Source organism: Pseudanabaenaceae cyanobacterium SKYG29 (assembly GCA_025055675.1).
Lineage (GTDB): Bacteria > Cyanobacteriota > Cyanobacteriia > Pseudanabaenales > Pseudanabaenaceae > M5B4.
Genome location: JANWWT010000001.1, coordinates 400755 through 458425, shown reverse-complemented (window position 1 = coordinate 458425; position 57671 = coordinate 400755). Strand labels below are relative to the sequence as shown.

The following is a 57671-nucleotide window of genomic DNA, read 5'->3' as shown; positions in this document are numbered from 1 at the left end:
AAATTTGGGCGTGTTTCTGTAGAACGAGTGGTATCAGGTCAAGGTATAACCAATATCTATGCATTTCTCCATCAATATTACCGGGCAGAACACAGCAATATTTATCAAGCCGTCATTGACAGTCATCCTGATGCACCCGCTTTAATTGCTCAAGCTGCTAGGAATAAAACTGATAGCATCGCAGCAGAAACGATCGCTATATTTTTAGACTGCTATGCCCGAGAAGTGGGGGATTTTGCTTTGAAGTTACTTGCCTATGGCGGGATTTACATCGCTGGGGGAATTTTACCCAAGCTATTAAACTTATGTCTAGTTGACCAAGGTAAGTTTTTAGCAACTATCAAGGACAAAGGCAGGGTGAGCCACCTACTCGATCATATTCCTTTCCACATTGTCCTACATCCAGAGGTGGGGTTAATTGGTGCAGGCATACTAGCGATAACTCTGACAAAGAGCAATTAGGTTATTTGCCTTTTCCTGTAGCCTAGTCAGATATTTTTGTCTATTCTCCTCCGATCGACTAGCCTGTAGCAGGGATAAATCCGCCTCAATTAACTTAATCAGACGGTGTATTTCTACATGCAGACGTAAACGATCGGCACCTTGGTCAGGCAATATTTCCTGTCTGAAAAAAGACTCTACTTGAGTAAAGTCTTGATAATTATTGCTTTGCCATTCCTTAACTAAATCGATCAGGTTAGAATAACGATCGGTCATAGCTCTGTTAATAAGCTCAAGTCACTAATAAATTGTGGGGCTTCTTGCAATTTATTGCCAACACAGATGGATAAGCCCTCCCGCATAAATCCTAGGATACAATCAGCAAACTTTCTGTACTTCTCCTCAATGATTGGACTAAATCCATGGGCAAGGATTGAGTAATTTCGGGTTGCCAGGGCATCCATAATCCGTCCCTTATAGTTTTCGTATACCCGACCTAAGGGGTCATTGAGGTCACAGAGCAACTCATAGGAACGCTGCAGAGCCAGCTGCACCTTACCGTCTTGCAATCGGTAACTTTCATACTTGGACTGTAAATCCTTTGGCAGCTGTGTTACGTCCACGTTTTCTGTCTTCAGTCCGTACTGTAACAGGAGTCTTAGTTGGGCTAACAACTCTAACGATCGGTAAAGCCGACCAACGGCATCATCATAACGTTTTTGCTCTACACGACGTTCAACATTTAATAGTAAGTCCTGAAGCACCTCGTAGCCATGACCTTTAATCAGGTCATCACCCCTGAAATCTGGGTCTAACAAATTCCGACTATACTTTACTTTCTTCAGAAAAATGCCGTATTCTTTAAGTGACTTCATATAGGGTTGGATTAATTGCCAAGCAGTGCTATGTTCAAACTTATCCCAAGCATCAAAGGCACGACAAATATCCAGACACATGCCTACTTTTTGTCCATCTTGCTCTACTAGTTCATGATTAACTTGTAATTCTTCCAGATACCTAACCGCAGCACTGTAGTTATACTCTTTGAGATATGTAGTTACATTCTGTTCTAACAATCGTCTAACCGACATACCGATCGTGCGCGCTCTCCTTGTTCTCTCTCCTACTTCCACCCTAATATTATTTGTTCTAACAGTGCTAGTAGTAATCATCAATTGTATATCGTAATCCAAACTAGCAACCACAAGAGCTGCAGACATTGTTTTCGTACTGCCTGTATAGTCGGCGTAAATATTTGCCATTTCCTCTTCTTCTTTTACTTTTTTTATGCCATCAGCAATTTTGGTATAGCATTCTGATAAATCATCAGGGTCATCTATAAGAATTATGTCCCGATCGGGATTAAAGCGAGCCGTAATTTCTGCCTGGGTGGGAATGTTGGGCAACCTGTCCACAACTGTATCCCCTTTCCTAATTTCACAGGGCGTACCCTTCCCCACTACCTGATCGATAGAACCTTTACCTTTATTGTTACTGGAGCAGATGAAAATGACCCGATCGGGGTTTAGGCTCTTAATAGCAGTGACGATGGGCTGAGGTGAGCCACCGACAGTAACGAATAACACCTTGGTCATAAGTCATTAGCTCCGCAAGTAGTGGAGACTTTTAAGTTTTTCCCTTGTCAATTTTTTAATCCTCCCTTCCCTTGTTGGTGATTTTTGTCTCTACTCTAGATTACACACCAAAGCAAACTGCCATACCCTACATGCAGATATGTAGGAAAATTATACCATGCCGATGAAGAGCTAGATTTAACGATTTGTATAGGACTATGAAGTAGGTAGTAAAACTTCAAACTCAGTACCTGTAATTTTCTTACCGTCCATAACATAGGGAGAGTTAAGTAGTATCTTACCCTTATGTTTTTGCACAACAATTTCGTGGGTAATAGCCATGCCCAAGCCTGTGCCCTTGCCAGCTGATTTGGTTGTGAAGAAAGAATCAAAAATACGTTTTTGGTTTTCTGGGGGAATACCTTCGCCGTTGTCCGCAATTTTGATGGAAAGAAAGTCATTTTTATCTTCATGTTTTAGCCCAGTGGAAATAATGATCTTGGGTTGCCAGCCGTTCTTGCCTACCTTCTGCATCTTTTCGTAGAGGGCATCCACAGCATTACCGATAATGTTCATGAATACCTGCATTAGTTGACCTTGGAAGCCGAGAATTTCCCCTACTTCTTCGTTGAATCGTTTCTCTATGGTAATCTGATCTTTGATGCGATTACTCAAGATAGTGAGACTATTTTCAATACATTCATGGATGTCCAAAATGTCGGGTATAACTTCCTCCATGTGGGAGTAGCTCTGCAGACCGGTGACTAGATTGCGTAGTTGTTCTGCCCCCAACTTGATGCTGTTGACTACCTTAGGTAAGTCCTGGAGCACATAGGTTAAATTTTCCGTTTCTATCAGTTGTCCCAGGGTAGGATGATTGATCTCTCGCTGAATTGTCTCTACAGTTTTAATCAAGCTCTGACAGTAATTTTGCAAGTACTCCACATTACCATGGATGAAATTGACAGGGTTGCGAATGTCATGGGAAACTTCAGCTAGCATTTGACCTAGACTTGCCATCTTTTCCATCTGCACCATGCGAGCTTTGGCTTGGTTACGCAGCATCTTGGATGCCGTCTCTTGTATTTCTAGTTGTGCCAACAATAGGTCATGGAGGTCGAGCATTCTATAGTTGTCTGGATCAAGTTGTACAACTACTGGCTCATAAATTAGAGCTTCCGCCCTACGCAAAGCATTGACTGCCGCTACAACTACGGAAGTGTTGCCTGGCAAAATCATAGTGTCTAAAGCCCCTGAGTCATACATCTTCACGATCGGTCGTTTCAAGAATAGTTCTTGTCCAAAGGGACGGGCTAACATTTCTAGGATGCGACGGCGAGAAAGAAAGCCAAAGTATTTGCCTTCCTGGACAAGAATCACACCAGGAATAAGGGTATTTTCTTCTAGGTAGCGAACAGCATCATTGCCAGGACGGTTGATTTCTAATTGAAAGTCATACAAGGTCAGTTCTTGAATAGTGGCATCCAAAGATAAACCTGTTGTTTGTTCTTCTCCCTTACTCTCTTCTTCAGCATAAACTTCATTGATCGTGGAGGTGAGAGCAGCTAATTTACGGACAATTTCATCGGTTTTTACTTCCCTGAGAGTGCGAACTTCAGTTCTGGGAGCAAGCACAGTAGTGTCTTCCGCTTCTGCCCGCGTCGTGCTGGCAAATATCTGTTCCAATGCAGCTCGGGAAACAGTAAACTCGCCAATTTCCGCTACCCGATCGATAATTTCATTGAGATTCTCCGAGAATAGGCGGGGTAGGAGGTCTGCTGCACCCAAACGGGTAGCCCACCGTCGCTTGAGGGGTAAAATTTGGTCCTGTTTGGAGTTGTTGAGAATGACTTTAGTGGGAGCTTGGTTTTCCGTACACCAGCGGCAAACCCCTACTGCTTGCAGGGAGGAACCGTCACTGGTGGTAATCCCCATGTCCATCAAAATTAGATGCGGTAGTTCTCGCCCGCTCAGCTTCTGTTCCTTGAGATATTGCGTCAGGTCTTCCTGGGGAGATTTGACCGTCACCTCTAGCCCTTGGGACTCCAATACGGCTTGCCAGAGCTTTTCTTGATCCTCGGAAATCTGAGCAATAACTACAGAAGGTGCCATGGCGTTTTTCTACCTATAATCTTGCTATCTACCATCTTGGCGGTTTAGGCAGGGGTTGGCAACTAAGTATTCTTAACTTTTCCTTAACTAATCCTTAAATTTTGTGCAGATGGTAGACTAATCCTCTGAAGCTAGGCAGGCATCTCATGGCGACAGATTTACCAATTCCTGTGATTGTGGCGGGGGCAACGGGCAAGATGGGGCGGACAGTAATTAAGGCAATTGCCCAGCGGCGGGATTTAGTGTTAATTGGGGCAACAGGACGTACGCATTTGGGGGAGGATATTGGGGAGGTGGTGGGAATAGGGGCGCTAGAAGTGCCAGTTACAAGTGATTTGCAAGTGTTATTGGCGCAGGGAGCGCAGGAGCAGCAGTACGCCGTTATGGTGGATTTCACCCATCCTGGGGTAGTCTACGACCATGTCCGATCGGCAATTGCCTATGGAGTCCGTCCGGTAGTGGGTACAACGGGACTGACAGAGGCGCAAATCCAAGATTTAGCTGAGTTTGCTGATAAAGCCAGTGTAGGGGCAATTATCGCTCCCAATTTTTCCATTGGCATGATTTTGCTCCAGCAAGCTGCTGTTGCCGCCAGTCAGTTTTATGACTATGTGGAAATCATTGAGTTGCACCATGAACAGAAGGCGGATGCCCCCAGTGGCACGGCAATTAAAACGGCACAGATGCTCTCCGAGTTGGGCAAGACGTTTAACCCCCGCTTAGAAACCGAGGGCAGGGGCAAGGTAGTGGGGGAAAACATCCCCATTCACAGTGTGCGGTTGCCTGGTTTAGTTGCCCACCAGGAGGTTATCTTTGGTAGTGCGGGGGAGACCTATAGCCTGCGCCATAATGTCATCGATCGAGCTTGCTATATGCCCGGCGTTATCTTGGCAATCCGCAAAGTCATCACGCTGCAGTCCTTGGTCTACGGGTTGGAGAAAATTCTGTAGCTAGGTGCTCAGGGTACGGCGCTTAGTCACCATGCGGAAGGCTTCGATGATGTCCCCCTCCTGCCAATCGGTGTATTTGTTGACGGACACACCGCATTCAAACCCGCTAGCTACCTCTTTAACATCGTCTTTCATCCTGCGGAGGGAGTCAAGTGCCCCTTCGTGAATGACCTTGCCCTTCCGTAACACCCTGAGATTACAATTCCGCACTAACTTGCCCGACAGAACATAACAGCCTGCAACTACTGCCTTGCTTAGGTGGAAAACCTGGCGCACTTCCGCTTGACCTAGAGGTTCTTCTACTAGTTCCGGTTCTAGGAGACCCTCCATTGCCGCCTGCACATCCTCCAGGAGGTTGTAGATGATGTTGTAATCCCGAATGTCTACCCCCAATTCATCAGCGGCTTGACGAGCACCAGGGGCTAAGGAAGTATTAAAGCCCAAAATGACAGCATTACTAGCAGCAGCCAAGGCTACGTCGTTTTCGCTGACTTCCCCTACAGCGGCTAGAAGAACACGCAACTGCACTTCCTGCTGGGGTAACTGGGACAGGGAATTGACGATCGCTTCCACTGACCCCTGGACATCTGCCTTGACAATCACATTGAGTTCCTTGAGTTCTCCTTCCTGCGCCTGGGCAGAGACTGTCCCTAAACTAATGCGCCGACTAGCAAGGGACTGTTGTAGACGACTTTGCCGCTGGGCTTCTGCCCGCTCTTCCGCCAGCGCTCGGGCTTGCTTTTCATCGGTGAACACCTCAAATTCGTCCCCTGCTTGGGGCAGTTCGTTCAAGCCTAAGACTTCCACGGGGAAGGAAGGCAAGGCTTTTTCTACCCGTTCCCCCCGATCGTTGATCATCGCCCGCACTTTGCCGTACACTGACCCCGCTAGGACTATATCCCCCACCTTGAGGGTGCCATTTTGTACGAGGAAGGTAGCCACCGGCCCCCTGGCTTTGTCCATATGGGCTTCGATGATGGTGCCTTTGGCAGGACGATCGGGGTTAGCACTCAAGTCCTCCACTTCTGCCACCAGCAGGATCATTTCTAAGAGCGTATCGAGGTTATCCCCCCGCAGGGCACTCACGGGTACCATGATCGTGTCTCCTCCCCACGCTTCATCAATCAGACCGTACTCCGTCAGTTCCTGCCGAATGCGATCGGGTTGCGCCTCGGGTTTATCGATTTTGTTGATGGCAACAATGATGGGTACCTTGGCGGCACGGGCGTGACTGATAGCCTCGATCGTTTGTGGTTGTACACCGTCATCCGCTGCCACTACCAGGACAGCAATATCAGTAACTTTTGCTCCCCGCGCCCGCATAGCGGTAAAAGCTTCGTGACCAGGCGTATCCAGGAAGACGATCGTTTGGGGTTTGCCCTCCACTTCAATTTCCACGTGGTAGGCACCGATATGCTGGGTAATCCCCCCTGCTTCCCCCTGGGCAACCTTGGTTTTGCGAATGGCATCGAGAAGAGAGGTTTTGCCATGATCCACGTGCCCCATAATTGTCACTACGGGGGGACGACGCTGGAGGTTTTCTAAGTCCTCCATTTCCAGCATTTCTGTCTTCGTGGCAGCAGCACTCGCTGCCGGCTCCCTTACCTCTACCCCCAGTTCCTGACAGACAATTTTGGCAGTATCGAGGTCAAGGGCTTGGTTGATGTTCACCATGATCCCCTTCAGGAACAGGATGCGGATAATTTCTGTCTCCGCCACCACCAACCGACTAGCTAACTCCGGCAAGGGAATGGCATCAGCCAGCTCGATCGAGGTAGGTTTTTCAGGGGTAGGGGAGGTAGTAGGACGACGTTCCTTTGGTTTTTTCGGGGACTTCTGGGCATCACCTCGGCTCATCCCTCCCGTGGGCTTACTGACAGAGGGTTTGGGGGGGCGAACAGAGGGACGGACTAGAGAAAGACTAATAGGGGCTTCCTCCTCCTCCTCATAGTCGTCGAACCAGTCCTCTTCATCGAAATCGATATCTTCCTCCTCATAAAAGCGCCGCAGCTTGTTACTCCGTTTAACCTTTTCCTGTTCCAGAGCTTCCAAGTCCTCCACTTTAGATTTTTGCTTCTTAGTGGGACGAGGACGGAGTGCTACCTCCTCAAATGTAGCCACTGGTTCGAGGGGAGGGATTTCTGGTTCCACTGGGCGTGTTGGTTTAACGGGGGGCGCAGGTGCTTCCGCAGCTGGTTTAACAGGTTTGGGAGGGCTGATACCCCGTTCAATCAATAGGTCTCCCTTAGGCGGCGTGGGACGCTTTGCCGAGATGACAGGGGGCTTGGGTTTAGGGGGAGGGCTGGTTGCTTCCTTCTTGGGGAGGGTAGGTTTGGGGACAGGCTTGCGCAAAGTTGGTGGTTCGGGCTTTTTAGGGGGGGGAGTAGTTACCTCCTCTGGTTTCTTAGCAGGTGGTTCGGGTTTCTTAGGCGGGGCTACCGCCCCAGGAGGAGCCGTGGGCTTTTCTTCTGCCTTAGGGGGGGGCGCTACTGGTTCTGCCTTGGGAACAGAGGGTTTGGTTGGCGGGACAGGCGGCTCTGGTTTGGGCAGGGGAGCGGGAGCTGCAGGCTTGGTGGGGGGAGCCACTAGCTTTACTTCGGGTTTGGAGACAGTGACAATCTTATTTGTCTTAGGGGAGACTTCTTTCTCCTTAGTTTCTTTGGTACGACTGGGTTTAGCCGAGCTGCGGAGGGGACGATTACCCGCCCTGGCGGAAGCTCTTACCTTTTCTGCTTCTTCTTCCGTAATGGTGCTACTATGACTTTTGAGGGGGATGCCATGTTCTTCGCAAATAGCCATTACATCTTTGTTATCCAGATGCAACTCCCTCGCTAAATCATATATTCTCACTCTACTCATGGGGTCGGGTAATCAAATCCAAGATGCAATACTTTAGCCTATTATAGAGTTAACTGGTAGTCTATTTTGGCAAAATTCTCTAATTCCAAAGGCTACGCTATCATGCCTAGCAGTACCGACAAGTTCTATGCAACCAACTGACCCCAATCAATTTACGGACAAAGCTTGGGAAGCGATTGTCAAATCCCAAGACGTAGCGCGGCGCTTTCAACACCAAGAGCTGGAAGTAGAACACTTAGCCCTAGCACTCCTGGAGCAGGATGGTCTGACTAAACAAATTTTTGCTGGTGTCTCCCTGGCCCGGTTACAACGACATTTAGAGGAATTTCTGCGCAGTCAACCCCGTATTGCTAATCCTAGGGAATTGTATTTAGGACGGTTCCTGAATGCCTGCCTCGATCGGGCGGCGGACTTGCGGGAGGAATGGGAGGATACCTACATTTCCATCGAGCATCTATGGTTGGCCCTGGCAGAAGACGATCGGGTAGGCAAACGGTTGTTGCGCCATGTCAATTTGGATAGGAAAAAGTTAGAACCGATCGTGCAATCCTTGCGGGGCGCGCAGAAGGTTGTAGATAGCAATCCGGAATCGAAGTACGGAGCGTTGGAGAAATACAGTGTTGATTTAACAGCTTTAGCGCGGGAAGGAAAGTTAGACCCTGTGATTGGGCGGGATGAGGAAGTGCGACGGGTGATTCAGGTGTTGTCGCGGCGGACGAAAAACAATCCTGTCTTGATTGGTGAACCGGGGGTGGGGAAGACAGCCATTATTGAGGGTCTGGCACAGCGGATTGTACGGGGGGATGTGCCTGAGTCTTTGCAGGAACGGCGACTGGTGAGTCTAGACTTGGGCGCGCTGCTGGCTGGGACAAAGTACAGGGGTGAGTTTGAAGAACGCCTGAAATCAGTGTTAAAGGAAGTCACCAGTTCTCTGGGTCAGATCATCCTATTTATAGATGAACTGCATACAGTAGTGGGGGCAGGGGCAGGGACAGGCTCAGTTGATGCTAGTAATCTCTTGAAACCCATGTTGGCAAGGGGGGAACTGCGCTGTATTGGGGCAACAACTTTAGATGAATATCGTAAGTACATTGAAAAGGATGCTGCTCTGGAAAGGCGTTTTCAACAGATATTAGTTGACCAACCAACTGTGGCAGACACTATCTCCATCCTGCGGGGGTTGAAGGAAAGATATGAAGTCCACCACGGTGTCAAAATTTCCGATTCCGCCCTGATCAGTGCTGCCACTCTGTCCCATCGCTATATTACCGATCGGTTTCTGCCGGACAAAGCCATTGATCTGGTGGATGAAGCTGCGGCGAAGTTAAAAATGGAGATTACTTCCAAACCGATCGAGCTAGATGAACTCGATCGCAAGATCATGCAACTGGAGATGGAAAAACTATCTTTGCAAAGGGAAGACAATCTCACAGGCAAAGCCGCCCAGGTAACAGCAGAAAGAATCGAGCGGATTGAGACAGAAATCCACAAACTCAAACAAAAACAGGTGTATTTACAGGAGTTATGGCGGGCGGAGAAAGAAGCTATTGACCTTGTCAAAGCCCTCAGAGAAGAGATTGAGCAAACCAAGCGACAGATCGAGCAAGCAGAGCGGGAATTTGACCTCAACTTGGCAGCAGAGTTAAAATACAATCGTTTGACAGAGCTAGAGAAACAACTAGATGAAGCAGAGCTGCAGATTGACAGAACCCGATCGGAGGGTACCTCCCTTTTTCGCGAACAGGTGACAGAGAATGACATAGCGGAAATTGTAGCCAGGTGGACAGGAATTCCCGTTAACAGTTTATTGGAACCGGAACGACAGAAGCTGTTGCAGTTAGAAGCCCATTTACACGAACGCGTAGTGGGACAAGCAGAAGCTGTAGCTTCCGTGGCAGCAGCCATCAGACGGGCAAGGGCAGGTATGCAGGACCCCAACAAACCGATCGGCTCCTTTCTCTTTCTGGGTCCAACAGGTGTGGGCAAAACCGAATTAGCGCGGTCCCTAGCCCACTTTTTGTTCAACTCCGACCAAGCGATGATCCGCCTCGATATGTCGGAATACATGGAAAAGCACACAGTTTCTCGCTTGATTGGTGCACCCCCAGGCTATGTGGGTTATGAAGAGGGGGGGCAATTTTCCGAAGCAGTGCGTCGCCGACCTTACTCTGTAGTTTTGTTTGATGAAATAGAAAAGGCACATCCCGACGTGTTTAACATTCTCCTGCAAGTGTTGGATGATGGCAGAATTACAGACAGTCAAGGGCGCTTGGTGGACTGCAAAAACACAATTATCATCATGACTAGTAACATTGGCAGTGAGTTCATGTTGGCAGGGGAGGGGGAAGAACAACGGCAAAAAGTAATGCATGCTCTGCAAAAAAGTTTTCGCCCTGAATTTCTCAACCGTATTGATGAAATTGTGGTATTCCATGCCCTGCGTAGAGAAGAACTGCGCCAGATTGTCAAACTACAATTAAAACGCATTACCGATCGTTTGGCAGAACAAAAACTAGCTATTGCTCTGACAGAGGAAGCGGAAGAATTTATCATCGAGCGGGGCTACAATCCCGCCTTTGGTGCCCGTCCCCTAAAAAGAGCGATGCAGAAACTAATCGAAAACCCGATCGCCGACGCTATTTTGGCAGGGAAATATGCCACGGGTGACACGATCAAAGTGAGACTGGCAGACAATCAGCTGATATTTGAATGACCGATCGCAACTTGGACTGGGGAAAAGTAGTAGCCCAAGCCCTGTGGCAGGCGGGTGTGAGGCAGGTTTGTATCTCTCCTGGTTCCCGTTCTACACCCTTGGTTCTGGGTTTGTATCTGCTCTCCCAAATAGACATCTACGTCCAGATAGATGAACGCTCGGCGGGTTTCTTCGCCCTGGGCATGGCAAAGGCACAAAGGCGACCTGTAGCTTTAGTTTGTACCTCTGGTTCTGCTGTTAGCCATTATTTTCCCGCTGTGATTGAAGCCTATTACAGTCACGTGCCTTTGGTTATTCTCTCCGCCGATCGCCCTCCCGAACTGAGGCATTGCGGTGCCCAACAAACGATCGATCAGCTCCATATCTTTGGTCATTATGTCCGTCAATTTGTTGAAGTCGGACTACCAACCGCAAACGATCGCTATTTAGCCACACTTATACAGGCTACAGTCAGTCGGTCTTTACAACCTTTGCCAGGAGCAGTCCATCTCAACTTTGCCTTCAGTGAACCCCTAGCCCCCCCAAGCTTGGACAGTCAATTCTACGCCAGCCTACCTACCTGGCAACATTTGGGTACTAAGACGCAACTAGAAAATGTAGATTTACTCAGGGAACTCTTGGCTAGCAAACGGCGAGGTGTCGTCGTAGTTGGTGTCAATAAATACCCCCTGGCAGAAACAGATTTAGTGCACAAGTTAGCCCAAACTTTGGGCTATCCCCTCCTAGCAGAAGCCACAGGCATGCCCAGACAAAATGTCATTAGTCACTATGATAGTTTTCTCCGTTCCCCTTGCCTAGCTGAGAGACTAGAGCCAGAAATAGTCCTGAGATTGGGTGATATGCCCACCTCCAAAAGTTACCGCCAATGGTTAGAACAGCATCCCCACTGTCAGCAAATCACGATCGGGAGCTACGACAACAGTGACCCTACCCATGGCAATAATTATCAAGTTCCCCTCACGGTAACAGATTTTTGTCAACAATTACTACCTCAACTACAGCCACAGCCCCTCGATCGGGAGTGGTTACAATTGTGGGAGCAAGCCAACAGTTTGACCCAGATAGTTTTAGATGAATGGATGGCAGGTATTGACTATCCCTTTGAGGGGAAAATTTATTATGAACTAGCTGCCCACCTGCCCGATCAGACCATCATTTACATTGGCAACAGCACACCAATTCGTGATTTAGATAGCTACTTCCACAACTGCCAGCGGGTAACAGTATTTGCCAACCGTGGCACCAATGGTATTGACGGCATGATCTCCAGCGCCATGGGGGTAGCAAAAGTTGTACCAAAACCTGTATTACTCATCTGTGGTGATCTTACCTTTTGTCACGATATAAATGGATTACTACTGGGTAAGCTAAATCCCATCAACCTGACTATTTTGCTAATCGACAACCAGGGGGGGGCAATCTTTGAGATGCTACCTATATCCCGCTTTGAACCACCCTTTAGGGAACTATTTTTGACACCGATCGGGATTGATTTGGCGCAGATTGCCACAGGTTATGGCGCTGATTGGCACCAGGCTTCTACTATTTCTCAAGTTACAGATTTGGTCAAAGATGCCCTGACCCAACCAGGTGTGCAAATTATCAGCATCAAGACCGATGGGAAAAAGGACTGGCAACAACGTCACAACTTCTGGCAAAAAGTAATACAAACAATAGAAACAAACTTATTGGCTCCTAGCAGCAGAAAAAAGCTAGACTAGATACAGCGATGACCACTTCCTATGGACAACTATCAAGGCACGATCGTTAGACGCAAAACTCGCCCTGTAAGAGTTGGCAACGTCACTATTGGGGGAAATGCTCCTGTAGTGGTGCAGTCGATGATTAACGAAGATACCCTAGACATCGATGGCTCCGTAGCGGCGATTCGTCGTCTCCATGAAATTGGCTGTGAGATTGTGCGGGTGACAGTTCCTAGCCTTGCCCATGCCCATGCCGTGGGAGAGATTAAGCGCAAATTGCGGCAGGAATACCAAGACGTACCCCTGGTAGCGGACGTACACCACAACGGTATGAAGATAGCCTTGGAAGCAGCTAAGCACGTGGATAAGGTACGTATTAATCCTGGTCTGTACGTTTTTGAAAAACCGAAACCCAATCGCACAGAGTACACCAAGGCAGAATTTGACGAAATCGGGGAAAAGATTCGTGAGACTCTCAAGCCCTTGGTACAGACATTAAAAGAACAGGGGAAAGCTATGCGCATTGGAGTCAATCACGGGTCTTTAGCAGAGAGAATGTTGTTTACCTACGGTGATACCCCCTTAGGCATGGTGGAATCAGCATTAGAATTCATTCGCATTTGTGAGGATTTAGACTACAAGAACTTAGTCATTTCCCTGAAAGCCTCGCGGGTACCTGTGATGATCAGTGCCTATCAGTTGATGGTCAAGCGCATGGATGAACTAGGTATGGACTATCCTCTACATTTGGGGGTGACGGAAGCAGGGGATGGTGAGTATGGCAGGATCAAATCCACAGCAGGGATTGCCACCCTCCTAGCCCAGGGCATTGGCGATACCATTCGGGTCTCTTTAACAGAACCGCCAGAAAAAGAGATACCAGTCTGTTACAGTATTTTGCAAGCTCTAGGACTGCGCAAGACGATGGTAGAGTATGTTGCCTGTCCTTCCTGCGGTCGTACTCTCTTCAACTTGGAAGAAGTCCTACACAAAGTCAGAGAAGCCACTAAACATCTTGTCGGCTTAGACATTGCTGTGATGGGCTGCATTGTCAACGGTCCTGGGGAAATGGCGGACGCAGATTATGGTTATGTGGGTCGTACCCCTGGCTATATCTCCCTCTATCGTGGCAGAGAGGAAATTAAGAAGGTACCAGAAGAGAAAGGAGTGGAAGAACTGATTGCCCTCATTAAAGCCGACGGCAGATGGGTTGATCCTCCCGCTACTCCCTAGGCCCGAGGTGCAAATCACTGGGGGTCGATGGTGCTGACCCCAGCGTAGCAGGGCGTGATAGGCGATCGAGCCTGGGGTATGCTTAAATGGGTAAAATATACCAGGGAGGACAGTTGATGTTAGTAGAAGCGGGAAAACAGGAACGGACTTTTGCTCTGCCCAACCTACCCAAGAGACCCAGATTAAAGAATTTCTGGCGGAATTTGAGCTTGCGTTGGAAAATTACTATTTCTCTTTGGTTAGCAGCTGCCTTGCCGGTAGTGATAATTACCCAATTTAACGTACAGTACTCCCGCAAAAACTACATCGACAACCTGACGCAAACTCTCCAGGAAAAGGGAGCATTTTTTACTACTGACTTTGTACTGTGGTCATTGGCAGAAGCTCTGCCAGAAGCAGAAAAGACGGCGGGAGCTTTGCAATCACCGACTATCAACCTGAGGGATTCGAGCTCTATTTTGCCCTTATTACAGTTGAGCAGCAACGTTGAACCTGAGTCTATTAAAAGCTTCAAGGTAGTGGTAGATAGTCAAGGTCGTGTAATTGCCGGTAGGGGTCAAGTTATAGATGATAAGTTTGTCGATAATCCGCCCCTACGTGCTGGTGACGAGGTTTATCGTCCTGCCTATCGTTCCTATAGCATCAGCACAGGGGTAGAGTTAGCGGACTTAGAAATTCTGCAAACTACTCTCAGTACAGGACAACCCCAAAGCGGTGCAGAGTTGGTCAGGAGTAGTATTTTGCAAAAGCTCGGTCTGGCAGAACAGGCGCGCATCAATCCCCGTCCCCAAAAGATAGCCGGTCTGAAGCCAGAAGATGCTCCCTTCCCTGAGGGCAGGTTTGATGTGGAAACTGGCAAAATAGGCCTAGTGACCATTGCTACTCACCCCATTAAACGGGGCAACAATACGGTGGGAGTGGTAATAATTGGCTCCCTTATCAACCGTAACTACGGCATTGTGGATACCTTCCAAGTTAAGAACAATGTGCCAGTAGCTACCATCTTCGCCCAGGATTTTCGTATCAATACTTCTATTCCTTACATCGACCCCAGGACAGGCAAAGGCGATGGCTCGCGGGCGATTGGGACAAGAGTAGCCAGGGAAGTAGCGGAGAGAGTTTTAATTGCAGGGGAGAAGTTTTTAGGGGAAACCAACATTGTCGGAGATTTCTATCTCACTTACTACGAGCCTCTATTTAATCACAAGCAAGAAGTGGTCGGCATTGCTTTCATTGGTAAGTCTCGCCGAGAAATTGATGCTACCTTGAGAGTTGCTCTTTTACAGAGTTATGGGATCGGATTGATTACTTTGGTTGTCTTAGCATTTCTAGGAACCTATGTGGCGAACTCGATCGTTACTCCCATCCAACAATTAGCCAGCTTTGCTGGCCTGGTAGGGCAAGGGCAGTTGCAAAAACTAGACACCGATCGGGGGGATGAAATCGGGCAGTTAGCAGCAAGCATCAACCAGATGGTGATCAACATTGAAAACTCGATCGAGGCACAGTTAGAGGAAGTACAACGATCAATGCAACTGAAAGAGGAAGCAGAACGACTAGCTCGGGAGCAGAGAGAGCAGAAGGAGTTATTACAAAGACGAGCATTGGAGTTATTATTAGAAGTAGACCCAGTGAGTAGGGGGGATTTGACGATTCGGGCAAAAGTGACAGAGGACGAGTTGGGCACGATCGCTGATTCTTACAATTCTTTGATTCGCAGTTTGCGGGAACTGGTCTTGGGGGTAAAGGAGTCGGCAGCCACGGTGACCCAGAGCACGATCGCCAATGACCAAGTAGTCAAGACAGTGGCTAGGGGAGCTAAACAGCAGGTAGAAGCCTTGGAGAAGGCAGTGGGGCAGGTGGAATTGATGGCACAATCTTTGCAGGAGGTGGAGCAACGGGCACAGGTAGCCCAAAACCAGGTAAACGAAGCCGTAGCGGTAGTGGCAGAGGGGGACAAAGTCATGACCCGCACTGTGGCAGAAATCAATGTAGCGAAGGAGAAAGTAACACGAGCAGCGGAAAAGGTACAGCTCCTAGAGGATGCTTCCCAGAAAATTGCCAGGGTGGTGAAACTAATCGGTAACTTTGCTGCCCAGACAAATGTATTAGCATTGAATGCTTCTATTGAAGCTGCTAGAGCAGGGGAAGAAGGGGAGAGTTTCAAGGTAGTGGCAGATGAGGTACGGGCATTAGCCCAACGATCGACGGAAGCGACCAGAGAAATTCGCCGTCTGCTAGAGGAAATTCAGGGGCAGGTGGGGGAAGTAGTCAGTTCCATCCAAGAAGGCACGGAGCAGGTAGCAGAAAGTACGGAACTACTTGAACAGGCACGGCAAAGACTGCAAGTGATCAACCAAGTGAGTGCGGAAATTAGTCAACTAGTCAACGACATTGCCCGAGCCTCCCAACAACAGTTGATCAACTCCAATCGGGTCAAACAGGTAATGGCAGAGGTGGGAACGATCGCTAACAACAATTCCCAGCAGGCAGAGATGGTAGCCCAGACCTTTGACCAACTGCTTGCCCTATCCCAAAGACTGCAGGAACAGGTGGGTAAATTCAAGGTAGAATCTTAAACTTTTTTGTGGTTTCGGGAGAAAAGGGGTAGGTGTTGCTAGGATGCAAATATAAACTTCCCTAGCGTGACCATGCTCCCAGTTTTTGACTATGTAGCGGTGAGCATTTTTGTTGCCCAATGGCAGGGGGATGTCCTCTACCTCCTGGAGGCGAATAAAAAATGGTGGGAACTTTTAGGCAGAGAACCCCTACCTTTGCCCCAACCCTTGGGGGAAGTAATCAAAGCCGACGGGTTAATTAGAGCTTGTCAGGACTGTTATAGGGAAAATAAGCAAGTAGTCCACCATTGGCTATATCAGAAGCGGGAAATCAACGTCACTCTCACTCCGGGGGAGGGAAAAATTATCGGCACTTGCCAGGAAACAACGGGCATCCAACCCCTCTTGCTTGACTTCCTCAACAAATATCCCGACGGCATGATAGTCCTTGACCCCCAGGGCGTAGTACAGTTTGTCAACCCAGCAGCGGAGGAGCTATTCGATCGTCCAGCCTGGGAAATTGTGGGGCAGGAATTTGGGTTGCCCTTGGTGCAGGGGGAACATACAGAGATTGAGATTTTAAGACGATCGGGAGAAATAACGCCCGCGGAGATGCGCGTAATTCAAGGCAGTTCGGGGGAATCCAAGACCTACATCATTGCTGACTTAAGGGATGCGCGGGTGGCACAAGCTGCCTCCCAACAACTGCTGAGACGGGAAGAGGAGCTATTTACCCTCTTAACAGCAGTAAAAAAAGGGATTACCTTGGGTCCTTCTGTCAGTGATTTTGTCCTCTTCAACCCCGCCATGGAAGCATTTACGGGCTATTCCCAAGCAGAGGCTAATAGTAATCCCCATTTTATAGAGCTACTCTATCCCGATCGGGGGGAACGGGAGCGATTACTCAGTCATATTGCACAACTACGTTATCAGGGGGAAACCTGGGAAGATGAGGTGAAAATCCGCTGCGCTGACGGCACGATCAAGTATGTAGCGGTGTCGGTTTCTCTCCTCTTTTATCGGGGCAAACCGATGTATTTGTCCAGCTATACGGACATCAGCGCCCGCAAGGCGGCGGAAGCCCAACTGTATTATCAAATGGAACGGGAACGTTTGCTGGGGGAAATCACCCTGCGCATTCAAAGGGAGCTGGACATTGACTCTATCTTGCATACCACAGTAGCAGAAGTTAGACAGCTATTACAGACAGAACGAGTTGTCATCTTTCAATTTTTAACCGATTGGTCAGGCAAGTTTGTTGTCGAGTCGGTACAGCCCCCCTGGGATAGTGTTATTTCCAAGCAGGTCTATGATCACTGTTTTCACGAAAAGTACGTGGAACTATACACCCAGGGCAGAGTTCACAGTATTGATGATGTTTTCACTGCCCCTATCCATAGTTGTCACCGCGACCTTTTGTTGCAATTCCAAGTGCGGGCAAACCTAGTTGTACCAATTATCATCAGTGGTAAATTATGGGGATTACTGATTGCCCATCACTGTTCTGCTCCCAGAGTATGGCAACCCTTTGAAATCAATCTCTTACAACAGATTGCCAGTCATGTGGCAGTGGCATTACAACAGTCTATTCTCTTGCAAACAGTCAGACAGCTGAATACTCACTTAGAAGCGGAAGTGGCTGAACGTACTGCCCAACTTCAGCAGAGTTTAGAACAGTTAGAACAGGCTCTTTCGAAAGAAAAGGAACTAAGTGAATTAAAGTCCCACTTTGTGTCCATGGCTTCCCATGAATTTCGTACCCCCTTGGCGACTATTCAAGCTGCTAGTGATTCCCTACTCCGCTACAGCGAACAAATGACCCCCCAACAACGGGAAGAAAGACTGCACAAAATTCAAATGGAAGTTAAGCGCATGACCGAATTGCTAGAAGACATTCTTAGTATTTCTAAAGTTGAATCGGGAACCCGCAAACTGCAACTTGCTCCCATTGATATTGCCCAGCTCTGCCAAGACATCCTCGGCGAGATTAGTGTGTTAGCCACGGACAAACATCACATTCACTTTCAGTGCTCCCATCCGCCGGTCGGTGTAGTCTGGATTGACACCAAACTGATGCGCCAGGTGTTAGTCAACTTGCTGTCCAACGCCATCAAATACTCCCCCAAAGGGGGAAACATCACCCTGACTCTGCGCCAGGAGCAGCAAAATATAATTATCCAGATCAAGGACGAAGGTATGGGCATTCCCCTCAAAGACCAAGAACGTGTTTTTGATGCCTTCTACCGCGCCCAGAATGTGGGCAATATTGCGGGGACGGGCTTAGGTCTCTCCATTGCTAAATCAGCGGTGGAACTGCAGGGGGGGAAACTGACCCTACACAGCCAAGAAGGAGTCGGCACGATCGTGACCGTCACTTTACCGATCGGGAGGGAAGTATGACCAAAGTTTTAGTAGTAGAAGACATGGATGCCCTGCGGGAAGAGATTATGGACACCCTGCGCTTTGAGGGTTACGAAGTTTTGGGAGCAGAAAACGGCTTAGTGGGAGTGGCTTTAGCAACGGAACACCTACCTGACATAATTCTCTGTGATGTGATGATGCCCCAGATGGACGGCTATGAGACTCTAAAAGTTCTACGCCAACAGCCTGCGACAGCCATGATTCCCTTTATTTTTCTCACTGCCAAAGCGGACAAGCAGGACATGCGCCACGGCATGGAACTAGGGGCAGATGACTATTTAACTAAGCCCTTTACGGTAGCAGAACTATTGGGAGCAATTCAGGGGCGGTTACAGAAAGCTCAGTGTTGGAAGAAATACGCCCAGGAAATGGGTCAAGATAACAATTCTGCATACAAAAGGAATGAGTTTTATCAGTTACTCAACAGTTTGATTCCCGTGGTGGGGAACAAGGGACTAGCACTCCTGTTGCTGGAAATTGACCAATTGCCCCTCATTCATGGGGCTTTAGGTAGGGATATTGGCAACGAATTACTGCAGGCAGTAGGAGAAAGATTACAATTTTTGTTGCCCGCGGACTATCCGATGGTGCAGTTGGGGGGAGAGGAATTTGCTATAGCCGCCCCCAAATTAGCCGATCGACAGCAAGTGCAGGAATTTGCCCAGCGGTTGATTCACCACTTAGGGAGGGGTTATACAATTTACGGCAATGAAATTTTTATTACCACCAGCATTGGCATTTCCCTCTATCCCCAGGATGCTTTAACAGCGGAAGATTTATTGAAGAACGCCGATAGTGCACTCTACTACAGTAAACAGCTAGGGCACAACCGTTATCAATGTTTTGAACCATCCCTAGGGGTAGAATTTGCAGAACGGATGGCGTTGGAAAACAGCCTGAGGCAAGGCTTGGAGCACGGCGAATTTCGCCTAGTTGTGCAGCCCATTGTGGAACTGAGTAGGCAGGTGGTTGTTGGTTTAGAAGTCCTACTGCGATGGCAACATCGCCAGATGGGCACAATTATGCCTAATCGGTTTTTACCCTTAGCAGAAGAAACGGGGTTGATTTTAGACCTGGACCTATGGGCATTAGAGCAAGCAGAGAATTTATACAATCGATGGCATTTGCCTATTTCCTTGAATATATCGGGGAAACACTTTCAGAGTGACAGTACCTTTGCCAATTTAGTGCAGCATGTACGCCGTTATCCTCTCTGTTTGGATATTGCGGAAAAAGTAGTAATGCAACATCCCGTTAAACTAATTACTCATCTGCGGACTTTGCAGGAAATGGGGGTAAAAGTTGCCATTGATGATTTTGGCACAGGTTTTGCTTCCTACGAAATTCTCAAACATTTCCCTGCCAACTATCTCAAAATTGATGGGTCATTTGTGCACCATCTACCGACGGATAAACACGCTGTTGCCACCACCCAATCGATCATCGAGCTGGCTAATGAACTGCAGTGGGAGATTATTGCCCAGGGCATTGAAACGAAAGAACAGCTGGCATTATTACATCGATTGGGATGTCAGTACGGTCAGGGCTATATTTTTACTTCGCCGATTTCCCCTGATCAATTTGATGTATGGTTAAGTAGCAGAAGGGTGTAGGAGGGAGCCAAAATGTATTCTGTCGGGCAGCAGGAAGGTACTTGGGTTTTGCAGGCAGAAGGGGATAGAGCGACGGTACTACCAGAGCGGGGAGGCATCCTACTTAGTTGGGCGGTGGGGGCGATGGAAATTCTCTACCTCGATCGGGAACGCTTTGCCAACCCTGCGCTCTCGATTAGGGGAGGGATTCCCCTCTTGTTTCCTATTTGTGGCAATCTCGTTGATGACACCTACACCTGGGAAGGACAGAGTTACAAATTACCCCAACACGGTTTTGCCCGCCATCTCCCTTGGACAGTGACAAACCAGAATACGGCAGAGGGAGCTAGCATCACAGTGACGCTTAGCCATAGGGGGGAGACTTTGGCTGTTTATCCCTTTCCCTTTCAACTGGATTACACCTACACCTTGCGTCCCCAGGAACTAGAACTGCAATTCCGTCATACCAACTTAGGTACAGCCCCCATGCCCTTTGCCACAGGTATTCATCCCTACTTTTTGGCTCCCGACAAGACCCAACTGCAATTCCAGATTCCCGCTCAACAATACGTAGTCAAAGGGGAAACCCAACCCCAGGCTTTTACAGGGGAATTTGATTTCGATTGTGGGGAAATTGACATTGCTTTGATGCCCCTGTCTGCCCAAGTAGCAAAGGTAACCGATCGTGCTCGCAACTTAGAGGTAACAATTAGCTATGACCAGCACTACACCACCTTGGTATTTTGGACAGTCAAGGGGAAAGATTTTTACTGTTTAGAACCCTGGAGTTCTCCCCGCAACGCCCTCAACACGGGGGAAAAGTTAATTACTCTAGCCTCGGGGGAAAGTTTGACAACAAGTGTGCAGATTGCCGTAAAATTCCTCTAAAGTTAGGGGAAAAACCTATGTATCAAGTGATACTAGAAATGGCAGCTAAGCGAGTGCATGTAATTGCGGAATTTAGTGAGAAGGAGCAGGCAATTGCCAAATATGTGAGTTTAGTTGAGGCTAACAAGGGGTCGCCAATTACCCCCAGGGGGAAGTACAATATCCGCAAAAAGTCTGAGTAATGCAACCTGCTGACTGCTATCGTGTTTTGGGACTTGCCCGCAACGCTTCTTGGGAAGATGTCAAGATTGCTTATCGTCGCTTGGCACGGAAATACCACCCCGATGTCAATCAAGGTGACCCCCAGGCAGCGGAAAAATTCCGCCTTGTGCAGGAAGCCTATCAAGTGTTACGCACGCTCCAGGCAGGAGCAACACCGAGCAATCACACCAGACCTGCTCCTCCCCCACCACCACCTAAACCCACTGTCAAAGTAGAATTCCGTCCCCCTACCCCCAAGACGAAAGAAAAAGTGCCCCCCTCTCCCGCAGAGAGACTGCTGCAAGATACGTTACAACGGGTACAGCTCCTGTTTCGGCAAAAGAAATACCCTGTGGCGATGGCTATGCTAGAGGGTCTAAGGCAACGGTTTCCTGACCATAGTGAAGTTATCAAATGGCTCGCTGTTGCCTATCAACGCCAGGGCAATGAACTACTGCAAATTGGCAAATACCGTGAGGCGGAAATCTACCTCAGAAAAGCGCTACAAACAGCACCCCACAACCGTGCCCTCTGCTTTGAAGTGCAGCATGACCTCGATCGCCTTGCTCGCCTAAAGTAAATCTTCCAGTGCCACCAGGTCTTTAATGCAGAAGACATCTCGATCGTCATCACGGCGAATTAAATCTTGTTTTTCCAGTTTACTCAAAACTCTGGTCACTGTCTCCCGTGCTAAACCCGTCAAGCTACTCAACTCCCGATGGGGTAAACAGGGAATTGTTACTCCTTCTGGGGTCACTCGCCCCTGACTTTCGGTTAAAAACAGCAAAATGTCCACCACCCGTGCCGTACTATCCGATTCCCGCATGCGCAGGCGTCGATTAAGTTGCCGCAGTCGTTTGCCCATCGATTGAGCCAGATGAATACCCGCTTTGGGTTCCGTTTGCAGGAGGTAGACAAAATCTTCCGCGGGAATACTGGCGATCGTGGCTTCTGTCAGGGTAATCACATCGGTAGAGCGGGGAACTTGGTCTAAAGGAGCCATCTCCCCAAACATTTCCCCCTTGCCTAAAATATTGAGCGTGACTTCTTTCCCCTCTAGGTTATAGGTGCGAATCTTCACCCAGCCTTGCAACACAAAATAGACAGAAGTACCCCAGTCATTTTCCAAAAGGATGACCCGATCGGGGGGGTGATGGCGTACCACCATCTTGTCCGTAGCCCTTGCAGTGGCACTCGAAGGCAGCCCCGTAAAAAATGAGGCAGAGCGTAAACAGTGCAACCACTCCTCTGTCGTCATTACTGAAATTGAGTAATGATTTGTTGTTTTTGCTCGGCTGTGAGTTCTACTTCCACAGCGGTCATGGTAGTTGCATCCTTGAATACCAGAATCTCTCCCCTGACCTCCACCTGTGGCTGGAATAGACGAATCACTTGGTATACGGGTTCCCTAGAGGTAATCCGCACTACATAATTACGAGTGGAATCAGGTAGGACATCAAGGGTTTGCGCTTGACGATCGAGTTTGAGAGCACTGGGGGTGAGGTTATGTTCACTACTATCAGTGGGGCGCTGCCAATAGAGCGTGATCCCCCGCAAGTCCATTTTGACAGGGACAAACTCTTCATCTAGTTTTAGCACTTCCCAGTTGATTTTGCTTAAATCCTTGTCCTCTGGTAAAGGACGCTGCTGCCACAGAATAGGCTTGCCGAGCAGATTTTGCCACCAACCCTTGATCTCTGCCAACTTGGTTTCGCTGTCTGGTTCCCCTGGCTGCCAAAACACGATCGGTTCCATAGCATCTCCCCATGACTACTGCCATTGTGCCAAGAAACGCGATCTTTGACAACGGAGAGAGAGGGATTCGAACCCTCGGTGAGTTGCCCCACACAGCATTTCCAGTGCTGCGCCTTCGACCACTCGGCCATCTCTCCACCCCAGGCATCCCATTCTAGCGCAAACTTGCTTAACAGTCACAGAAAATTTTTGTGCTAAATTCTAGAATAGAAACAACTACTCTGACCTATGATTTCAGCGGAACAAGTAGCTAATCTGATTCGCACGGCTATTCCAGGGGCACAGGTGCAGGTGCAAGACCCCCTAAATGACGGACAGCATTTTACAGCGATCGTGGTGGCAGAAGCATTTCGGGGTTTAACGATGATCAAACAACACAGAATGGTAAACGATGCTCTCAAAAGCTATTTAGATGATGGCTCCATTCATGCCCTACAGCTAAAGACCTACACCCCCGAACAGTGGGCACAAAACCAGATACAGATCAACTAGGCAGGAGAGTGGGGAAATCGCACTGTGAAGACAGTCCCGGCACCAGTTTGATAGTGGAGTGTTCCCTCTAATTGTTCTACCAGAGTTAGTACCAACTGCATACCTAAACTGTCACTGGTTTCTATGTCAAAATCTGGTGGTAGACCGACACCATTATCTTCTACTTGTAAGATGAGAAATTCATCCTCTGCCGATAACGTGACTTTGATAACACCAACCCCATTGGGGAAGGCATACTTAAAACAATTCGACACTAATTCATTCGTAAGGAGTCCCAAGGGGATAGATTTTTCCAGGGGCAAAATAATTTCCTGAGCATCAACTTCTATCTTAACTTTAGTAGCATCTGAAACAAAAGTTTGTAGGAGACAGTTAACCAACTTAGTCAGGTAGCTTTGCAAGTTAATAGAACTGAAATTAGTAGCACGGTAGAGTTGGTCATGTACTAGTGCCATTGCCTGAATGCGAGTTTGATAATCTTCTAATTGCTGCCTGATTTCAGATGGAGCAGTACGAAATTGCATTCTCAACAAGCTAGACATGATTTGTAGATTATTTTTTACACGGTGATGTACCTCTTTCAGCAGCACCTCCTTCTCCTTTAGCTCACTTTGTATTTGCTCATACAGTTCCGTCCTTTGGATTGCCATGGCTAACTGCATGGCTATTTGCTGAATTAAATTTACTTCCCAACCTTTCCACGTTCTACTTTGTCGGTGTTCATACACAACCAATGCTCCCCATAACTGATTTTGTACATAGATGGCACTAGCAAGGGATGCCTTTAACTCTAGCCCCTCTAATAAGTAGAAGTTAGACCCTGTAGAAGCACAGAAATCATTGACTACTAAGACATGGGGATTGTCTAAATTGACACCGTAGGATTGGGGTGAATAAGTATCTATCTCCATCACCTGACCCGCAATTGTTTCTAATTCCTCAGCATGACTATCAGTGAGAAAACAACCACTCCCGTCAGGATTAAATTTATAAATTGCTACCCGATCGCACTCCAAGCTGTGGCGAATTTCTCGCAGCGTAATGTTAAATATTTGTTCTAGGTCAAATGACTGATAGATATTTTCAATAATTGTACGGAGTAATAACTCTTGCTGTAATCTCTCTTCTAGGGCACGGGTACGATCGGCAACTCTACCTTCCAGTTCTTGATTCATTCTCTGCAAGGAAGCCTCTGCCTCTTTCAGCTTTGTGACATCTGTGGCTACACCTAGAAAATGTTTAGGCAGTCCATCCTTGTTGCGCTTAATAATACGACCCCGATCGAATAACCAGTGCCAATTCCCCTGCTTGTCCCTTACCCGATACTCTAACTCTATTACATCCGCATCAGATTTGCTGTCAATGTTAGCACTAGCATTGAGGATTACATAATGATCTTCAGGATGGATAAGCTCTAATATTCTCTGCTCAGTTATGGTTGCCATTTCAGCAGCACTGTAACCTAAAATACTTTCTACTGCTGGGCTAGCGTAAACATTGCGTCTTTCTTCTAGGTCATACACATAGATATAACTAGAGGATGATTCTACTACCTGCTTAAGCAGTTCTTGTTGTTCTTTCACCTCCTGTTCTGCTTGTTTCTTTCCTGTTATATCTAAAATAATCACATCCCACAATACATCGCCATTGGGTAGTTGCTGGGGCGAACCAAGTCCACTGAGCCACTTAACTTGTTCTGCATTTGTTTTTATACGCCATTCGCACTTCCATTGCTGGAATTTTTGAGAACAAGCAAGCAAATAACCATATAGCTTAGGTAAGTCCTCTGCTACTATACAATTCCAAAATATACGATCGTTATTGATTATCTCCCGATCGGTTTTGCCAAAAATTTGCTCACAACCAGGACTGATGTAGGTAATTGTATCTGTGCCGTCAGTATGGACAATATAGCGCATGATTACTCCAGGAATATTGCTAGCCAGATGTTGGAATCGCTGCTCACTTTCCCGTAGCTCCGCCTCAGTTTCTTTTTGTTTCGTAATATCCACTGCTACTCCCAGAATCTGGGTAGGTCTGCCACTGGCATCTGTAGTAAAGACACGATGACTAGCCAGTAACCAATACCAATTGCCCCAGCAATCAGTGATTCTAAATTCGATCTTTTTATCACTATTAACGCTATCTATGATAATATTTTGCCAGTGGTTGATGAGAGCAGGTAAATCCTGGGGATGAATTAATTCTGTAAGTAAATTTTGGTCTAAGATATTGATGTTACCAGGGTTGAGAGACAGGATATTAACTAACTCTGTGTTGAGAAGATGGATACTATCCCTAGTAGCATCATAAAGATAAATAATTGCCGAAGTCAGTTGTGTAATTTGTGCATTAAACTGCTTCTCCTGCTCTAATTCATGTTCCGCCAATTTGCGGGCAGTAACATCCAAAATAATCATACGCCAGAGTATGTCTCCACTAGGCTGTAGTTGAGGGGTACCAATTCCTTGAATCCATTTGATGTGACCACTGGGGGTAGAAATTGGATATTCTCGATTCCACTGACGTTGAGTTTGGGCAGAATAAATAATAGAGCCATGGAAAAGGGTGCGGTCTTCTGGAGAGAAAAGCTGCCAAAATAGCTGATTGTTTTCCAAGATTTCATCAGCACTAATTTCAAATAATTCCCTACTCCTAGGACTAACATAAGTGATTCTTTCCCGTCCGTACTTGTCTAAGACATAGTGCATAATTACCCCAGGAATATTCTCTACAATACTGCGATAGCGAGTTTCACTGTCAATTAACTCCAGCTCCATCAATTTACGCTGCGTAATGTCCTGGGCAATTCCTAGCAATCTCACGACACGACCATCTTTTACTTCACATTCTCCCTGTTCCTGTAACCATCTTGTGACACCGCTGGGAGTGATGATTTTGGTCTCGTGATAGTAAGTTTCCTGGTGATCTATGCAATACCTAATCCGACTTTCAATCTCTTCTCTTTGTTCCGGTGCCACTAATTGTATAAAAGCATCATAGCTAGGTTTAGTGTCATAACTTAATCCTAGTAGCTCGTATTTTTGTTCATTCCAGCTGACTTGACTGTTGACTAAGTCCCACTCCCAAATGCCAATTTTGTTCAGTTTCAAGACCAGATTTAGCTTCTCTTGGCTCTGGGCAAGGGCTAACTCCAATTCTTTGCGATCGGTAATATCAATCATCACACCCAGTATTTTTTCCGGTTGGTCATCACGATAGACTGCTCTACCCTTTGTTAGAACCCAGCGTACTTTCCCTGTTGGCATAACAATGCGATAAATAATATCAAGGGTTGCTTTCTCTGTTATTGTCTTTTGAAACTCTTGTTCTACCCAGGCTAAATCATCTGGGTGTACTAGATTGCGCCAAGTATCGTAGCATGGTTCATGTATTTGCGGGTCTAAGTCCATTAAATGAAAGAGGGAATCACTCCAAACCGCATCACCACCATTAAAACTAAATTCCCAGCACCCTACTTCACTGAATTCTAATGCTAGTCTTAGTCGCTCTCTCCCGATCATCAATTCTTCTAATAAATTTGCTTCCTCAATTGCTATAGCCAGTTGTTTAATAGCCAACTGCACTACTTCTATTTCCTCTGGCTGCCATGTATGTCCTGTCTGATAGAAGCCTAAACAAACTGCCCCCCACACACTATCACTGACAACGATGGGAACAATTAACCAGGCTCCAGGGAAAATTTCTGCTCTAGGACAATCTATGCCCTCTATTCTGGTATCAGTAATTTGAACTATTTCGCGGCGGAGAATTTGTGGAGCAAAGGAGGAAGCAGCATCAGTTGTAGTAAAGTTAAGCAGGGAAGGAATACTATCATTCCTAAGACTTTCTGTAACACTCTGCCAACAATATCGATCGGGGAAATATTGAACAATATTGACCGAATCAACTTCTAACAATTGTCGCAGGCTAAAAGTGGCATGCTGAAAAACATCAATTAATTTAGAAGACTGATAAAGTAATTGTACCATCTCGGCAATAATTTGATTTTTTCTAACCTGTTGGACTAGCTCTAATTCTTTCTGCTTCCGATCGGTAATATCCTGACAAATGACTACTACTCCTCTGATAATAGGATGGTCTAGCAAGTTTATGATAGTGGCAGCAAAATAGCGCCATTTGCCATGGGCATCGAGCATGCGGTATTCTGGTGTAGTAACAGGTTCGTTAGGCTTGCCTAGAGCAGTAGTGAATGTCTGAACTGTGATTTCTAAATCTGCCGAATGAATGAAACCAAAGGCACTCTGCCCGATCACTTCTTCTTTGGTAAAACCTAAGATCCTTGCACCACAGGGATGGCAGTAAGTGAAGCGACCTTCCCGATCGAGGACAACCACAATATCGTTATAGTGTTTTGCGATCGTGCTTAATGTGATATTCTCCAGGCATGTGTCAATTATCTGCTCCATACCTACCATCACATCCCTGGCTGTCAAAGTGCTAATTGCCTCTGCTCTGTCTGCTACAACCTGTACAATCTGAGCCTGGGAAATAAAACCAATACCTGCGCCCCCCTCCACAACTTCAACATAGCTGAGACGCTGTTCATGTAAAATTCTGGCTACTTCTATCAGGGGTTGCTGTGGATGAACGATCGGGTCTGGCATATACGAGAAAAGCTGGTGTATTTTATTTTATGCCATTCCCTTGTCAAGAATACCTAGCTCCTAGTTAAAATTTATTAATAAATTTAATAGTGCTAATTGTTTTTTATACTACTTAAAAGATCTCTTGCACTGCTAGTAGAAATCGATCGATTTCCTCAGGAGTGGTGTATTTGCCTAGACTAATCCTAAATCCACCCAGGGCTTCTTGCTGCGAAAAACCCATAGCTAATAGGGTAGGACTGGGTATGATTTTGCCACTACTACATGCTGACCCCGCACTAATAGCAATGCCCAACTGGTCTAACTTACGGACGATCTCTCTCCCTCCTAATGTAGGATGACAGTAGCTTAGATGGTGGGGTAAGCGCTCCCTTTCCTCTCCTGTAAAAATTAGCTCCCCTACATTGTCCAGGGCAAGTTTGAGTTTTTGCTGCAGGCTCAACAATCGTTTAATTTCTGTTGCCATTTCCTCCTGGATGAGTTGGGCAGCTAATCCCATTCCCCCGATCGCTGCTACGGCATGGGTGCCAGAATATAAACCCCACTCCTGACCGCCCCCAAATAAGTAGGGTTGTAGGTCAAGCCCCGATCGGATATACAAAGCTCCTACCCCCTGAGGTCCGTAAAATTTATGCGCCGATAACGATAATAAATCGACAGGTAATTCCTTCACATCGATAGGAATCCGACCGATGGCTTGCACTGCGTCTGTATGAAAGATGACACCACAAGCACGACAAATTTGCCCTAGGTCTTTGATGGGCTGGATCGTACCTACTTCGTTATGGGCGTAAATGACAGACACCAAAACAGTTTCTTCTCTAATTGCTTCTTGCAAGGCTTCGGAGTCGACTTTGCCATAACGATCGACGGTTAATCTGGTCACTGACCAACCTTGTGCCTCTAACCAAGCTACAGGGGCAGCCACAGCACTGTGTTCGACAGCAGAAATAATCAAATGCCGGGGAGTTCGGTACTGTCTGGTCACACCAAAGATAGCTAAATGATTAGCCGCTGTGCCACTGCCTGTGAAGACAATCTCGTCTCCTTGGGCACCAATTAACTCAGCTACCTGCATCCGCGCCCGCTCTACCACCATTGCCGATCGTGTCCCCCAGCTGTGAATACTAGAAGGATTGCCCCAGTGGTGAGTCATGATCTCCACCATCAATTCCCGCACCTCTCGCCTAGTGGGGGTAGTAGCACTGTAGTCCAAGTAGATACCCATAACGGTAGAAATGTGAAGAAAAGTAACAAAAACTGCCCTTCCCTAGCCTATAATAACTGCATAGCTCAGGGAATTTGCCTATGTCGGCAGCAGATTTATTGCCCCAAGTCTTGGAGCCTCTCCTAGAGGACTTCCGCTACTGGTTCGATCGCTCCCAGCAATTTTTGACTACCCATCGCTTGCCTTTCCTAGAGAAAGAACAACAGGCAGATTTACTCCGCCGCGTGGAAGAAACGCAAAAGTCGATCGCGGCAGCGACAACAATGTTCCACCTTTCTGACAAAAAAGTGGCAATCGATACTGCCCTGGTAATGGAATGGCACAAGCTTCTCATGGAATGCCAGGCCGTAGCCATGCGCTATCGCCAGCAGTGAATTCGGGTATAATTTCTATCAGGTTCTATAGACCATTTTTTGATTGTAATTTATCAATAATTACTATGTTACAAATTCTATACATTATCGCTTTTTCCTTCCTATTGCTGTTTGCCATTGGCAGCTTGGTACGCAGTATGATTACTCTGTCCCAGCGCCAAGCGGAACCTGTACAAAAGACTGTGGGCGCTATTCATCCAGAACTGCTTGATGGGGAAGGCAACCTGACGGAGGAACCCCTGTTGGTGATTAAAACCCTGGATTTAGATGCTATGCGCTCCCGTTTAGATGCCCTCTATGAAGCTTCCCCTGGCGGCGATAACAACCTATGACGTGGGAGCAGGTCGGCAATTTTAGTGACATTCTTTACCACAAACGCCCTGGTATTGCTAAAATCACGATTAACCGCCCTGAAGTAAGGAATGCTTTTCGACCCCAAACGATCGAGGAGCTAATCGCAGCCTTCAAGGATGCCCAGCTTGATACAACGATCGGGGTAGTCTTGTTTACAGGGGCTGGTCCTAGTGCCGATGGTAAGTATGCCTTCTGTGCAGGGGGTGACCAAAAGGTGCGGGGGGAGGGGGGATACATCGATGCCGCAGGTACGCCCAGGTTGAACGTATTGGAGTTGCAACGGTTAATCCGCTCCCTCCCTAAGGTGGTAATTGCCCTGGTAGCGGGGTATGCAATCGGTGGAGGTCATGTATTGCATGTGGTGTGCGACTTAACGATCGCGGCAGAAAACGCCGTTTTTGGGCAGACAGGACCGATCGTGGGCAGTTTTGACGGTGGCTATGGGGCAAGTTACCTAGCTCGGATTGTGGGACAGAAGAAAGCGCGGGAAATTTGGTACCTCTGTCGGCAGTACAACGCCCAGGAAGCCCTGGCAATGGGGTTAGTCAACAAGGTTGTGCCTGTAGAGGAATTAGAAGCAGAGGGGATCAGGTGGGCAGAAGAAATATTAGACAAGAGTCCCTTAGCGATTCGCTGTTTGAAAGCCGCTTTTAACGCTGATTGTGACGGGCAGGCAGGTTTACAGGAACTAGCAGGGAACGCCACCCTGTTGTTCTATATGACGGAGGAAGCCCAGGAAGGGAAAAATGCCTTCCTAGAGAAGCGCAAACCCAACTTTCGCAATTTTCCCCATTTGCCATAAAAAAAGCCCCCCTGAGGGGGACGGAACTAGACTAAGCAAAAACTAGAAATTCATCTCGGCAGCCTGCACCTTCTCGTACTGCTTCTTCTTTAACACCAAAAGAATCTGGGTGACAATCACGGAAGCAAAGAAAGCTAATAGCCACTGAATTCGCTGGGGGTCTTGTAAAACTACATGACCTTCTGCTTGACCAAAGCCACCTACATTGGGATTTTCCGTCAGAGGCTGACCAGCCTTAACAATATCACCTACCTGCACCAACAGTTCAGGACCAACAGGAATATTTTCCGTCACTGTTTCCCCCTGATCTGTCTTGATTGTAACAGCATGACCGCCATAAAACCCTTCATCTTCATTGGCAGGAATTTCTTCAATCTTGGTAATCATGCCGCTAGCAGGAGCATTGAACTGTACGTTATTACTCTTTTCCCCCGTGGGGTAGATTTGTCCCCGACCGCGATTACCCCCCGCATAGACTGCATACTTGAGGAAATGCACATTTTTATCCTTGCTAGGGTCAGGAGCCAAGACAGGGAAAACAATTTCTGGATAGTCGTCCCCAGAGATAGGACCAACCAAAACAATATTCTCCTGTGTTTCGCTGTAGGGCTGATAGTAGATGTCCTGCACCTTTGCTTTCAACTCCTCAGGAATACGGTCTTCGGGAGCAATTTTGAACCCCTCTGGTAAAACGACAACCGCACCGACATTTAAGCCACCCCTGCTACCATCTGCCAATACCTGCTGCTTACTGTGGTCATAGGGCAATTTGACTACTGCTTCAAACACCGTGTCGGGCTTGACAGCTTGGGGTAGCTCTAGCTTGATGGGCTTGTTAGCTAAATGACAGTTGGCACAAACAATCCGACCTGTAGCCTCACGGGGATTGCTGTAAGCCTCTTGGGCGTAATAGGGATAGGCATGGGCGGGTTGCACTACACCCCAAATAATTAACAGAGCGAGAACAAGACTGTATAGCTTCTTCATAGTTTTATGACCACCAGGGAGCTTCATTGGTACGGAAATCCGTTTCTTTCCAGGGTAAAAGTTGCACCACATCATCGGTGATTTCTACATGGGCAAGCGCCAAGGACAGGGGAGCAGGACCGCGCACTACCTTCCCCGTACTGTCATACTGGGAACCATGACAAGGACAGATAAACTTCCCCTCCGCCACATTCCAGGGCACAACGCAGCCTAGGTGAGTACACACAGCATTGAGGGCATAGTTGGCAATTTCCTTGTTATCGGTGATGACAAGATAGGTGGGGTCACCCTTCAAACCCTGTACCATCACCCGCTCACCAACCTGGTGGGTAGCTAATACTTCGGAAGCTAGCACATCTTTGCCAAGGGCATCCTTAGCCGTCTCACCGCCCCCTTTGCCACCCTTTTTTGGGGGAATAAAATACTGCACTACGGGATAAAGTGCCCCCAAAACCGTTACTGCCGCCGACCCCCCCACTAGGAGATTCATAAACTGACGGCGCGCCATGCTGGGCACTTCACTAGAGATAGATGCTTGACTCATGGTTTCTCTCTTGATTTGCTATAGGTCTATGTAAACTTACAAAGCTGCAAGTATTACATTTTGTTGTGAAGTTTTAACTTTTTCTATGATAGCCCCTCTGCCCCTGGATAGACAGAATGCTACAAAATGTTAAGAAAGTTTGCCAGGATGTACAGGGATACTGCTACTACGACTCCGCCTGCAACTCTAATGGGGTAATCCCGATCGGGTTTAATTTGCTTAATGCCGTAGCCTGCCAGGATGCCCGCCAGATGAAGACCGATCGTAGACAGCAAGAACCCCAAACTGTAGAGAAGAGCGGGACTGCCTGGTGCCATTTCTGTGCCGTGGGCGTAACCGTGAAAGAGAGCTAGAAAGGCTGCGACACCACCACTGACCAGTAGGGGGAGAGGGGGAGCAAACAGGATCGCCAACCCTAGCAACAAATCTGATGCCACAATTCCCACTTCGATGCCAGGGAAGGGCACGCCCAGCATACCGAGAGTTCCCCCGATCGCCATAGTCACAACAAATGCCAGGGGTACAGTCCAAATCGCCCGCCCCCCTATTTGGATTGCCCAGAGACCGATCGCTACCATTGCCACGATATGGTCAAGTCCCGTGAGGGGATGGAGTAAGCCTGCTAGGAAGCCGGAGGTTTCCCCTGCGTCTACGTGGGCATGGGCAGAGGGAGTCAAAAGTACAGCTACAGCCAGAGCAATTAAAAATAAGATGGGGGCAGAACGCATAGCACTACTTGCAGGTACAGGAGTACATGAATTTTACAATGATCGCATGGCACTGAAATCTGCTAGTTGGCGACTATAGTTTCTGATGTAACCTAGCATAGCCAGGCGGTTGGCGCGTATATCTGGGTCATCTACCATCACCAGTACTGCGTCAAAGAAATTAGCTAGGTGGGGAGCTACCTGGGCGATAGCAGTCACTAGTTCTTCATAGTTTTGTGGCTTGCTAGGTAATTCTTGCAGCGCTTGATACAGTCGAATTTCCGCTGGTTCCTGGAGTTTTTCACTTTTAACCATTTCTTCTAAACTGGTGGCAGTGGTGGGAATATTTTCCTGGTTAGCTAGACGGGAAGCCCGATTGACGACTTCATAAATAGCAGTTAGGGTTTGATTCTGGCGCGATCTTTGTAAAAATTCCGCCCGTACTTTGATTTCTGCTACGTTGGACAAACTCCACTCGGTATAGACAGGATCACCTACTCCTAAAACAGCATCCACTAAATCGTAATCAATTTCTTCTTTGAGCAAGGTTTCGCACCGCTGCTGGAACCACTGGATCAAGTTGCTATAAATTTCTGTCCCTGATCTAGGCAGATGGGTGTACACCCCGATCGTGTCTTTGAGTACCTGCGGTAAGTTCAGTTGCCAACCGTAGTGCCAGCAGATTTGCACAATGCCCTGGGCTGCCCGCCGCAGAGCAAAGGGGTCGGAAGAACCTGTAGGCAACATACCCAGCCCAAAGATGCCTACCAGAGTATCTAACCGATCGGCGATTGCCAATATTTGCCCTGGCACGGACTGTGGTAATTGGTCGTTAGCGCCCCTGGGTTGATAGTGTTCCTTGATGGCTTGGGCAACTAGGGGAGGTTCGCCGCTGTGCAAAGCATAATCCGCACCCATGATCCCCTGCAGTTCGGGAAACTCTTTAACCATTTGGGTCACCAGGTCCGCTTTACAGAGGTAGGCAGCCCGATCGGTCACTTCTAGCATCGGTTCTACATTGGGAATTGCCCTAAACACCAACTTGACAATTTGCCGCAGCCGCTCTACCTTCTGCCCCACTGACCCCAACTGCTCCTGGAATGTCACTTTTTCTAATTGGGGAACATAGGTTTCCAGTTTGACCTGCCGATCGGTGTCGTAGAAAAACTTACCGTCTGCCAACCTTGCCCGAATCACCCTGCCATTCCCCTGGGCGATCAGTTTAGATTTGCTGGGGTCACCGTTAGAAATTGTGATGAAAAAGGGCAATAACCGATCGGGACAATTACGGTCCCAGAGGGGGAAATAGCGCTGGTGGGCAATCATTTCTGTGGTAATGACTTGGGGGGGCAACTGTAAAAATTCCGCATCAAACTCCCCGACGATCGCGGTAGGAAATTCCACTAAATTCACGACTTCTGCCAGCAATTCAGGGGGACTTTCCACCTTTGCCCCCATGAGATCAGCTAACTGCTGCATTTGCCCGACAATTTGCTTTTGCCGCTCCTCCACATCCACTAACACACCATTTTCCTTGAGGACTTCCACATAGTCCCTAGCGTGGCTCAAGAGGAGCTTACCCTTGGACAGCACCCGATGCCCGTAGGTAACTCGATCGGCTTGTATATCTTCCAACTGTAGGGGGAGCACTTGGTCATCCCAGAGAGATACCAGCCAACGAATAGGACGGGGGAATTTTAGCTCCCGATTGCCCCAGCGCATCAACCGCTTGCCCTCTAGTTTCGTAATCCAGGTTGCCGCTAGGGCAGGGAGAATTGCCGGCGTGGCTTTGCCCCTCAGCCGCTGCTTAGCAAAGACAAACTCCCCCTTGTCCGTCGTCCGCGTGTAGAGGTCAGCTAAGTCTAAACCCTTCGATCGGAGAAACCCCAGTAGCGCCTTTGTTGGTTCCCCGTTACTATAGGCACTGGCAACAGCAGGTCCCTTGATTTCTAGCTCCTGGTCTGGTTGTTGTTCTGGCAAGCCCTCTAGGCAGACAGCCAAGCGGCGGGGGGTGCCATAGACTGTCATATTGCTACAAGTCAGGTTGTGTTCCTGCAAACTAGCGGGAATTTTCTCCTGCCATTGCGCCAAAGCCTCTGCCACAAAACTGGCGGGTAGCTCTTCCGTCCCTACCTCCAACAAATAAGTAGCCATAGTGACATCCGATCGGGTTTGTCTAATTTACCACAGGCGGGGGGAATGTACCTCACTGTAGGCACGATAGATGCCCTCCAAGTGCTCTTCTGCTGTAAATCCCAGGGGCACAGTTTTTAATCCCAACTTATGGCGCAATTGGTGGAAGAGACGTTCACTTACCTTAAACCTGATAGGGGCGGCAAAGTTGCGGCGGCGTTGCAAAAAATCCCTAATCACAGCAAAGTCTTGCACACTTAAAACAGATGTTATACCCAAATCTGTCCATTCCTGTGCTGCCCTTTCACTGAGCTTGGACAATTGAACGGTGACAATTTGGGGGCGAGTAGGTTCTTGAATAACAATCGTTTGTGCCACTATATCCCCCAAGCGTTTTTCCGTTTTAGAAAAGACAATCAAAAAAGTACCAATAGCCATCCAGTCATCGAAGGGGCGTAGGAGCGCCCGCAAAAGAGATTGGGATAAACCTACAGGACGACCATCAGTTTTAACTACTCGAATTTTGGTGAACCTCTTGCCAGGCGTTTGTCCGCTCCAAGTAGTTTCCCAGAAAATAAAATAGCCTGTATATATACTGAAGGAGAGAAGAGACATAAAAGCATTGAACCACTGTTCTAGTTCGTAGTCTGCTAAACTTGCTGCGACCGCCAGCCACACAAAAAACAAACAGAAAAGGACAAAAAACAAGATGAGATAATCAATGGCTAGCGCCAGAGCACGGTTACCAATACCTGCCAGCGTAAACTCTAGTTCTACACTTTCGGGAGTTAAAAATTTAACCTTGCGTTCTACCTCCATCATCTTTGCCCCTAAGTTTAAGTCCCAACCTTCCTGCCAGCAACCTAGTTGGTAATAGTAGCAGGTATCAAGGAGGTTACTCAACAAACTTACTTCTGTAAGCAGAGATATGACTACAGGGCATAGGAGGGGCAAGCACCAAGCCCAATAATTAGGCAGGAATATCTGGAACAGATTGACAATCACCCCCACGACCAGCAGCACCAGCCCCAGGAGATAATTAACCAAAAATCCGACAGCGGAACTAAAAATCAGGACATTAGAATTTTGCAGCAACCGATCGCAGTGTTTTATTACTTCCATTAGTGAATATTGGGGAAATTGCAGCAGACAGAGGGGAGCAAACCGCACCCATTGCATTTTCCGATTGAGGAAGTACAGACCAGACAACAGGGCTAAAAAACTCAATAAAGCTGCAGCAGCACCTAGGATAAACCCTCCCAGAAAAAAGAAAAATCTAACACAGATAATACTAAGAAAAACAACTATTAACAAATAAATATAGGCAACGGCAGTAGCTGCAATCAGACTAACAACAATAATTACCTGCAGCCTATTGATCCTCTCCCGGCATAGCCTAACTTGGGCATAACATTCCTCCCAGGTAACTATCTGCCCCTGTAGTAACTGTAGGGCAAAGAATGCCAGGGTAACATTAGCTAGAGTTGGATTCCTCACCCTTGCCCGCCTGCACCAGTTAAGAAAATCTCGCCTGTAACTTAGATATAGTTTAATTCCCCTGTTAATAGCAACACCGATCGGCACATTTATCAACCGATTTCCCACTATATTTTCACTCCCTGTAGCAAAGTTTTATAGCGGGGTAACCTCTGGATAAACTCACTAGCCGATCGGTGGATTTCCTGTTTTTCCGCCATTGACTTTTGGTCGTACATAGATACCATCAAAGATACCCGCCCATTTTCCATAAAGTCATTACGAAACCGATCGACAAAATGCCAATACAAATAATTAAAGGGACAGGCTTTTGCCCCTACTTTCTGTTTAACATCATAGGCGCACTGGCGACAACAATCACTCATTTTGTTGATATAATTTCCCCCCGCCACATAGGGCTTAGTGGCTAAAATTCCCCCATCCGCGTAGGTGGACATCCCTAACACATTAGGTAACTCTACCCACTCATAGGCATCCACATAGGCTAACCAAAACCAGTGATGTAACTCGATGGGGCTAGTCAGGGTTAAATTACTGAAGTTACTGAGCACCATTAGCCGTTGGATGTGGTGGGAATATCCCCAGTTGATCACATTTTGCATGGCATCGGCTAGGCATTTTAACTCTGTTTTGCCATCCCAAAATAGTTGTGGTAAAGTATAAGTAAACCCAAAGTGATTAGCATTTCTTACCTCAGGCATCCTCGCTTCATAGTAAACTCGAATGTACTCTCGCCAACCGATAATTTGCCTAATGAAACCTTCCACAGAATTGAGGGGAGCTGTGCCCCGCTCATACCGATCGATTGCCATGTCACACAATTCGGCGGGCAATAACAGACCGTTATTCAAATAGGGAGATAGGACACTATGAAACAGGAAAGGCTCACCCGTTTTAATAGCATCTTCATAGGGGCCAAAATTTACTAGTCTCCTGTCCATAAATTCCGCTGCTAGTTGCAGAGCTTGGGTACGAGTTACTGCCCAGAGAAATCGGTCTAATTTACCAAAGTGATGGCTAAAGAAAGTCTTTACCTGGTCTATCACCTCCTGAGTAACGGGGTCCGGGGCAAAAGTAGGTAACTGGGGAATGCTAATATTTTTAGGTAAAGGTTTGCGGTTATCTTTATCATAGTTCCACTTGCCACCTGTTGGTTGTCCACCCTCCATCAAGTAACCCGTTTGCCGCCGCATGTCCCGATAGAAATTTTCTAGGCGATAATAGCGATTAATCCTATGGCGAAACTCCTCTACATTTGCTAAGAAAAAGTTATTAGGGAAGGATCGGACACGCTGGGGAAACTTGTTCTTTAATTCATCCATTTTCATCCTTGTTTGCCACTCATTTGGTTGCATGTAACTGAGGGAAAGATGGGGAAATCCAGTTAGCAGTTCCTGTAATCCATCACTATGAAATCCCGCCGTAGTTATCGTAATCACTTCGTAGCCCTGTTGTAATAGCTCGATGGCATAATGACGCTGACAGGACAAAATGAATGCCAACTTCATCTGATGATGAGGCAAGAAAATGGCATAGGCGAAGGATTCCACAAACACAATCACAGGCGATCGTTGCCAAACCTCCCGGGGGAAAACCTGCACATTCAATTGATCATGGAGAATAAACAACAGCTCCTGCCGTGCACTTAAGTCAACCTCTCTTCCCTGCCAGTAACTCTGATAAACGGGGGCATGAACTTTCATTACCGCAGACCACTAACTATAGAGCGACAACGATCGACACTCGATCGAGCATAGGGTACAAGCGTTACAGCCACAGGATGAAATTTAGTCAAATCCGTTTGAAAGGGCAAAGTTTGGTTATGAATAATTACTCTTCCTTTGAGAAAATTCTGCGTTACAACACCTGTAAAACAACTTGCCTCGCTAGAGTTAGCAATAAAGACCTCGCCCAGTACATTCTTGCCTTTTTTTTCGAAAGCATAAACTTCTGCCCCTGCTAACTGAACATCAGGATGGCGATCGGTTCTGGGTGCTTGGGAAGCGAAGATATATCTGCCGTCTTGCAGTTCCTCGATTGGTTTTGCCGCCAGGGGTAAGCACCCTAGAAAGCAGAGGATAAGTAAAAATGCCCATTCCATAGGGGTAAAAGGTGATTTTTTCTCTATACCCATTCTGACAAATACAGAACTTTTCTGGTGGGGCTAGCAATAAATTGTGACTTGGGGCAGACTGGAACAAGAACAATTCTTTAGGATTACGCTGAAAGGAGCAGTCTGTAGTATTTTATTAAAATAATCTAAAGCATCCAGAGTATGCATATAGCTTGGCTGGGCAAAAAGACTCCTTTTTGTGGCAACGTCACATATAGTTTAGAGGTTACCCGATCCCTCAGAGATAGGGGACATCAAGTCAGCTTTCTGCATTTCGACCTGGAAAGAGAAAGTGAAACGGAAGTCGCTCTACCGTACCTTTACAAGTCTACTATCTATACCTTGCCGACTTTACGATCGAGCAAAGTGTTAATCAATGCTTTGCAGGAGTTGCGCCCCGACCTGGTGCATGCCTCCCTAGCTCTATCACCCCTTGACTTCACTCTACCTGAAATCTGTCATGACCTAGGTATTCCCCTGGTAGCCACGTTCCACCTCCCCTTTGATGCCAAACGGCGTAACCTAACTTCTAGCACACAGCAGTTCACCTATCAAATCTACGCCCCAGCCCTGGCAGAATACGACCAAGTCATTGTCTTCTCTGATTTGCAAAAAGACCTCCTCCATCGTTTGGGAGTCCCCATCGATCGTTTAACTGTCATTCCCAACGGCGTTGACCCCGATCGGTATTCTCCTGGCCCCTCCTCCATCAAACAAGAACTGCAATGTGAAAGATTATTTTTATTCCAAGGTCGTCTAGCTGTAGAAAAAAATGTGGAATCTCTTTTGCGTGCCTGGCAGAGATTAGTTTTTTCCAACCAGTATAAATTAGCGATCGTGGGGGATGGCCCTTTAGCACCGCTTTTGAAAGCTGCCTATGGTAATTGTTCTAACATCGTGTGGATGGGATATATCGGCAACGAACAAAGACGTATAGAAATTCTCAGAGGCACAGATGTTTTCATTCTGCCCTCCCTTGTTGAAGGTTTGTCCTTGTCCCTTTTAGAAGCTATGTCCTGTGGTGTGGCCTGTTTAGCCACCGACGTGGGAGCAGACGGAGAAGTAGTCAGTGGAGGTGCAGGTATAGCCTTAGACTCCACAAATGTTGTGAGTCAATTAACCACTCTTTTACCCCTATTCATTGACCATCCAGAATTAAGTGTCATCATAGGTAGAAAAGCAAGACAGAGAGTACTAGAACGCTATACCCTCAGCCAAAACATCAATCAACTGGAAAACCTCTACCGCAGAATCCTGCAGCAATACAGTGTTCCCCTTGCATCCCCCTAACTACCTCTCCCTTGTACTTCCTGAGTATACAAATCCTGCAGAATGTTATACATATCACGCGCAAACTGTTTAGGATTCCACAGAGGAGAGAGAGTTGCAGGTTGTTTTGCTTCCCACAGACGATGTTTGATCTTCTGATACAACTCCTTATCAGTTGCCAGTCTTACCGCCCATTCCACATACTCTTCCCAAGAATGAGCAATTCCATCTGTAATACCCAAAGTGGAAAGGAGAGAGTAGCCCATCCGAGCAAAGGACTGTTGCCCGCATAGAGTAACAACTGGCAGTTCACACCACAAAGCCTCCAGGGTTTGGGAGCCACCGTTGTAGGGGTAAGCATCTAAATAAATGTCAGCTACCTTGAAATAGAATCGATGTTCCTCCTGAGTGGATGCGTACTGCATGGGAATAAGTCGATCGGTAGATACTCCTACAGACTGTAACTCTTGTTGCCAAACCTCTAGGGGCTTGTCTAGCGTACCCAAGCTAGTTTTGACCAAAAGTACCGACTTGGGGCTGCGTTTCAGAATTTGAGCATGGGCAGCTGCAGTATCAAAGTTAAACTTACGTACCGCGGCAGTGTAGATAAACACAACTTGATCTTGGGAAATACCCAGGGATGTTCTTATTTCATCTCTGTCTTTCTCTGCTACCTCAAAGCCACTGACGCACATATGGGAGTGAGGTAATCTCACCAGTTTTTCTACATAAATTTCATCAAATTCAGGTGGGTGAGTATAGCGGTCGCAGAGGAAGTAGTTGCAGGGAGAGATAAAAGGAGCATCAAAGCCAAGCCAACTCATGTTAATCAGCGCAGGTCGACAATATAGAAGAGGACACGCACTTATCGAAGTAGCACCATCCAACTCAATTAATACATCCAAGTCTAACTTAGCCAGAGTTACTGCAATACTAGCTAGATTGTAGTTATCCAAATCCACAATTCTAACCTGCTCCCTCCTTCTAACTACCTCCATGAATTTTGATTCTTTGTAGTTGGGGTCAGTGGGAATGAGCATAACTTCTAAATCACCGTACAACGACGACAGTTCAGTGATAATGTCTATACTCAAAATACTAACTACGTGACCTGTAAAGTTAGGAGAAATGAAAGCAATGCGTCTTAGCTTATGGTTGTAACGTCTGACAGCCTCAAAATTAAAGTTATACAGTTTGGCTACAACTTTGCGCCATTCCCACAGTCTGATTATATATTTCTCACTGACAAGAGAAAACAACAGGCAGTTAAAAAAAGGATTATCTCTAATCGATGGCACTATAAAAGTTAAACGGTGGTACAGAAACATCCATTCCTGCCAAGATGTACCCCTATCAGAATGCTCTATTAGTAATGCTTGGATGTCATCCAAAGTCTTCAACAGAGGAATGGTTAGACCTACGTCTAGGTAAAGCCTAGCTAACAAGGTGAGGCATCTAAACTTGAAGGTATGTGAACCAAGTCTTAGGAAATCATGGCAAACTTCAATAGCTCTCAATATCTTTTTAAGTTTAGTCAACTTTTCTATTAGATTAAGTATAAAATTGTAGGAGTAACAAAATTGATCATAGACTTTTTCAAGCAAACTAACTGATTCTTCTGTTTTACTACTCCTTTCTAACAACTCAGATAACAGGATTATGCAAGAGCTATTTACAGGAATAGCTGTCACTGAAAATTTACAATATTTTTTTGCTTCCTCTATTTGGTTATTGCTATAAGCAAAGTGGGCTAGGTAGTAGCAAATATTTCCGTAAAGAGGTATCACTTTTGTAGGTAGGTAGTAGAACTTAGTAGCTAATTTAATAGCACCAAACCTTCTGTAGCGGTTAGCTAGACCAACGTGGTAACTAATGCTGGAGTTTATGAGGCTGAATGCCCTAAGCATTAATTCACCAGCTTTTTCCCTCATTCCGTAAGTATCTAGAGTAATCCCATACTCTGAGATGTACTGAGGATTGTTTGGATCGAGCTTGATAGCCTGTTCCAACAGATTTATCCCTTGGCACAGGTTATTAGTTCGAAAAGCTAGTTCTGACTTCCTGTAGAGTAAGAGCGGTGTTATCCCATACAAGGCTTCAGCTTGATTATAAAAGAAATCAGCCTTTTCGTAATCTCCCACTAGGAAATAGAAGTGTCCTGCTTTACAGTAGTTATCAATCGAAGGTTGGGTAGCAATCAGTTTGCTGAGTAAGTTACATCCAAACTGTACAAGGTCCCTTGGTATTACCTCAGCATTACTGTTTCTTACTATTTGTCCTACTAAACTTAGTAAACGCTCTACAGCCATAGAAGACAAACTAAGTGATATACTATCAGGGTCACATGTTTCTAGCAAATGAAGTGGTATCTGAGATAGCGGATTGATCCTAGCACTGATATCACAAATAGTCAGACTACTAATCTGCGAAATTTGCTTGGTCTGAAACGAGATGGCTACTTCCCACAAATGCAGGGCTGTGGTATATCTGAAGTAGATTTCTTGTCGCAGAGCTTCCAGGGCAATTACTTCTACAGGTATGCCATTGTCCAAGGCAGCCCGTTCTGAAAGAAACCGAGCTAACGCATAGTGATATCCAGCGTAGGTGTTATGGGAGGAAAACTCGCTAAACAGTCGAGCTGCGGTACAATAATCACTGGCAAAGAACTTTGTGAAGGCTATACTCAAACTCATAATTGTTTTGCTTTTGTAATAAAAAAGGGTGATTGCTTCAACCGCAACACACCCATGGCAAGTATTAGTTAATTCAGTGGTTATTTGCCCAAATTGACATAGTTAGTAGGAGCGCTGGCTACAGCAGAGTTAGTCGCAGGCGCGGGGTTAGCACAGGGTACACTAGCTCCCCCCGCACCTGCCTTCTCTTCCTCAAACACCGCAGTGTAGATTTCAGGTATAGTTGCACCCCCAATTATAGCAGCCCAAGCGACACCTGTGTAATCCTTGAGTACGTCCCTCTTACCTGCAGCAGTGATACAAGCGAGGAAACCAATACCACTGGTAGGGTTAGTAGCATTTATACCAGGTGTGTAATACGTAAGGTTAGTAGACAAGCCTACTTCAGCTTGTAGAGCTGTAAAGTTGGAGGCAAATTGATTGGTTTCCAGGTAGACAGTTTGCTGAGCCTTGAGGGCTGTAGAAACAAAGTTACGAGCCTCAGCATGACGAGCTTTGTTGACTTGAGCCAGGAAAGTAGGTAAAGCAATAGCAGCAAGGATACCAACAATGATTACTACCACAAGCAGTTCAATCAGGGTAAAACCTTTTTCGGAATCCTTGCGGCTGAGTAAGTGTTGGATAAGTTTAGCTTTAAATTCAGACTTCATAGCTTTCTCCTGCGTTATAGAGGTTTGTGGGCTCTCGCCCCTACAGTCTTAAGTTACCCAGCAGGGGGAAACGATCGATCACCCAACAGTAAAAATTTTTACTGCATCTGTTAGACTTTCGGAAAGTAATCTAATATGAATAATTCTAAAGAAAATCTTAAGATTGGTCCAACATACTCCAAGCTCGCATTTTACCAGGATTCATCAAGCCTTTGGGGTCAACCCGCCGTTTGAACTGTAATTGTTCCCAATCGATCGTTTTCATGCCGCCATCTTCCAAGATATAGGTGTGGGGATTGGCTACCAATACCCCTTGGGCTTCGTGCAGTTGGATTAGTTCTGCCATGCGATCGGCGGTGGTAAAACGCACTAGTGGGATTGCCGCTGGTATGACTTTACCCCCCATACGGATAAACTCCAAGTGCATCACTAGTTCTCCTACCAGTTGTTCTCGCAATTTATAGACCGTAGCTAGGTCAGGATAAAGGCACTGCAAATAAGTCCAACTGGAGTCGGCAGCGCGGGCATGCAAGGTGGTGTGGTTCCAAGTGCACTCAATAACTGTAATTGGTTTATCTAGCGGGATAACTTCACCACTATACTTTTGTGCCAGCTCTGTGAAAGCCAGACGATCGGGTTTGTTGATCAACGCCAATACTAGGCACTGGTCAGGGGCAGCAATCTGCTCACGGAGGGTAGAGAAAAATTGAGGGATAGGACGATCGAAAACACTAATTAACCGTTTGATGATGCCGTCAGAGTTTGCCAGTGCCAACCCGAATTCCGCTGCAGGCTCAAAGTCCTGGAAGCTGACCCCAAATGCACACCAGGGATAGGCAGGAGCCAAGGGTAAAGTTAGAGCAGTAATAATGCCATTGACCCCATAGGCGTGATTAATGACTTGCGTGGCATCTCCTTCCAACTCAATCACTTCCACAGGGTCAGTCATGGTGACAACCCGCGCCCCAATCAAATTACCCCGATCGCGCAATTGCCCATAGAGGATTGACCCAATACCGCCGCTCCCCCCCGCAATAAACCCCCCGATCGTGGCTGTCCGTACCGTAGAGGGTACCATCCGCCATTCCCAACCCAAGCTTTGTGCCTGTTGTTCTAGGCTAGCTAGTTTGACTCCAGGTTCTACAGTAGTGTAGCCAGCCTCTAGGTGTATAACCCGCTGCAGCTTACTGGTTTCTAAAATTACCCCCCCCTGCAAAGGGATGCACTGCCCATAATTACCTGTCCCGCTCCCCCGTACCGTTAAAAATGTCTCTGATTGTACACAAGCTTGGGCGATCGCTATAACTTCCTCTTCCGTGGCAGGTTTGAGGACAACATCCCCTCGTTTATCTGCTAACAGGGGGGTGAGAATCTGACTAAAGTGGTAGTAGTCCTGGGACAGTCTGGCAACCTGCGTGGGCTGAGTGATTGCTTCTATACCCTGCTGGGCTGCCCATGCTTGCCATTGCTCTGGGGATTTCATGGGGCTGTCGTCTCCAACAGTTTCTGCTCTGTGGGTTCAGGGGCAGCAGTAGAACTGCGCAATTCATCCAAAAGGGACTTGCAGGAACTAGCCAGAGGTACAGCAATGATCAACCCCAGGGGACCTGCCACCTGCAAACCAACTAGTAAAGAAATTAAGATCAAAGCTGGCTCTAAGCCCGTCAACTCCCCCAAAATGCGCGGTGCTACTAAATTGTTCATCGCCTGGTCGATTGCCAACACTGTAATCAGCACCTTTAGCCCCAACCAAAAGTTCTGTAGTGCTACCAGGATGGTAATAATTGTCACCGTCAATGCCCCTGCAAACGGAATAATCCCCATTACCGCAATGCCCACACCAAACAACACCCCAAAAGGCACTTTCAAAGCCAGAAAAGCTAGCGTAATTAACGTGCCATTCAAAGAAGCAAGAGTGACCTGCCCAATGTAGTAGTTTTGAAAATTCTCCCGCAACGATCGTTGAATGGGCATGCCGATGCGCGGTGGCAGCAGCCGAAACAACCCTTCCCAGAGATTTTTACCGTTCAACAACAGATAGAAAGTGAGTACCAGAGTCAACAGCACCTTAAAGGCATTACCCGCTGTATCCAGCACCAAGGAGATGGCTTTCCCCGACAGATTTTGAATTTCCCCCGATAACCTGCCTGCTGCCTGTACCGCTAAGCCTGTAATGTTCAGGGGGATGTTTTGTGATTCCGCCCACGCTTGCAGGGTTTGCAGTTGTTTAATCCCTGATTCAATTAAACTGGGCAGACGCTTCACTAAATCGTTAAGCTGACCCAAAGCGATGGGTACCACAAAGAAGGCTATCAGGGCAATCACTGATAACGCCAGGAGCGAAACTACGGCCACCGCATTGGTACGCCTTACTCCCTGGGATGTGAGGAACTCCACCGCATAGTTGAGCAGAAAGGCTAAAATCGCCGCGGCAATGAAAATACTTGTAAAGGGTTGAAAAAATTTCATCACCACTAGGGCTAACCAGCCGTTGAGGACAATTAAAGGAAATGTCAGCCCAATTACTAGCAAGCGCTGCAAAGAACGATCGGTGGGCATAGGTTCAGTGACGGAGTGATTGGAGTCGGGCAAAGTTGGCATCATTGATGTACAGGATGCGATCGGGGTCGTTACGTTGGCGTAAGGACTGTTGCCAATAACCTAAGTATAAAGGCTTAGAGACACCAGGGCGCGGATGGACGATCGTGCGGGCATAGACAGTAAGAGTATCACTGGTCCTACCAGAGGAGAATAGACGGGCAGCAGCTTGCTCTAGGGTCAGGGCAAGTTCCGCAGGGGTAATTGTAGGGGCAACGGCAATCACCGCTTCCGCACCAAACCGATCGTAAACAGTTTTGTAGGGGGCAGCACCTGGCACAACTTCTTTGGTAAGAGGCGTAAGGCTGAGGGCAAATAATCCCCCCGTTAAAACTACGGAAAATAGAGTTACTCCCACCATACGAAAGCGCCAGCCCCAATTTTTTACAAAGGCCACTCCCGTCAGGATGGCACACCCCAACACGAATAATCCCATCCCCTGGGCAATTTGACCAAATTCAACCGTTGTCAGTACCATGCCTAACCAACATCCCAAATCTTATAGTATAGCCAGATAAGAGCACTGCCAATCACTCTCGATGCGTACCCTCCACTGGCAACTTCTAACTGCTATTAGCCCTGACCCCAGTTGCTTGAGTCCCCTTGAAATAGCCCGTCTGCAGTATTCAGCACAAGCTGATCGCTTTCTCCGCAGTCGCACCTTCCTCAGGCAAGTTTTGGGTCACTATCTCAGCCTCCCTCCCCCAGCAGTACCCATTAGCTACGCTCCCAGCGGTAAACCCATCCTGGCAAATTTGCCGTTCTATTTTAACCTTGCCCACAGTGGGGATTGGTTGGTAGTAGCAGTCAGCGATTGCTATGCCCTCGGCATCGACTTGGAGGAAATGAAAGTTCGCCCCTACCAGCAATTGATCAATCGGTACTTCTGTCCCACCGAACAGCAGTGGTTGCGGGAGCAATCAAGCCTAGGGGAATCCTTCTATCGCGCCTGGGTCGGCAAAGAAGCCTATAGCAAACTCCTAGAACTGCCCCTCTTACAAGTATTACGCCAACTGGAGACCATATCTCTGCTGCAGGAAGGCAGGATGGCAGTAGCAGGGGGAATCATAATTCAGGAAATCGTTGCTCCCCTGGGGTACAGAGCTGCCCTAGCCTACCGAACCCTCTAGCTTGAGCGCCAAGAGTTTATCTGCTTCTACAGCAAATTCCATGGGCAGAGCGTTAAACACTTCCTTGCAGAACCCACTGATCATCATGGAAACTGCCTGTTCTGGGTCAATGCCCCGCTGCTGGAAATAGAAGAGTTGCTCTTCCCCAATCTTGGACACACTAGCTTCGTGCTCCACCCGTGCCGTGGAATTCTTTACCTCGATGTAGGGAAAGGTGTTTGCCTTGGAGTTATCGCCAATTAGCATCGAGTCACACTGGGCAAAACTACGTGCCCCATCTGCTTTGGGACCAACTTTCACCAGCCCGCGATAACTATTTTGGGAGTGACCTGCCGAAATCCCCTTGGAGATAATCTTGCTACGGGTGTTGCGTCCGATGTGGATCATTTTTGTTCCTGTATCAGCTTGTTGGTAGTTGTTTGTCAGAGCAACGGAGTAAAACTCACCGATCGAGTTATCTCCCACTAGTACACAACTGGGGTATTTCCAGGTGATAGCTGAACCTGTCTCCACCTGTGTCCAGGAAATTTTGGAGTTAACTCCCTGGCACAGCCCCCGTTTCGTCACAAAATTGTAGATACCACCCTTACCTTTTTCATCTCCTGCATACCAGTTCTGTACAGTGGAGTATTTGATTTCGGCGTTATCTAGGGCGATTAATTCTACTACTGCTGCGTGTAGCTGATTGGTATCAAACATAGGAGCAGTACAGTTGTGGACAGCAAAACCCCGTACTAGATAGCTGTGGCTTTTTGCCACATCAATGTTAAAAACTAAATCATCCCAAGGCTCCCGCTTAATCTCCCGAATTGGCACGAGGAAATGAGTATCTGTCTCCCGAATCATATCCCACTTCTTATTGGGGGTATAACCAACCTGGTATAGGGGTTGCCGTTGAACCATGCGGTCATTTCGGCGCGAAAACTTACCTACTCCTCCTGGGCGGGTTTGCATCCAACTGTAGATGCCCAGATGGTTCAGCAGCATCTGTACCTGTGGTGCCAAGCTAGGAGAAGTAGTACAGTAACGTACCATGGTAGACCCTTGCCGCTGACATATGTTGCCATCCCCTGCTAAATAGGCATCGAGTAGAACTCTAGTTTGAGCCAAGTCCAGTTGCATCAACTCACGGCTGAGCCGCTTTCGGCTAGCTCCTTTGCCACAGTGATAACTAAACCAATCGGCATACTCAGGAGAGTAGAAGGACACTCCCAAAGCATTGCGTTCCCTCTGCTCTGTCAAATAGACAGGACGACCCGTCACTAATCTAACCAATTCACAGGTGCGCTCAGCCAAATCCCTTTCCTGCAGACCAAAGGAAAATTGATTAGTGTATTGCTTGTTCAAACTGTTGTAGTAAGTACTGCCTTCTGCCAAGTAGTAACCCAGTAGCTCTACTTCCGCATCGCTAAATACGTGATTTTCCTGCACCCGCAGCTTAGGCACTAGCAGGAAGTCTCCTTTCTCCAGCTCCTCTGCCTTCACCCACTGAGGCTTTGCCTGCTGTAACTTCTCCGTATCCACTTCAGGTAGCCAGCCCTGGCGGGGCGATCGTTTTACCAAGACATCGCGGCGCTTAATCACTAATACAGGATGCTCAGTAGTAAGGCGGAAAGCGTTGTGGCTGGACACGGGACATATAGTTAGCATATCCCCTCTGTAGTGACGTACCATCACTGCCCGCACTTTCTGGGGATTGCCCTCATGGTCATAAACTTGGTCTCCTGGTTTGAGGCTTTCAATGTTAACCCAACCATCGGGAGTGGAAACTTGCTCGCCTGCGGGATGACATCCCTCCAAGTAACTGACATAACTACCCTCTTCCGCAATAATTAGGGTACGTTCAAACTGCCCTGACTCGCCATTGTTAATGCGGAAATAGGTGGACAGCTCCATGGGACAGCGCACACCCTTGGGAATATAGACAAACGAACCATCGCTAAATACAGCGGAATTAAGAGCAGCATAGTAGTTATCACCGATCGGTACTACACTGCCTAAATACTTTTTCACCAATTCAGGATACTCACGCAGTGCCTCAGAGATGGAGCAGAAAATTACCCCTACTTTTGCTAAATCCTTCTTGAAGGTAGTAGCGATAGAAACACTGTCAAAAATCGCATCTACTGCTACATTTGCTAGCCGCTTCTGCTCCGATAGGGGGATACCCAATTTTTCAAAAGTTTCCAACAACTCAGGGTCAACTTCATCTAAGCTCTTTTTCTTCTGACTCGATTTGGGCGCAGAATAATAAATGATGTCCTGGTAATCGATCGGGGGATAGTGCACTTCTGCCCAAGTGGGGGGAGTCATCTTGAGCCATTGGCGGTATGCCCGCAGCCGAAACTCCAACATGAACTCCGGCTCTTGCTTCTTGGCGGAAATCAGGCGGATAATCTCTTCATTCAACCCCTTGGGAATCACATCTGCCTCGATGGGGGTGACAAAACCGTACTTGTAGGGTTGATTTACCAGTGCTTGGACAGTCGCAGTCATGAACGCCTCTCTGGAGAAATTAAAACAACATTTTGGTTTCTTAAGCCATTATAGAGTAGTATAACAACATTAGCGTTGTCAAAGTCCTATGACTTCCCTGATTTCCCCGCGACAGAGCACGCCTGGTACTCCCTCTACCAAGGAAGAGATTTTGCGCTACCTACTGAAACACGATCGGGTGACTGCCCAGACCCTAGCGGAGAGTTTAGGTATTAGTCCCCAAGCTGTACGCCGCCATCTCAACGACCTAGAGGAGTGTGGTTTAGTTACTCACCAGGTCACCCCCGCCAAGTCCATGGGTCGTCCCCAGTATCTGTACAGCTTAACACCCAGGGGCAAGAGTCAGTTTCCTAAACGCTACGGCGAGTTTTCCGTCAATCTCCTGCAATCCCTCAGCCGTACGGTGGGTCAGGAATCTGTGCGGCAACTCCTTCACCAGCAATGGCAGGATAAAGCCCAGTACTACAAACAGCTGATTGGTCATCTTCCCCTAGCAGAGCGCGTCGAACAGTTAGCCCTCCTCCGTCGCCAGGAAGGTTATATCACTGAGTGGTTTCCCCAAAACGATCGGGCTGGTTTTATCTACACCGAGTACAATTGCGTCATTGCTGAGGTGGCTACCTCCTTCCCCCACATCTGCTCCCAGGAACTGGAGATGTTTAGTGAGATTTTTCAGGAGTTTAAGGTCGATCGGATTCACTGGCTCGTGGGGGGGGAACACTTTTGTGGTTACTCCATTTGCCAATAGTTGCTCCTTTGTGCTATATTAAGCAAGCACTAGTTATGCCGAGATAGCTCAGTTGGTAGAGCAGAGGACTGAAAATCCTCGTGTCCCGGGTTCGAGTCCCGGTCTTGGCATCTCCCTCTGCACAACCGTTTTCAATCCTTTTTAGCGCATTTCTAGCTCAAAATATGGACTAGAGGACTACATTGTGCGCTACTTATTACCGACCTTACCGAAGTTAACTCCCGTCTCCGTGCCGCTGTGTCTTACACCCAATCGTGCTACTGCTGATGCTCACTGTAGAGAAATAGTTGCAAATCCCACCGCCATAAACTCCTGCTGTATTGCCCTGAATTACACTGTTTTTGATGGCTAGGCTCTCTCAGTTATAAATGCCTCCGCCATTCTCAGAGACACTGCCTCCCCTGATTACCAAACCATCGATCGGGGTATTTTTGAATACACTTTTATTCCCATCGTTGATGTTAAAAGTCCGGAATCCAGATGCACTCCCACTCCTCTGTACCGTAATGTCAGCTGTGCCGTTATTGTCCAAGTCGCCATCGATCTCTACATCATCAGTTATCAACAGTTCCTCTGAAGTGAGGGTAATTACACTACCAGAAACTATGGAAAACTGGATAGTATTAGCCCCAGCCGCAGCATTGGCATCTATAATCGCCTGCCGCAACAACTCGAGATCACTGTCACTGGTATTTTTTACTGTAAATATTGCCATGATGGTTTCTTCAACCCACTGCGAAGGAGAGCGATCGGGGGTAAGATAGACTAAAATTCAAGCAGATTTCCATAGTTTTTAGCCATGACCACTTCCCCCACCATCACCTACACCCTCGAAGAGTTTTTGATGCGCTTCGACCAAAAGATCGATCGGCAGTTTGCGGAGCTTAAGCTGGAGCTGAAGCAAGACATTGCCAAGCTTGACCAAAAGATAGACAGGCAATATGCCGAACTCAAGCAAGACATTAAAGAGCTAAACCAAAAAGTTTCTGAGTTGTCTGCCGATGTCAAAGCACTAGATGAAAAGAGCAAAGGCATTGACAAGCGTCTGGAAAACCTAGAGTTTATCATTCGTGGCGGATTGATTGCTTTCTTTACTGGCTTTGTTGGTCTGATTCTGAAGGTTTTGGGTGTGATTCCTAATATCAATATGTCTTAGAACCGATCGAGCCACTGATACAGTTCATCAATTGTTGTAGAATCCAGTAATGCTTCTGTTAATTCTTCTATGGGATCGATGGGGAGAGATTTAATCTGCTCAGAGCGATCGGAGGCAATGCTCCCAAACTTGCGGGAAATAAGTCTCAGCAACAACTGTGTCTCCCCTTCCAAGCGCCCCTCTTGCCTTCCTCTCTGCAAGCCTTGCTCTATGCCCTCCCGCAGGCTCTCTTGATAAACCTTAGTCTGCCGCAAGTCGTCTAGCGTAAACATTCTCTCTATCTCCTCGTTCGGCGAGACTCACGAGCCGCCCTGCTCAACTGTGGAAATTTGTACACCAAAATCGTCTTAATAAATTCCAGTATTCCTCTTGAAAGCGATCGAATCTCATCGACTACCCCGATCGCTTCTTCCTTTGGAGAATTAATCAACGGCTCGGCTGAGCTCCCCGAAGCACCGCAACATCGCAAATTCCGGTGAGGATACATCAGGCAACTTATCCAGATAAACGCACACCAGCCTGCTATTGTCAACCATCTCTCAGTGAAACGGAGCAAAAGTTTTAGCATCTACTGAAATCGTGCCGCGGAACTCCGCTTGCAGGAACAAGCAGGGAAGCCAAATACCAAACTCAACTCTGCCAAAGCTCAAAAACGAGCAGAGGAGTTAGCAGCACGGCTACAAAAGCGTCTAGCTGAATTGGAGCAGGAACGCCAACTGTCCCCCCTACCTCCAGTCGTCATTGGTGGGGCACTAGTGATCCCAATCGGTCTATTGCAACGGCTACAAGGCAAACGGGAAGCAACACCTGACACCTTCGCTAAAGAAACACAGCGAGTTGAGAAAATAGCAATGGAAGCAGTTATGGCGATCGAGAAGTCTTTGGGCTATTAACCACGGGATGTCAGCGATCAGAAGTGTGGTTGTGACATTGAATTAGTGGTATCAGAAACTGGATGGCTACGGTTCATTGAGGTGAAGGGCAGGATAGAACGAAATGAAACTCTAGCAGCACTCAACAAACCCGATAGTTTTATCTTGGCATTGGTGCAGGTTCCAGTGAATCAGGATTTCTCAGAGGGGGGATGTGTTCAAAGTGGGGGAATGTGGTGGGAACTATCAAGTTCAAGGGGAGAGCTGTATAGTGCTCTATGTTAGGCAACCTTTCCAACAAAAGCCAGATTTTCGAGCCTGTAGTGTAAATTATTCTTGGCAAAAGTTATGGAACGCTGGCTACGAAACACACAGGTATCAAAAATAGCTAAACTACAGTAAGAGGGATTGAACATGTATAGTCACAAACTAATGGCACAACGAAGCCAGCAGTATCTGCTGAAGATTGGGCAGTGCTGAAGTGATTATTTTAGATACGCACATCTGGGTATGGTGGGTCGATAATAGTCCTCGGCTGACGGAGCGACTAGGCGAATTAATCGCAGAGCATCAATCAATTGGATTGGGCGTTAGTATCTTTTCTTGCTGGGAAGACGGATACAGCTCGATCGCCCTGTAAATGAGTGGCTGAGTCTAGCTCTGGCTTTATCCTGGAGTGCAACTGCTAGAGTTGACAATGCCTATTGTGGTGAGAGCAACTCAATTATAAGCGGAGTCGGGTAATACTTCTGTCGGTCGTTCAAAGTGGAGGACAAACCAACAACTCAAACACTAGGTTATGGCAAGTTTGGAATTCTTGCAGAACAACATGTTAGTTTTTAGGGAATTAGACCGATCGGGCAGTCTATACTAAGATACGGAGTTGGAGTAAACTACAATCCAAACAACCCAGCTCTCTTCTTCACACCTTGACACAGCCGATCGACTATGTCCGATCTGTGTACTGACAAATGTCATCCATCTTACTTATTAGATAACTTTCTAGGACAGTCGTAGCATATTTGAGGGCTATGACAATATTAAAAAGGTTGAAGCTCTCTACACTTTGCTGAACCAACGTTGTGTCAGTTGCTGGTGCGTGCCATCAATGTAGAGTTCCAGTACAGCAATGTTAATAGCTTCGCGGTAGGGGCTTTTCTGCGGGAGGGCTATACCGTAGGGGTCTGGTTGGAGAAGTTCGCCGACCACACGTACTTTACCCTTGCCAGCGTGAGAAGCGTAATAATTTAGAATTGGTGCATCGTAGACAAATGCATCAGACTGATTAGTTTGCAAGCGTGTGTACGCTTCCTTGACTCGTCTGACTGTGTCGTGCTCAATGCCACGGGTGGTCAGAAACCGATCGGCTGTAGTGCCAGCAATGGTGACTATGCGCTTGCCAGGCAAATCCTCGAACCCACTAATGTGACCTTGTAGTCCCTGCAAAGTGAGTCGTGCACTGATTGTCGCAGTGAGCTGGGCAACGAGGAACAGACCGGTGAACATCCAGAGAATAGCGATTCCTCTCCCCAAGGGTTGCTTCGGTGTGCGGTCGCCATAGCCAACAGTGAGGACTGTGACCACAGCCCACCAAATTCCCTCACCAACACCGCGCAGGTAACTCTTTGGGAAATCTGGGTTGTGCCCTCGCTCAACCAGCCAGATGGCATGGGCAGCAATCAAAACCAGAAAACAGAATCCACCGACCACACCCAGCAATTCTAGCCACGGAATGTTGGATAACAGCCTGAGGAAACTAGTCTTCCGAATCGGTGCCATAATCTGCAACCCAGACTGGTAGTAGGAATGGGCAAAATCAAGACGAGCCTCGCGTTCAGGTGTCATACTGATTGCTGCAATAGCAACGTCGGCATATCCGTATTCGACTGCCCTGAGCATTGCCTGTAAAGTGTCTATTTTGACAAACTGGTATTTCAACCCAGCACGGCGTGCCACCTCGCGCCATAGGTCAATGCTGAAGCCAGTTAGCATGTCACCTTGCTCCACAACCAGGGGCTCGATAATGCGCGTTGCCACCCGTAGCACCTGCTGCGGTTGCGGTGGGACTGGGGAAGCACTGGCAGGAAGCGCCAATGACCACGGCAAAATGATTAGTGCGCCCATGATAGAAAGCACAACTACTGCTGCCTTAACCCCAACCTTGGAAACGTTATGCATAAGAAGATACTGTTCTTTTGAGAAAGTTTAGGAGCATATCTTCAGTCCTACCACAATATTGCAGTAAGATATGGCTAAGGAACCCGTGTAGTAGCTGATTCTATTAAACCATAAGCAGTCCTTAATCACTAGTCAAACCATATAACTCTATGATTCATTGTATAAAACTTTGCACTATCCCGTGAAGCTCTGTCCAAGACAGAAGGACTTTTGCTTTGTGGAGACTAAGTACTTATAATCCTAATCTAGCTTGGGATGGCATTTTCCCAATCTCAGAAGCTCTTGGATAGCTGGAGGAATGTAACACTATTCTTCAGATTGAATTGCTTCATTGACAGCAGTGAAATCATGGGACTATCATCCTAACAGCCCTCTTGGTAAACCTGAGTCTATCATAGGTCATTCAACGTAAATATCCTCTATACCCAACCTCAGAAACTTGTCCATCCAGAATTATCCTGATAAGTTTGAGTATAACCCTTGACCCCAATACTAGTCTAATTTCATTAATTACCAGAATCTGCTGCTCCGGCAAAGTAATCAATCAATCTCAGTCCTTTGTTACCGATCGTGCATCAATTCCTAATTAGCACTGTCCCGATGATGTAAATAATCCAGAATCGTCTTGCTGTAAACCTTTAATACTTCTATCAGACCTCGACAACTGCTTAGCATAATCTGGCGAGACAGGGCTTTAGGATGATACTTGAGCTATAGAGTGCAGGTATCTTAGATTTGTTTACAGCCGTAGTAAATTTTGCTGCTTTGCCCTCTTGGTTTATCATCCAATGACAAACTAAGGATGCCGATAGCATTATGGTATCAATCCTAAGCAAGAACCATTGTCCCGCCAGAGATGATTTCACTTCCTCATATCAGCAGATGCCAATTCCAGTACTTGTTGTCGGTCACTGATATTGACCAGTTTGAGACCAGGTACTGTGCGCTTGATCAAGCCTGTGAGAACTCTGCCTGCTCCCACTTCAATCACTTGTTCACACCCCAAGGCTGGTAAGTGTAAACACAATTCTCGCCAACGCACAGGGGCTGTCATCTGTTCCGCTAAATACTTGTGACAAAGGGCACCATTGGTTGTCGGGGATTGGGGAGCCACATTGGAGAGCAACGGTACAGATAAATCAGAGAAAGTAACCCGATCGAGATGATGCTTAAATGCCGCTGCTGCTGTCGCCATGAAAGGAGAATGAAAGGCACCACTGACAGGTAGGTAAATTGCCCGTTTCGGCTTTAGTTCTGCCACAACCTCTGCCACAGCTGTCTCCAAGCCAGAAATCACTACCTGATCGAAACTATTATCATTGGCAATGACAACATCCTGCCGCTGGGAGAGGAGAAATTCCAACTTGTCTCGGTCATAGCCGATTAACGCCACCATCTTCCCCCCCTCTACTTGCGACATTAATAGCGATCGTTGTTGCACTAATTGCAAGCCCGTCAGGAAGTCAAAGGCACCCGCACAGTAGAGAGCAGAATATTCCCCCAAACTGTGGCCGGCGACCAAATCAGGGTAATGCCCCTGCTCTTTTAGAAAATCAGAGAGGACAGCAGAAATAACATACAAACAAGGCTGGGTAAAATCTGTGCGGGAGAGCATGTCACCGCCCCCTTGACAGACTTCTGCCACTGACCACCCTAGCACCTCCGAGGCTTGATTAAATTTTTCCGAGTCTACTAAATCAGCTCCCATACCTGGAGTTTGTGAACCTTGTCCTGGAAATACCCACACAGTTTTCATATTGCTTGATATTAAGACCTGTAAAAACAAACGAATAACAGCCTACCACGCCAGGTATACCAGTTTCACCCGCAAAAAATTATTCTCTTTCACAAAAGAATGTCCTATATTATTGGTAGAAGTGCACAAAGCCCCTTAACTATGAGTGAGAAAACAGCTATGGACATCTCCCCTGAACAAATAGAACTATCCCTGCGCACCCTTCGTCATTCCTATCACACTCTCCTGGAGGAGTTCGATCGTTGTCGTGAATATGCTAAACTGCAGCTTTCCCAAGTGGAACTTCTCCTCTCTGTCGCCACAAAGAACGGCACTGCGACTGTGAACGATAAACCAGCAGTCAACAGCACTACCAGTCAAAAACCTAAGGGCAGACGGCGAGAGCGAGTACAAGGATTAAAGATTATCAAGCCTTACCACAACCTGACCATGCATGAAGCGATCGCTCAAGTCCTCAAGACTAAGGGGGGAGCCGTTGACACTGATACGATCGTTTACGCTCTCTACGGTAGAGACCTCACGCCTGAACAATTCAAAGTGGCAAAAGACCGTGTCACTAAGAGTCTATCCAAGGGCAAGCAGGAAGGAAAATGGTACCGCCTACCCGATCGGGCTGGGGTTTACACCGCATCTTTGGAGTATTAAATGACATACACAATTGGTATCATTGGCGGCAGTGGTCTGTACCAGATGCCTGACCTGGAATTGCAAGAGGAGATTTCGGTAGTTACTCCCTTTGGTGCCACTTCTGACACTTTACTAGGGGGAAGTCTAGGGGGTGCCAAGGTTGTTTTTCTTCCCCGCCATGGCAGGACTCACCATCTTTTGCCCCAGGAGGTGCCCTATCGTGCCAACATTTATGCCCTCAAGGAACTGGGCGTAAAGTATATCCTGTCGGCTTCAGCGGTGGGTTCCCTCCAGGCAGAAATATGCCCTTTGGACTTAGTCGTGCCCCATCAGTTTATCGATCGCACCTACAAACGAGCAGACACTTTTTTTGGCGAAGGGATAGTTGCCCATGTTTCCTTTAGTCAACCTGTCTGTCCTTATCTGGCGGAGATATTAGCTACAGCGGCTACAGCGGTAGGGGCAAATGTCCATCGGGGGGGGGTATATTTGTGCATAGAGGGACCAGCATTTTCTAGCCAAGCGGAATCCCACTTATATCGCCAATGGGGCGCAAGCGTTATCGGCATGACCAATGTCACAGAAGCGAAACTGGCGCGGGAAGCAGAAATTGCCTATGCTACTCTGGCTTTAGTGACA

General features: G+C 47.3%; 47 protein-coding genes, 2 tRNA genes and 3 pseudogenes (2 of these 52 cut by a window edge). 24 read left to right on the top strand and 28 right to left on the bottom strand.

Going from position 1 to position 57671, the window contains the following annotated elements:
• Positions 1-462, top strand: the final stretch of a protein-coding gene (locus NZM01_02185; GenBank protein ID MCS6958839.1) for a glucokinase. It extends 549 nt beyond the left edge of the window; only the last 462 of its 1011 coding nucleotides appear in the window; its start codon lies beyond the left edge, outside the window; it ends in the stop codon at positions 460-462.
• Here the strand turns inward: NZM01_02185 and NZM01_02180 are convergent.
• From NZM01_02180 to NZM01_02170, 3 genes are all read right to left on the bottom strand, one after another.
• Entirely contained in the window at positions 433-717 is a 285-nt protein-coding gene (locus NZM01_02180; protein ID MCS6958838.1) for a hypothetical protein, read from the bottom strand. The two genes, NZM01_02185 and NZM01_02180, sit on opposite strands and share 30 nt — an antisense overlap.
• A complete protein-coding gene (locus tag NZM01_02175; protein ID MCS6958837.1) occupies positions 714-2036 on the bottom strand; it encodes a TIGR02710 family CRISPR-associated CARF protein in 1323 nt (440 codons plus the stop codon). Before NZM01_02175 ends, NZM01_02180 begins: the two co-directional genes overlap by 4 nt.
• A gap of 195 nt (positions 2037-2231) precedes the next feature.
• Positions 2232-4127 (bottom strand): ATP-binding protein, encoded by a 1896-nt coding sequence (locus tag NZM01_02170; GenBank protein MCS6958836.1) that lies wholly within the window; start codon positions 4125-4127, stop codon positions 2232-2234.
• A 146-nt stretch (positions 4128-4273) separates the two neighbouring features.
• On the opposite strand from NZM01_02170, the gene dapB reads away from it, so the two are divergent.
• Positions 4274-5077 (top strand): 4-hydroxy-tetrahydrodipicolinate reductase, encoded by an 804-nt coding sequence (gene dapB / locus NZM01_02165; GenBank protein ID MCS6958835.1) that lies wholly within the window; start codon positions 4274-4276, stop codon positions 5075-5077.
• On the opposite strand, the gene infB is transcribed toward dapB, so the two are convergent.
• Positions 5078-7936: a translation initiation factor IF-2 gene (gene infB / locus NZM01_02160; protein MCS6958834.1), complete on the bottom strand. Its 2859-nt coding sequence runs from the start codon at positions 7934-7936 to the stop codon at positions 5078-5080.
• A gap of 127 nt (positions 7937-8063) precedes the next feature.
• Between infB and clpB the strand changes: the two genes are divergently transcribed.
• The 9 genes from clpB to NZM01_02115 all read left to right on the top strand — a co-directional run bounded on the left by clpB (position 8064) and on the right by NZM01_02115 (position 21825).
• Positions 8064-10649 carry an ATP-dependent chaperone ClpB gene (gene clpB / locus NZM01_02155; protein MCS6958833.1) on the top strand — a complete coding sequence of 862 codons (2586 nt, stop codon included), beginning with the start codon at positions 8064-8066 and terminating at the stop codon, positions 10647-10649.
• A complete protein-coding gene (gene menD, locus NZM01_02150; GenBank protein ID MCS6958832.1) occupies positions 10646-12370 on the top strand; it encodes a 2-succinyl-5-enolpyruvyl-6-hydroxy-3-cyclohexene-1-carboxylic-acid synthase in 1725 nt (574 codons plus the stop codon). Before clpB ends, menD begins: the two co-directional genes overlap by 4 nt.
• A gap of 21 nt (positions 12371-12391) precedes the next feature.
• The gene (ispG, locus tag NZM01_02145; protein MCS6958831.1) at positions 12392-13585 is read left to right on the top strand and encodes a (E)-4-hydroxy-3-methylbut-2-enyl-diphosphate synthase; all 1194 of its coding nucleotides are present in this window, start codon (positions 12392-12394) and stop codon (positions 13583-13585) included.
• A gap of 86 nt (positions 13586-13671) precedes the next feature.
• Entirely contained in the window at positions 13672-16164 is a 2493-nt protein-coding gene (locus tag NZM01_02140; protein MCS6958830.1) for a methyl-accepting chemotaxis protein, read from the top strand.
• 72 nt (positions 16165-16236) lie between these two features.
• A complete protein-coding gene (locus NZM01_02135; protein ID MCS6958829.1) occupies positions 16237-18543 on the top strand; it encodes an ATP-binding protein in 2307 nt (768 codons plus the stop codon).
• Positions 18540-20177 carry an EAL domain-containing protein gene (locus NZM01_02130; GenBank protein MCS6958828.1) on the top strand — a complete coding sequence of 546 codons (1638 nt, stop codon included), beginning with the start codon at positions 18540-18542 and terminating at the stop codon, positions 20175-20177. The genes NZM01_02135 and NZM01_02130 overlap by 4 nt, the downstream gene beginning before the upstream one ends.
• A gap of 12 nt (positions 20178-20189) precedes the next feature.
• Positions 20190-21044 carry an aldose epimerase gene (locus tag NZM01_02125; GenBank protein MCS6958827.1) on the top strand — a complete coding sequence of 285 codons (855 nt, stop codon included), beginning with the start codon at positions 20190-20192 and terminating at the stop codon, positions 21042-21044.
• A 17-nt stretch (positions 21045-21061) separates the two neighbouring features.
• Entirely contained in the window at positions 21062-21226 is a 165-nt protein-coding gene (locus NZM01_02120; protein MCS6958826.1) for a hypothetical protein, read from the top strand.
• Complete coding sequence (locus tag NZM01_02115) at positions 21226-21825, top strand: DnaJ domain-containing protein (protein MCS6958825.1); 600 nt, start codon at positions 21226-21228, stop codon at positions 21823-21825. The genes NZM01_02120 and NZM01_02115 overlap by 1 nt, the downstream gene beginning before the upstream one ends.
• Here NZM01_02115 and NZM01_02110 read toward each other — a convergent pair.
• The 3 genes from NZM01_02110 to NZM01_02100 form a co-directional block, all read right to left on the bottom strand.
• On the bottom strand, positions 21817-22503 hold the full coding sequence (locus tag NZM01_02110; protein MCS6958824.1) for a Crp/Fnr family transcriptional regulator: 687 nt from the start codon (positions 22501-22503) through the stop codon (positions 21817-21819). The genes NZM01_02115 and NZM01_02110 overlap by 9 nt on opposite strands.
• Complete coding sequence (locus tag NZM01_02105; protein MCS6958823.1) at positions 22503-23000, bottom strand: hypothetical protein; 498 nt, start codon at positions 22998-23000, stop codon at positions 22503-22505. The genes NZM01_02110 and NZM01_02105 overlap by 1 nt, the downstream gene beginning before the upstream one ends.
• Before the next feature lie 52 nt (positions 23001-23052).
• A tRNA-Ser gene (locus NZM01_02100) sits at positions 23053-23137 on the bottom strand.
• Between the two features lie 91 nt (positions 23138-23228).
• Between NZM01_02100 and NZM01_02095 the strand changes: the two genes are divergently transcribed.
• Positions 23229-23492, top strand: coding sequence for a BolA/IbaG family iron-sulfur metabolism protein (locus tag NZM01_02095; protein MCS6958822.1), 264 nt, complete (start codon positions 23229-23231; stop codon positions 23490-23492).
• Here the strand turns inward: NZM01_02095 and NZM01_02090 are convergent.
• Together NZM01_02090 and NZM01_02085 are read right to left on the bottom strand one after the other, a co-directional pair.
• Positions 23489-28120 carry a PAS domain-containing protein gene (locus NZM01_02090; GenBank protein MCS6958821.1) on the bottom strand — a complete coding sequence of 1544 codons (4632 nt, stop codon included), beginning with the start codon at positions 28118-28120 and terminating at the stop codon, positions 23489-23491. The two genes, NZM01_02095 and NZM01_02090, sit on opposite strands and share 4 nt — an antisense overlap.
• Positions 28121-28232: 112 nt before the next feature.
• The gene (locus tag NZM01_02085) at positions 28233-29348 is read right to left on the bottom strand and encodes a cysteine desulfurase (protein ID MCS6958820.1); all 1116 of its coding nucleotides are present in this window, start codon (positions 29346-29348) and stop codon (positions 28233-28235) included.
• A gap of 80 nt (positions 29349-29428) precedes the next feature.
• On the opposite strand from NZM01_02085, the gene NZM01_02080 reads away from it, so the two are divergent.
• The 3 genes from NZM01_02080 (at position 29429) to menB (ending at position 30878) form a co-directional block, all read left to right on the top strand.
• A complete protein-coding gene (locus NZM01_02080; GenBank protein MCS6958819.1) occupies positions 29429-29722 on the top strand; it encodes a DUF2605 domain-containing protein in 294 nt (97 codons plus the stop codon).
• 65 nt (positions 29723-29787) lie between these two features.
• Positions 29788-30054, top strand: coding sequence for a DUF2973 domain-containing protein (locus tag NZM01_02075; protein MCS6958818.1), 267 nt, complete (start codon positions 29788-29790; stop codon positions 30052-30054).
• A complete protein-coding gene (gene menB / locus NZM01_02070; protein ID MCS6958817.1) occupies positions 30051-30878 on the top strand; it encodes a 1,4-dihydroxy-2-naphthoyl-CoA synthase in 828 nt (275 codons plus the stop codon). The genes NZM01_02075 and menB overlap by 4 nt, the downstream gene beginning before the upstream one ends.
• A gap of 42 nt (positions 30879-30920) precedes the next feature.
• On the opposite strand, the gene petA is transcribed toward menB, so the two are convergent.
• The 7 genes from petA to NZM01_02035 form a co-directional block, all read right to left on the bottom strand.
• On the bottom strand, positions 30921-31865 hold the full coding sequence (petA, locus tag NZM01_02065; GenBank protein ID MCS6958816.1) for an apocytochrome f: 945 nt from the start codon (positions 31863-31865) through the stop codon (positions 30921-30923).
• A 4-nt stretch (positions 31866-31869) separates the two neighbouring features.
• Positions 31870-32409 carry a cytochrome b6-f complex iron-sulfur subunit gene (locus tag NZM01_02060; protein ID MCS6958815.1) on the bottom strand — a complete coding sequence of 180 codons (540 nt, stop codon included), beginning with the start codon at positions 32407-32409 and terminating at the stop codon, positions 31870-31872.
• Positions 32410-32528: 119 nt separating this feature from the next.
• Positions 32529-33137 (bottom strand): HupE/UreJ family protein, encoded by a 609-nt coding sequence (locus NZM01_02055; protein MCS6958814.1) that lies wholly within the window; start codon positions 33135-33137, stop codon positions 32529-32531.
• Between the two features lie 33 nt (positions 33138-33170).
• Positions 33171-35270 (bottom strand): glycine--tRNA ligase subunit beta, encoded by a 2100-nt coding sequence (gene glyS, locus NZM01_02050; GenBank protein MCS6958813.1) that lies wholly within the window; start codon positions 35268-35270, stop codon positions 33171-33173.
• Between the two features lie 27 nt (positions 35271-35297).
• Positions 35298-36854 carry an RDD family protein gene (locus tag NZM01_02045; GenBank protein ID MCS6958812.1) on the bottom strand — a complete coding sequence of 519 codons (1557 nt, stop codon included), beginning with the start codon at positions 36852-36854 and terminating at the stop codon, positions 35298-35300.
• Positions 36854-38449, bottom strand: a complete 1596-nt coding sequence (locus tag NZM01_02040) for a cryptochrome/photolyase family protein (GenBank protein ID MCS6958811.1) — start codon at positions 38447-38449, stop codon at positions 36854-36856. The genes NZM01_02045 and NZM01_02040 overlap by 1 nt, the downstream gene beginning before the upstream one ends.
• On the bottom strand, positions 38449-38847 hold the full coding sequence (locus NZM01_02035; protein ID MCS6958810.1) for a hypothetical protein: 399 nt from the start codon (positions 38845-38847) through the stop codon (positions 38449-38451). The genes NZM01_02040 and NZM01_02035 overlap by 1 nt, the downstream gene beginning before the upstream one ends.
• Positions 38848-39021: 174 nt before the next feature.
• On the opposite strand from NZM01_02035, the gene NZM01_02030 reads away from it, so the two are divergent.
• Entirely contained in the window at positions 39022-40149 is a 1128-nt protein-coding gene (locus tag NZM01_02030) for a glycosyltransferase family 4 protein (protein ID MCS6958809.1), read from the top strand.
• Here the strand turns inward: NZM01_02030 and NZM01_02025 are convergent.
• The 5 genes from NZM01_02025 to NZM01_02005 form a co-directional block, all read right to left on the bottom strand.
• Positions 40146-41528 carry a hypothetical protein gene (locus tag NZM01_02025; GenBank protein ID MCS6958808.1) on the bottom strand — a complete coding sequence of 461 codons (1383 nt, stop codon included), beginning with the start codon at positions 41526-41528 and terminating at the stop codon, positions 40146-40148. The genes NZM01_02030 and NZM01_02025 overlap by 4 nt on opposite strands.
• 1373 nt (positions 41529-42901) lie before the next feature.
• A complete protein-coding gene (locus tag NZM01_02020; protein MCS6958807.1) occupies positions 42902-43471 on the bottom strand; it encodes a prepilin-type N-terminal cleavage/methylation domain-containing protein in 570 nt (189 codons plus the stop codon).
• A 157-nt stretch (positions 43472-43628) separates the two neighbouring features.
• Positions 43629-44954: an FAD-binding oxidoreductase gene (locus tag NZM01_02015; GenBank protein MCS6958806.1), complete on the bottom strand. Its 1326-nt coding sequence runs from the start codon at positions 44952-44954 to the stop codon at positions 43629-43631.
• Positions 44951-46075, bottom strand: a complete 1125-nt coding sequence (locus tag NZM01_02010) for an AI-2E family transporter (GenBank protein ID MCS6958805.1) — start codon at positions 46073-46075, stop codon at positions 44951-44953. Before NZM01_02010 ends, NZM01_02015 begins: the two co-directional genes overlap by 4 nt.
• Positions 46035-46547: a Ycf51 family protein gene (locus tag NZM01_02005; protein ID MCS6958804.1), complete on the bottom strand. Its 513-nt coding sequence runs from the start codon at positions 46545-46547 to the stop codon at positions 46035-46037. The genes NZM01_02010 and NZM01_02005 overlap by 41 nt, the downstream gene beginning before the upstream one ends.
• 61 nt (positions 46548-46608) lie before the next feature.
• Between NZM01_02005 and NZM01_02000 the strand changes: the two genes are divergently transcribed.
• A complete protein-coding gene (locus NZM01_02000; protein ID MCS6958803.1) occupies positions 46609-47199 on the top strand; it encodes a 4'-phosphopantetheinyl transferase superfamily protein in 591 nt (196 codons plus the stop codon).
• On the opposite strand, the pseudogene NZM01_01995 reads toward NZM01_02000, so the two are convergent.
• The 3 pseudogenes from NZM01_01995 to NZM01_01985 form a co-directional block, all read right to left on the bottom strand.
• Positions 47179-47910, bottom strand: a pseudogene (locus NZM01_01995) (SufD family Fe-S cluster assembly protein). The gene NZM01_02000 and the pseudogene NZM01_01995 overlap by 21 nt on opposite strands.
• A 3-nt stretch (positions 47911-47913) precedes the next feature.
• Positions 47914-48321 (bottom strand): annotated as a pseudogene (locus NZM01_01990) (hypothetical protein).
• 666 nt (positions 48322-48987) lie between these two features.
• Positions 48988-49695: pseudogene (locus NZM01_01985) on the bottom strand (Fe-S cluster assembly protein SufB).
• 88 nt (positions 49696-49783) lie between these two features.
• Here NZM01_01985 and sufR point away from each other — a divergent pair.
• Positions 49784-50443 carry an iron-sulfur cluster biosynthesis transcriptional regulator SufR gene (gene sufR, locus NZM01_01980; GenBank protein MCS6958802.1) on the top strand — a complete coding sequence of 220 codons (660 nt, stop codon included), beginning with the start codon at positions 49784-49786 and terminating at the stop codon, positions 50441-50443.
• A 37-nt stretch (positions 50444-50480) separates the two neighbouring features.
• Positions 50481-50553: transfer RNA gene (locus NZM01_01975), tRNA-Phe, on the top strand.
• A 248-nt stretch (positions 50554-50801) separates the two neighbouring features.
• Here NZM01_01975 and NZM01_01970 read toward each other — a convergent pair.
• Positions 50802-51158, bottom strand: a complete 357-nt coding sequence (locus NZM01_01970; protein ID MCS6958801.1) for a hypothetical protein — start codon at positions 51156-51158, stop codon at positions 50802-50804.
• Between the two features lie 84 nt (positions 51159-51242).
• Between NZM01_01970 and NZM01_01965 the strand changes: the two genes are divergently transcribed.
• On the top strand, positions 51243-51599 hold the full coding sequence (locus NZM01_01965; GenBank protein MCS6958800.1) for a hypothetical protein: 357 nt from the start codon (positions 51243-51245) through the stop codon (positions 51597-51599).
• On the opposite strand, the gene NZM01_01960 is transcribed toward NZM01_01965, so the two are convergent.
• Positions 51596-51871: a DUF4351 domain-containing protein gene (locus tag NZM01_01960; protein ID MCS6958799.1), complete on the bottom strand. Its 276-nt coding sequence runs from the start codon at positions 51869-51871 to the stop codon at positions 51596-51598. The genes NZM01_01965 and NZM01_01960 overlap by 4 nt on opposite strands.
• A gap of 324 nt (positions 51872-52195) precedes the next feature.
• Between NZM01_01960 and NZM01_01955 the strand changes: the two genes are divergently transcribed.
• The gene (locus tag NZM01_01955) at positions 52196-52492 is read left to right on the top strand and encodes a hypothetical protein (protein ID MCS6958798.1); all 297 of its coding nucleotides are present in this window, start codon (positions 52196-52198) and stop codon (positions 52490-52492) included.
• A 45-nt stretch (positions 52493-52537) separates the two neighbouring features.
• Positions 52538-52756: a DUF3883 domain-containing protein gene (locus tag NZM01_01950; GenBank protein ID MCS6958797.1), complete on the top strand. Its 219-nt coding sequence runs from the start codon at positions 52538-52540 to the stop codon at positions 52754-52756.
• A 774-nt stretch (positions 52757-53530) separates the two neighbouring features.
• Here NZM01_01950 and NZM01_01945 read toward each other — a convergent pair.
• On the bottom strand, positions 53531-54595 hold the full coding sequence (locus NZM01_01945; protein MCS6958796.1) for a transporter substrate-binding domain-containing protein: 1065 nt from the start codon (positions 54593-54595) through the stop codon (positions 53531-53533).
• Between the two features lie 916 nt (positions 54596-55511).
• Positions 55512-56405 (bottom strand): ACP S-malonyltransferase, encoded by an 894-nt coding sequence (fabD, locus tag NZM01_01940; GenBank protein ID MCS6958795.1) that lies wholly within the window; start codon positions 56403-56405, stop codon positions 55512-55514.
• Positions 56406-56546: 141 nt separating this feature from the next.
• On the opposite strand from fabD, the gene NZM01_01935 reads away from it, so the two are divergent.
• Both NZM01_01935 and mtnP read left to right on the top strand, forming a co-directional pair.
• Entirely contained in the window at positions 56547-57050 is a 504-nt protein-coding gene (locus NZM01_01935) for a hypothetical protein (GenBank protein MCS6958794.1), read from the top strand.
• On the top strand, positions 57051-57671 hold the 5' portion of the coding sequence (mtnP, locus tag NZM01_01930; protein MCS6958793.1) for an S-methyl-5'-thioadenosine phosphorylase. The gene runs 252 nt beyond the window's last position; the window shows 621 of its 873 coding nt (coding positions 1-621); its start codon is at positions 57051-57053; its stop codon lies off the right edge, out of view.

Bases quoted from the DNA above. Each gene is read 5' to 3' on its own strand.
- NZM01_02180 (MCS6958838.1), bottom strand. From the start codon at position 717: ATGACCGATCGTTATTCTAACCTGATCGATTTAGTTAAGGAATGGCAA.
- NZM01_02175 (MCS6958837.1), bottom strand. From the start codon at position 2,036: ATGACCAAGGTGTTATTCGTTACTGTCGGTGGCTCACCTCAGCCCATC.
- NZM01_02170 (MCS6958836.1), bottom strand. From the start codon at position 4,127: ATGGCACCTTCTGTAGTTATTGCTCAGATTTCCGAGGATCAAGAAAAG.
- dapB (MCS6958835.1), top strand. From the start codon at position 4,274: ATGGCGACAGATTTACCAATTCCTGTGATTGTGGCGGGGGCAACGGGC.
- infB (MCS6958834.1), bottom strand. From the start codon at position 7,936: ATGAGTAGAGTGAGAATATATGATTTAGCGAGGGAGTTGCATCTGGAT.
- clpB (MCS6958833.1), top strand. From the start codon at position 8,064: ATGCAACCAACTGACCCCAATCAATTTACGGACAAAGCTTGGGAAGCG.
- menD (MCS6958832.1), top strand. From the start codon at position 10,646: ATGACCGATCGCAACTTGGACTGGGGAAAAGTAGTAGCCCAAGCCCTG.
- ispG (MCS6958831.1), top strand. From the start codon at position 12,392: ATGGACAACTATCAAGGCACGATCGTTAGACGCAAAACTCGCCCTGTA.
- NZM01_02140 (MCS6958830.1), top strand. From the start codon at position 13,672: ATGGGTAAAATATACCAGGGAGGACAGTTGATGTTAGTAGAAGCGGGA.
- NZM01_02135 (MCS6958829.1), top strand. From the start codon at position 16,237: ATGCTCCCAGTTTTTGACTATGTAGCGGTGAGCATTTTTGTTGCCCAA.
- NZM01_02130 (MCS6958828.1), top strand. From the start codon at position 18,540: ATGACCAAAGTTTTAGTAGTAGAAGACATGGATGCCCTGCGGGAAGAG.
- NZM01_02125 (MCS6958827.1), top strand. From the start codon at position 20,190: ATGTATTCTGTCGGGCAGCAGGAAGGTACTTGGGTTTTGCAGGCAGAA.
- NZM01_02120 (MCS6958826.1), top strand. From the start codon at position 21,062: ATGTATCAAGTGATACTAGAAATGGCAGCTAAGCGAGTGCATGTAATT.
- NZM01_02115 (MCS6958825.1), top strand. From the start codon at position 21,226: ATGCAACCTGCTGACTGCTATCGTGTTTTGGGACTTGCCCGCAACGCT.
- NZM01_02110 (MCS6958824.1), bottom strand. From the start codon at position 22,503: ATGACGACAGAGGAGTGGTTGCACTGTTTACGCTCTGCCTCATTTTTT.
- NZM01_02105 (MCS6958823.1), bottom strand. From the start codon at position 23,000: ATGGAACCGATCGTGTTTTGGCAGCCAGGGGAACCAGACAGCGAAACC.
- NZM01_02095 (MCS6958822.1), top strand. From the start codon at position 23,229: ATGATTTCAGCGGAACAAGTAGCTAATCTGATTCGCACGGCTATTCCA.
- NZM01_02090 (MCS6958821.1), bottom strand. From the start codon at position 28,120: ATGCCAGACCCGATCGTTCATCCACAGCAACCCCTGATAGAAGTAGCC.
- NZM01_02085 (MCS6958820.1), bottom strand. From the start codon at position 29,348: ATGGGTATCTACTTGGACTACAGTGCTACTACCCCCACTAGGCGAGAG.
- NZM01_02080 (MCS6958819.1), top strand. From the start codon at position 29,429: ATGTCGGCAGCAGATTTATTGCCCCAAGTCTTGGAGCCTCTCCTAGAG.
- NZM01_02075 (MCS6958818.1), top strand. From the start codon at position 29,788: ATGTTACAAATTCTATACATTATCGCTTTTTCCTTCCTATTGCTGTTT.
- menB (MCS6958817.1), top strand. From the start codon at position 30,051: ATGACGTGGGAGCAGGTCGGCAATTTTAGTGACATTCTTTACCACAAA.
- petA (MCS6958816.1), bottom strand. From the start codon at position 31,865: ATGAAGAAGCTATACAGTCTTGTTCTCGCTCTGTTAATTATTTGGGGT.
- NZM01_02060 (MCS6958815.1), bottom strand. From the start codon at position 32,409: ATGAGTCAAGCATCTATCTCTAGTGAAGTGCCCAGCATGGCGCGCCGT.
- NZM01_02055 (MCS6958814.1), bottom strand. From the start codon at position 33,137: ATGCGTTCTGCCCCCATCTTATTTTTAATTGCTCTGGCTGTAGCTGTA.
- glyS (MCS6958813.1), bottom strand. From the start codon at position 35,270: ATGGCTACTTATTTGTTGGAGGTAGGGACGGAAGAGCTACCCGCCAGT.
- NZM01_02040 (MCS6958811.1), bottom strand. From the start codon at position 38,449: ATGAAAGTTCATGCCCCCGTTTATCAGAGTTACTGGCAGGGAAGAGAG.
- NZM01_02035 (MCS6958810.1), bottom strand. From the start codon at position 38,847: ATGGAATGGGCATTTTTACTTATCCTCTGCTTTCTAGGGTGCTTACCC.
- NZM01_02030 (MCS6958809.1), top strand. From the start codon at position 39,022: ATGCATATAGCTTGGCTGGGCAAAAAGACTCCTTTTTGTGGCAACGTC.
- NZM01_02020 (MCS6958807.1), bottom strand. From the start codon at position 43,471: ATGAAGTCTGAATTTAAAGCTAAACTTATCCAACACTTACTCAGCCGC.
- NZM01_02015 (MCS6958806.1), bottom strand. From the start codon at position 44,954: ATGAAATCCCCAGAGCAATGGCAAGCATGGGCAGCCCAGCAGGGTATA.
- NZM01_02010 (MCS6958805.1), bottom strand. From the start codon at position 46,075: ATGATGCCAACTTTGCCCGACTCCAATCACTCCGTCACTGAACCTATG.
- NZM01_02005 (MCS6958804.1), bottom strand. From the start codon at position 46,547: ATGGTACTGACAACGGTTGAATTTGGTCAAATTGCCCAGGGGATGGGA.
- NZM01_02000 (MCS6958803.1), top strand. From the start codon at position 46,609: ATGCGTACCCTCCACTGGCAACTTCTAACTGCTATTAGCCCTGACCCC.
- sufR (MCS6958802.1), top strand. From the start codon at position 49,784: ATGACTTCCCTGATTTCCCCGCGACAGAGCACGCCTGGTACTCCCTCT.
- NZM01_01970 (MCS6958801.1), bottom strand. From the start codon at position 51,158: ATGGCAATATTTACAGTAAAAAATACCAGTGACAGTGATCTCGAGTTG.
- NZM01_01965 (MCS6958800.1), top strand. From the start codon at position 51,243: ATGACCACTTCCCCCACCATCACCTACACCCTCGAAGAGTTTTTGATG.
- NZM01_01960 (MCS6958799.1), bottom strand. From the start codon at position 51,871: ATGTTTACGCTAGACGACTTGCGGCAGACTAAGGTTTATCAAGAGAGC.
- NZM01_01945 (MCS6958796.1), bottom strand. From the start codon at position 54,595: ATGGGCGCACTAATCATTTTGCCGTGGTCATTGGCGCTTCCTGCCAGT.
- fabD (MCS6958795.1), bottom strand. From the start codon at position 56,405: ATGAAAACTGTGTGGGTATTTCCAGGACAAGGTTCACAAACTCCAGGT.
- NZM01_01935 (MCS6958794.1), top strand. From the start codon at position 56,547: ATGAGTGAGAAAACAGCTATGGACATCTCCCCTGAACAAATAGAACTA.